Annotated in this window: 52 protein-coding genes (1 of these 52 only partly in view); 43 read left to right on the forward strand and 9 right to left on the reverse strand. The window is 70.7% G+C overall.

The genetic code is table 11. The features are described from left to right. Positions 1-552: 552 nt before the first annotated feature. The 6 genes from ACFYNO_RS39085 to ACFYNO_RS39110 form a co-directional block, all read right to left on the reverse strand. Positions 553-1,824: an IS256 family transposase gene (locus tag ACFYNO_RS39085; RefSeq protein WP_388022963.1), complete on the reverse strand. Its 1,272-nt coding sequence runs from the start codon at positions 1,822-1,824 to the stop codon at positions 553-555. Between the two features lie 574 nt (positions 1,825-2,398). Then, positions 2,399-3,172, reverse strand: a complete 774-nt coding sequence (locus tag ACFYNO_RS39090; protein ID WP_388022966.1) for a VWA domain-containing protein — start codon at positions 3,170-3,172, stop codon at positions 2,399-2,401. A 520-nt stretch (positions 3,173-3,692) separates the two neighbouring features. Then, positions 3,693-5,135 carry a hypothetical protein gene (locus ACFYNO_RS39095; RefSeq protein ID WP_388022968.1) on the reverse strand — a complete coding sequence of 481 codons (1,443 nt, stop codon included), beginning with the start codon at positions 5,133-5,135 and terminating at the stop codon, positions 3,693-3,695. After that, a complete protein-coding gene (locus ACFYNO_RS39100; protein ID WP_388022970.1) occupies positions 5,132-5,485 on the reverse strand; it encodes a hypothetical protein in 354 nt (117 codons plus the stop codon). Before ACFYNO_RS39100 ends, ACFYNO_RS39095 begins: the two co-directional genes overlap by 4 nt. A 103-nt stretch (positions 5,486-5,588) precedes the next feature. Beyond that, positions 5,589-6,230 (reverse strand): WhiB family transcriptional regulator, encoded by a 642-nt coding sequence (locus tag ACFYNO_RS39105; protein WP_388022971.1) that lies wholly within the window; start codon positions 6,228-6,230, stop codon positions 5,589-5,591. A 161-nt stretch (positions 6,231-6,391) separates the two neighbouring features. Further along, on the reverse strand, positions 6,392-6,679 hold the full coding sequence (locus ACFYNO_RS39110; protein ID WP_388022974.1) for a hypothetical protein: 288 nt from the start codon (positions 6,677-6,679) through the stop codon (positions 6,392-6,394). 111 nt (positions 6,680-6,790) lie between these two features. On the opposite strand from ACFYNO_RS39110, the gene ACFYNO_RS39115 reads away from it, so the two are divergent. The 17 genes from ACFYNO_RS39115 to ACFYNO_RS39195 all read left to right on the forward strand — a co-directional run bounded on the left by ACFYNO_RS39115 (position 6,791) and on the right by ACFYNO_RS39195 (position 29,106). Continuing rightward, positions 6,791-7,573, forward strand: a complete 783-nt coding sequence (locus ACFYNO_RS39115) for a GntR family transcriptional regulator (protein WP_388022977.1) — start codon at positions 6,791-6,793, stop codon at positions 7,571-7,573. 1,246 nt (positions 7,574-8,819) lie between these two features. Continuing rightward, positions 8,820-10,511: a hypothetical protein gene (locus ACFYNO_RS39120; RefSeq protein WP_388022979.1), complete on the forward strand. Its 1,692-nt coding sequence runs from the start codon at positions 8,820-8,822 to the stop codon at positions 10,509-10,511. A gap of 1,117 nt (positions 10,512-11,628) precedes the next feature. After that, a complete protein-coding gene (locus ACFYNO_RS39125) occupies positions 11,629-12,558 on the forward strand; it encodes a hypothetical protein (RefSeq protein ID WP_388022981.1) in 930 nt (309 codons plus the stop codon). Between the two features lie 110 nt (positions 12,559-12,668). Further along, entirely contained in the window at positions 12,669-12,950 is a 282-nt protein-coding gene (locus ACFYNO_RS39130) for a hypothetical protein (protein WP_388022982.1), read from the forward strand. Continuing rightward, positions 12,947-14,071, forward strand: coding sequence for a conjugal transfer protein (locus ACFYNO_RS39135; RefSeq protein ID WP_388022985.1), 1,125 nt, complete (start codon positions 12,947-12,949; stop codon positions 14,069-14,071). Before ACFYNO_RS39130 ends, ACFYNO_RS39135 begins: the two co-directional genes overlap by 4 nt. Positions 14,072-14,095: 24 nt before the next feature. Continuing rightward, entirely contained in the window at positions 14,096-14,428 is a 333-nt protein-coding gene (locus tag ACFYNO_RS39140; RefSeq protein WP_388022986.1) for a hypothetical protein, read from the forward strand. After that, positions 14,425-15,015 carry a hypothetical protein gene (locus ACFYNO_RS39145; RefSeq protein ID WP_388022988.1) on the forward strand — a complete coding sequence of 197 codons (591 nt, stop codon included), beginning with the start codon at positions 14,425-14,427 and terminating at the stop codon, positions 15,013-15,015. The genes ACFYNO_RS39140 and ACFYNO_RS39145 overlap by 4 nt, the downstream gene beginning before the upstream one ends. A gap of 26 nt (positions 15,016-15,041) precedes the next feature. Then, positions 15,042-15,320, forward strand: coding sequence for a hypothetical protein (locus ACFYNO_RS39150; protein ID WP_388022990.1), 279 nt, complete (start codon positions 15,042-15,044; stop codon positions 15,318-15,320). An 83-nt stretch (positions 15,321-15,403) separates the two neighbouring features. Further along, entirely contained in the window at positions 15,404-18,007 is a 2,604-nt protein-coding gene (locus ACFYNO_RS39155) for an ATP-binding protein (RefSeq protein WP_388022991.1), read from the forward strand. Positions 18,008-18,369: 362 nt separating this feature from the next. After that, positions 18,370-20,595, forward strand: coding sequence for a hypothetical protein (locus ACFYNO_RS39160; RefSeq protein ID WP_388022993.1), 2,226 nt, complete (start codon positions 18,370-18,372; stop codon positions 20,593-20,595). A 375-nt stretch (positions 20,596-20,970) separates the two neighbouring features. Then, the gene (locus ACFYNO_RS39165) at positions 20,971-21,375 is read left to right on the forward strand and encodes a hypothetical protein (protein WP_388022994.1); all 405 of its coding nucleotides are present in this window, start codon (positions 20,971-20,973) and stop codon (positions 21,373-21,375) included. A 13-nt stretch (positions 21,376-21,388) separates the two neighbouring features. Continuing rightward, positions 21,389-22,447, forward strand: a complete 1,059-nt coding sequence (locus ACFYNO_RS39170) for an NlpC/P60 family protein (RefSeq protein WP_388022997.1) — start codon at positions 21,389-21,391, stop codon at positions 22,445-22,447. Positions 22,448-22,640: 193 nt separating this feature from the next. After that, the gene (locus ACFYNO_RS39175; RefSeq protein ID WP_388023000.1) at positions 22,641-23,156 is read left to right on the forward strand and encodes a hypothetical protein; all 516 of its coding nucleotides are present in this window, start codon (positions 22,641-22,643) and stop codon (positions 23,154-23,156) included. Between the two features lie 23 nt (positions 23,157-23,179). Next, on the forward strand, positions 23,180-25,618 hold the full coding sequence (locus ACFYNO_RS39180; protein ID WP_388023002.1) for an ATP/GTP-binding protein: 2,439 nt from the start codon (positions 23,180-23,182) through the stop codon (positions 25,616-25,618). Continuing rightward, positions 25,615-26,628, forward strand: a complete 1,014-nt coding sequence (locus tag ACFYNO_RS39185; RefSeq protein WP_388023005.1) for a replication-relaxation family protein — start codon at positions 25,615-25,617, stop codon at positions 26,626-26,628. Before ACFYNO_RS39180 ends, ACFYNO_RS39185 begins: the two co-directional genes overlap by 4 nt. 52 nt (positions 26,629-26,680) lie before the next feature. Further along, entirely contained in the window at positions 26,681-27,997 is a 1,317-nt protein-coding gene (locus ACFYNO_RS39190) for a ParB N-terminal domain-containing protein (RefSeq protein ID WP_388023007.1), read from the forward strand. 254 nt (positions 27,998-28,251) lie between these two features. Further along, positions 28,252-29,106 (forward strand): hypothetical protein, encoded by an 855-nt coding sequence (locus ACFYNO_RS39195; protein WP_388023010.1) that lies wholly within the window; start codon positions 28,252-28,254, stop codon positions 29,104-29,106. A gap of 7 nt (positions 29,107-29,113) precedes the next feature. On the opposite strand, the gene ACFYNO_RS39200 is transcribed toward ACFYNO_RS39195, so the two are convergent. Continuing rightward, positions 29,114-29,236, reverse strand: coding sequence for a hypothetical protein (locus ACFYNO_RS39200; protein WP_388023012.1), 123 nt, complete (start codon positions 29,234-29,236; stop codon positions 29,114-29,116). A 29-nt stretch (positions 29,237-29,265) separates the two neighbouring features. Here ACFYNO_RS39200 and ACFYNO_RS39205 point away from each other — a divergent pair, with 29 nt between their 5' ends. The 13 genes from ACFYNO_RS39205 (at position 29,266) to ACFYNO_RS39265 (ending at position 41,755) form a co-directional block, all read left to right on the forward strand. Continuing rightward, positions 29,266-29,949: an NUDIX hydrolase gene (locus tag ACFYNO_RS39205; RefSeq protein ID WP_388023015.1), complete on the forward strand. Its 684-nt coding sequence runs from the start codon at positions 29,266-29,268 to the stop codon at positions 29,947-29,949. A 189-nt stretch (positions 29,950-30,138) separates the two neighbouring features. After that, complete coding sequence (locus ACFYNO_RS39210) at positions 30,139-30,507, forward strand: hypothetical protein (RefSeq protein WP_388023017.1); 369 nt, start codon at positions 30,139-30,141, stop codon at positions 30,505-30,507. Beyond that, positions 30,507-33,218 (forward strand): hypothetical protein, encoded by a 2,712-nt coding sequence (locus ACFYNO_RS39215; RefSeq protein ID WP_388023020.1) that lies wholly within the window; start codon positions 30,507-30,509, stop codon positions 33,216-33,218. Before ACFYNO_RS39210 ends, ACFYNO_RS39215 begins: the two co-directional genes overlap by 1 nt. Further along, the gene (locus ACFYNO_RS39220) at positions 33,218-35,470 is read left to right on the forward strand and encodes a hypothetical protein (protein ID WP_388023023.1); all 2,253 of its coding nucleotides are present in this window, start codon (positions 33,218-33,220) and stop codon (positions 35,468-35,470) included. Before ACFYNO_RS39215 ends, ACFYNO_RS39220 begins: the two co-directional genes overlap by 1 nt. Positions 35,471-35,507: 37 nt before the next feature. Next, complete coding sequence (locus ACFYNO_RS39225; protein ID WP_388023025.1) at positions 35,508-35,972, forward strand: hypothetical protein; 465 nt, start codon at positions 35,508-35,510, stop codon at positions 35,970-35,972. Positions 35,973-36,094: 122 nt separating this feature from the next. Further along, positions 36,095-36,661 (forward strand): helix-turn-helix domain-containing protein, encoded by a 567-nt coding sequence (locus tag ACFYNO_RS39230; RefSeq protein ID WP_388023027.1) that lies wholly within the window; start codon positions 36,095-36,097, stop codon positions 36,659-36,661. Further along, complete coding sequence (locus tag ACFYNO_RS39235; protein ID WP_388023030.1) at positions 36,658-37,080, forward strand: hypothetical protein; 423 nt, start codon at positions 36,658-36,660, stop codon at positions 37,078-37,080. The genes ACFYNO_RS39230 and ACFYNO_RS39235 overlap by 4 nt, the downstream gene beginning before the upstream one ends. Positions 37,081-37,407: 327 nt before the next feature. Then, complete coding sequence (locus tag ACFYNO_RS39240) at positions 37,408-37,908, forward strand: hypothetical protein (protein WP_388023032.1); 501 nt, start codon at positions 37,408-37,410, stop codon at positions 37,906-37,908. Between the two features lie 211 nt (positions 37,909-38,119). Next, positions 38,120-38,392, forward strand: a complete 273-nt coding sequence (locus ACFYNO_RS39245; protein ID WP_388023035.1) for a hypothetical protein — start codon at positions 38,120-38,122, stop codon at positions 38,390-38,392. Beyond that, positions 38,382-38,777, forward strand: a complete 396-nt coding sequence (locus tag ACFYNO_RS39250; RefSeq protein WP_388023037.1) for a hypothetical protein — start codon at positions 38,382-38,384, stop codon at positions 38,775-38,777. Before ACFYNO_RS39245 ends, ACFYNO_RS39250 begins: the two co-directional genes overlap by 11 nt. Further along, on the forward strand, positions 38,774-39,553 hold the full coding sequence (locus ACFYNO_RS39255) for a hypothetical protein (protein WP_388023040.1): 780 nt from the start codon (positions 38,774-38,776) through the stop codon (positions 39,551-39,553). The genes ACFYNO_RS39250 and ACFYNO_RS39255 overlap by 4 nt, the downstream gene beginning before the upstream one ends. A 269-nt stretch (positions 39,554-39,822) precedes the next feature. Further along, positions 39,823-40,932 (forward strand): hypothetical protein, encoded by a 1,110-nt coding sequence (locus ACFYNO_RS39260; RefSeq protein WP_388023042.1) that lies wholly within the window; start codon positions 39,823-39,825, stop codon positions 40,930-40,932. Positions 40,933-40,990: 58 nt separating this feature from the next. Further along, positions 40,991-41,755, forward strand: a complete 765-nt coding sequence (locus ACFYNO_RS39265; protein WP_388023045.1) for a hypothetical protein — start codon at positions 40,991-40,993, stop codon at positions 41,753-41,755. Positions 41,756-41,849: 94 nt separating this feature from the next. Here ACFYNO_RS39265 and ACFYNO_RS39270 read toward each other — a convergent pair whose 3' ends face one another. After that, positions 41,850-43,484 (reverse strand): ADP-ribosylglycohydrolase family protein, encoded by a 1,635-nt coding sequence (locus ACFYNO_RS39270; RefSeq protein WP_388023047.1) that lies wholly within the window; start codon positions 43,482-43,484, stop codon positions 41,850-41,852. Positions 43,485-43,851: 367 nt separating this feature from the next. On the opposite strand from ACFYNO_RS39270, the gene ACFYNO_RS39275 reads away from it, so the two are divergent. From ACFYNO_RS39275 to ACFYNO_RS39285, 3 genes are all read left to right on the forward strand, one after another. Then, positions 43,852-44,145 (forward strand): hypothetical protein, encoded by a 294-nt coding sequence (locus ACFYNO_RS39275; protein WP_388023050.1) that lies wholly within the window; start codon positions 43,852-43,854, stop codon positions 44,143-44,145. Next, complete coding sequence (locus ACFYNO_RS39280; RefSeq protein WP_388023052.1) at positions 44,142-44,750, forward strand: hypothetical protein; 609 nt, start codon at positions 44,142-44,144, stop codon at positions 44,748-44,750. The genes ACFYNO_RS39275 and ACFYNO_RS39280 overlap by 4 nt, the downstream gene beginning before the upstream one ends. A gap of 198 nt (positions 44,751-44,948) precedes the next feature. Beyond that, positions 44,949-45,677, forward strand: a complete 729-nt coding sequence (locus ACFYNO_RS39285) for a hypothetical protein (protein ID WP_388023054.1) — start codon at positions 44,949-44,951, stop codon at positions 45,675-45,677. Between the two features lie 17 nt (positions 45,678-45,694). On the opposite strand, the gene ACFYNO_RS39290 is transcribed toward ACFYNO_RS39285, so the two are convergent. Beyond that, a complete protein-coding gene (locus ACFYNO_RS39290; protein ID WP_388023057.1) occupies positions 45,695-46,915 on the reverse strand; it encodes an IS110 family transposase in 1,221 nt (406 codons plus the stop codon). Between the two features lie 239 nt (positions 46,916-47,154). On the opposite strand from ACFYNO_RS39290, the gene ACFYNO_RS39295 reads away from it, so the two are divergent. From ACFYNO_RS39295 to ACFYNO_RS39340, 10 genes are all read left to right on the forward strand, one after another. After that, the gene (locus ACFYNO_RS39295; RefSeq protein ID WP_388023059.1) at positions 47,155-47,727 is read left to right on the forward strand and encodes a hypothetical protein; all 573 of its coding nucleotides are present in this window, start codon (positions 47,155-47,157) and stop codon (positions 47,725-47,727) included. A gap of 18 nt (positions 47,728-47,745) precedes the next feature. Continuing rightward, entirely contained in the window at positions 47,746-48,591 is an 846-nt protein-coding gene (locus tag ACFYNO_RS39300) for a hypothetical protein (protein WP_388023061.1), read from the forward strand. Positions 48,592-49,181: 590 nt separating this feature from the next. After that, positions 49,182-49,880, forward strand: a complete 699-nt coding sequence (locus ACFYNO_RS39305; protein WP_388023063.1) for a cell envelope biogenesis protein OmpA — start codon at positions 49,182-49,184, stop codon at positions 49,878-49,880. Positions 49,881-49,926: 46 nt separating this feature from the next. Beyond that, positions 49,927-50,406, forward strand: a complete 480-nt coding sequence (locus ACFYNO_RS39310; protein ID WP_388023066.1) for a hypothetical protein — start codon at positions 49,927-49,929, stop codon at positions 50,404-50,406. A gap of 84 nt (positions 50,407-50,490) precedes the next feature. After that, a complete protein-coding gene (locus ACFYNO_RS39315; RefSeq protein WP_388023067.1) occupies positions 50,491-50,778 on the forward strand; it encodes a hypothetical protein in 288 nt (95 codons plus the stop codon). Continuing rightward, entirely contained in the window at positions 50,775-51,779 is a 1,005-nt protein-coding gene (locus ACFYNO_RS39320) for a hypothetical protein (protein WP_388023070.1), read from the forward strand. The genes ACFYNO_RS39315 and ACFYNO_RS39320 overlap by 4 nt, the downstream gene beginning before the upstream one ends. A 118-nt stretch (positions 51,780-51,897) precedes the next feature. Next, positions 51,898-52,986: an Eco57I restriction-modification methylase domain-containing protein gene (locus ACFYNO_RS39325; protein ID WP_388023073.1), complete on the forward strand. Its 1,089-nt coding sequence runs from the start codon at positions 51,898-51,900 to the stop codon at positions 52,984-52,986. A gap of 172 nt (positions 52,987-53,158) precedes the next feature. Next, positions 53,159-54,529 (forward strand): tyrosine-type recombinase/integrase, encoded by a 1,371-nt coding sequence (locus ACFYNO_RS39330; RefSeq protein ID WP_388023076.1) that lies wholly within the window; start codon positions 53,159-53,161, stop codon positions 54,527-54,529. Beyond that, positions 54,523-56,271: a hypothetical protein gene (locus ACFYNO_RS39335; RefSeq protein WP_388023078.1), complete on the forward strand. Its 1,749-nt coding sequence runs from the start codon at positions 54,523-54,525 to the stop codon at positions 56,269-56,271. The genes ACFYNO_RS39330 and ACFYNO_RS39335 overlap by 7 nt, the downstream gene beginning before the upstream one ends. Further along, on the forward strand, positions 56,268-57,058 hold the beginning of the coding sequence (locus ACFYNO_RS39340) for an integrase (protein ID WP_388023081.1). The gene runs 1,417 nt beyond the window's last position; the window shows 791 of its 2,208 coding nt (coding positions 1-791); it begins with the start codon at positions 56,268-56,270; the stop codon falls past the right edge of the window. Before ACFYNO_RS39335 ends, ACFYNO_RS39340 begins: the two co-directional genes overlap by 4 nt.

A 57,058-nucleotide genomic window follows, 5' to 3' on the forward strand; every position in this document is an offset into this window, starting at 1 on the left:
CCCCGCTCCTCCTCCGTCCGTCGTCCGTACCGCTCCAACCCCGCTCCTCCTCCGTCCGTCGTCCGTACCGCTCCAACCCCGCTCCTCCTCCGTCCGTCGTCCGTACCGCTCCAACCCCGCTCCTCCTCCGTCCGCGCGCCGGCTCTACCTGCTCTCTCCCACTCCGGCTGATGTTTCTTCGCACGTCCATCCAGCTCTGCCATAGGCCCGTAGGGAAGTAGTCGGCGTACCGAAGTCCCCTTGTCCGTGCCTTTGACCTGCCTGTTTGGCTTCCAACGACTCGAATGGAAGGGAACTCCAAACGGAACCTGAAAGAGAACCTGAAAGAGAACTCCAAACAGGACTCCAAAGGGAACCCCAAACGGAACCTCCTGTCCGCTCTCGGCCGTCGTGGCCCCGAGACCTCTGTCTGGGGGAGAAATCTCCTCCAGACGCACGAGCAACGGCGAATGTCGCCGGCCGCTGGGAGGAGATGTCACTCCCCCGCCCGCCCTCGGCGCTTCCTTTCCACCCTGGGGGGCGTGTAAGCGATCTTGTGTAAGTCCTTTGTGGTTATCGGATGCTGAGCCGGTCCTCGAAGAAGAGTGAGAACTGGTTCAGTGCCTCCTTCCAGTGTGCGGCGACGTGGTTGATGTCGTGTGCCCTGGGGGCGATCTGCTCCCGCACCGCGAGGTAGAGCACCTTCAACGCGGCCTGCTCGGAAGGGAAATGGCCACGGTTGCGGGTGGCCTTGCGCAAGCGGGAGTTGATCGACTCGACCATGTTGGTGGAGTAGACGACCTTCCTTATCGCGGGTGGGAACGCGAGGTAGGGCGTGAACTCGCTCCAGGCCGCCCGCCAGGTGCGGACCACGGCCGGGTAGCGTTCGCCCAGCTCGGAGGCGGCCAGCTCGTCCAGGGCCAGCTCGGCGGCCTGCTCGGTCGGCGCGCTGTAGATCGCCCGCAGGGCCGGCACCAGCTTGGAGCGGTCCTTGCCGGAGGACAGCCGCAGCGAGGCCCGGATCAGGTGGATCACGCACGTCTGCACGGTCGCGCGGGGCCAGGTGGCGGTCACCGCCTCCGGCAGGCCTTTCAACCCGTCGCAGCAGACGATGCACACGTCCTCGACGCCCCGGTTTCGCAGTTCGGACAACACCGCCATCCAGGTGGTGGCGCCCTCGCCCTCGGCGCCGACCCACAGGCCCAGGACGTCCTTGCGGCCGTCCATGTCCACCCCGACCGCGAGGTAGACGGGCTTCGAACTCACGGCGCCGGAGCGGATCTTCACCCACAGGGCGTCGATGTAGATGATCGGCCACACCGCGTCCAGCGGCCGGCTCTGCCAGGCGGCCAGCTCGTCCGCGACGGCGTCGGTGACCTTGCTGATCAAGTCGGCGCTGACCTCGACACCGTAGATCTGGGCGAGGTGGGAGCGGATGTCGCGCACCGACATGCCGCGCGCGTACAGCGACAGGATCCGCTCGTTGAACCCCGCCAGGCGCCGCGCGTTCTTCGGGATCAGCCGCGGCTCGAAGTCACCGTTGCGATCCCTGGGCACCGCGACCGTCACCGCCCCGACATCGGTCAGCACGGTCTTCGACGAGGTCCCGTTGCGACTGTTGCCCGAGCCCCGGCCCGCCGGATCGTGCTTCTCGTAGCCCAGGTGCTCGGTCATCTCCGCGTCCAGGGCCCGCTCCAGCACCGCCCGGGTGACCTGGGTCAGCAGCCCGCCCTCGCCCAGCAGGGCCGCCCCTGAGGCGTCCGCGCGATCCATCAACCGCTCGACGACCTCGTCCACCAACCGCTCATCGACCGGCTCGACGACCGGCCCTTCCATCTCGCCCATGTTCTGTCCGTTCCGGCTGGCCAGAGCCCTCAGCCGGGCCCCGGCCAGCCTCCCAGATCACGGACTTACACGAACTTTCTGACACGCTCACCCTGGGCGGAGAGGAGAGATCACCCCTCCCGGCAGGCTGCCCGGCCGACCGGAAGCGGGGAGAGATCTCCCTCCGACCGGATTCTCAGTGTGGAGGGGAGAGATCTCCCCCGACGCGCGGTCCACGGGCCGGATCTTGTTGGTCCCACGGCCAGTTCCTTTCAGAGCTGTTCACGGTGTCTTCGCAGGTGGCGAGCGGACCTGCATTCGTCTGCTGTTCGTCCGTCGAGGCAGGGCACGTCCAGGGGACGAACCACAGACAGCCTTCGGGCAAGCAGTTGGATAGCAGGGCGCGGCCGTGGGCCAGGTCATTGCTGGCGAAGGGACCGTGAGCGCTGGTGACACTGGCTCCGGCTGGCCGGTGCAACGTGAGCCGGCCAGCACGGGCAGATGCCGATGTGGCGGGGGGGGGCGGGGGGGGGGGGGGGGGCCCCCCCGCCCCCCCCGCGCCCCCCCGCCACATCGGCATCTCAAGGGGCAGGGGTCAGCGGAGGATGCCCTGCGCTCGGGCCGCGTTGAGCCACTTCGGGAACTCGCCCATGAGCTGGGAGTACAGGTAGTTGTCCGTCAAGGCGCTGGGGTTGTCTCCGGCGGCGAAGAACCCCGCGTTGTCGACGATTCGGGCCGCGGGGACCGGCATGTCGTCGAGGCTGCGGAGGTAGGTGAACGGGTCGTTGCCGAAGCCGATGAACTGCCAGAAGATGGGCAGCTTCGCCGCGTCCTTGAGCAGCTTGGTGGTGGCGGGCTTGTCGTCCGGGGCTCCGTCGGTCTGGAAGATGACGAAGGCCGGAGCAGTGGTCTTGCTCTGCTGGTAGTGCTCGATGACCGCTTCCATGCCGCTCGCGTAGTAGGTGCGGCCCATGTGGCCGAGGCCGTTGTGGATCGCGGCGACGCGACCCCGGTAGTTGTCCAGGGAGAGGTCGATGGTCTTCTCGGTGCGGTGGAGCAGGCCGCGGCGGACCTTGTGGGTGTGGACTTCGGTGGAGAAGAACGTGAGGGGCACGATCCCGTCGTCGTCGAAGTGGGCGGCCAGGCCGAGCGCCTGCTCGGACAGGCGCTGGACACTGCCGTCGTTGTAGAACCGGCGCATGGAGCCCGAGCGGTCCAGGACGAGGTAGACGGCGGCTCGCTGGCCCAGGAGGTCGATCTCCCTGAGGGTGGCCTCGGCCGACTGGTAGCTGTCGATAAGGCCGGGTGCGGTGCCGGTGATCTTCTCCAGGCTGATGGCGGAGGTCTTGGTCAGGTTGGGGGTGGACATGGTGCTCCTTGTTCGTGCCGAAGGCCCCGCTTCTGCGGGTTCGGGCAATAGAGGTGTGTAAGTGGGCGGCGGTGTGACGCCGTTGATGAGCGGTGCTCGGCATTCCAGCGCCGCCCGCAGATCAGATATTACAGTGACTCATAGCCTTAAGCAATATCTGCTGTTACTCCAGGGCCCCTCGCAGGTCGGCAGGGCTGGGCCCGGGGTGCGACGGCGGGTTCTGCTCGACGACGCCCGGTCGAGATCATCTTCATCGGTGGGCCTCGCGGTCCTTGATGGGGCCGCCGGGCACGGGCGGGACGAGCGTGAGGCGCCGGCTTCCGGCGTGTCGCGGACGGGCCGGGACGTGCGAGGAGGGGGTGGCTCGCCGGTCGGCGACAAGAGCGAGCGCTGTTGCGACGTGCTCGTCGAAGGACAGGGCCTGCGTGCTGGCAGTGCTGGGCATGGCTGGGTCCTCACGGGAATTCGGGAGCTCTCGGACGGCCGGGGCGCATCCGCAGAGCGAGGTAGATGGAGCGGGTCAGCGCCGGCCGGCGCCCGCAGGGACGAGGAGCTTGGAGCCGGGAAGCTCGTCGTAGCCGTCGGCCAGGGCGCGAAGGAACTCGTCGTCGAAGGTCTGGGCTGTCGGCTGGCCCTCGGTGTCGGTTGCTTCGGGACCCTCGTTGGCCAGGTCCAGGGCCTGGCCGACGTGCCGTTCCAGCGGGACTGCCGTGCCGGCGCCATACCGGCTCACCGCGGCCGGGAGCCAGGTGTCCTGGGACTTGTGGAACTTGCGGGCGCGGGGTGTGCCGATGCCAACGGCGCTGGCGCACTTGTTGATGCCCCACGCGAGCTTGCCGTCGCGGCGCCGGGGCACGAGGCGGACGAACTGCTCCTCCACCTCCGCGTCAGTCAGGACGTCGGCCATACCGTCAGCGGCCTTCATACTGCTCTCCACCTGCGGGTCTTCGGTGGAGGCCGGGTCGTCCGGGGCCCCGGTATGGGTAGTGCCGGTATGAGGCGGAACGATTCCGGCGGCTCCGATCAGGGTGCCGCGCATAGCTTCGAAGGCCGCAGCGGAGCGCAGGTTCATACCGGCCCATTCCGCTTGCCGGACGCGGAGCTGCAGTCGGCCAACGACCTGTTCCAGCACGGCCGGGTCGGCGCACCGGGCTCGCTCGCTGGCGTTCTGTGCGCGGCTGTCGGCCCGTGCCTCCATAAGCCGGTATGCCCAGCGGGTCGGCCGGCCGGCTTTTCGGACCGCTTCCTGGGCTCGGCGTAGCCGGTACCAGCGGAACGCGGCCCGGGAGACACGGACCTCGGCGGTGGCCTCCTCGTGGGACAGGTCCTGGCGAGCGGCCAGGAGCAGGGCGACGCGGACGGCCTCGACGGGGTGGAAGAGGCGGACCAGAGCCATCCGGCGGTCCGGGCGGGCGCGGCTGCTGCGGGCGGCACGGCGTTCCTCCAGGGAGCCGAGTTCCCACAGGACCGCGGCCAGGACCGGCCAGACCGCGCGGACGGCCGCGCCGAGTAGGGAGGCGGCTTCGGCCGCGGAGAACAGCGAGCTGGTGCCGGCAAGCACCCAGAAGAGGACGCCGGACAGCCCCGGTCCTTCGCCGGCGCGGGCGCGGCGGCGAGCGCGGCGCCCGCAGACCATGGCGGCGATGTCGAGGGCAATGAAGGGCAGGAGGTCGAACGGGTCGCTCAGGCCCATCTGGTGACGGCCCACGCGGCGGAGCCCGGTCGCCGACAGGGCAGCTGCCGCGGCGGCGATCACCATCGTCAGGCGGTCTTCGACGCGACGTCCGTAGAGGTCGGCGGCCGCGGAGCGCTGCTTGTCGTCGAGGGCGGCGTGGAGGGCCCGCCGTCGGCGCAGGGCGAGCGCCGGGCCGAGGGTGAGGACGATGGCGCCGGCGACGAACTGCCAGGAGGTGAGCAGCTCGGTGACGGGGAGCATCGCTCCCGGGAGCGGATCGAAGGTCACGGACTGTCCCTCCGGGCGGCCTCGGCGGCTCGCGCCTGCAGTTCTGCCGCGGCGACGAGGGAGGGCTCCTCTGTGACCCAGGTACGGAACGCCTCACGCTCGAGGTCGGCCTGGTGCCACAGCGCGAGCAGCAGGATGGTCAGCGGGCTGACCTGATCGGGGCCGGCCACGGCGGGGAGCGGCACGACCACGACCTGGGCGGGTTCGCGCCGAGCGAGGTGGCTGATCAGCCGGCGGTGACGGTTGCGCAGTTCGGCCAGCTCGCGGCGGGCGATACGGGCCTCGTGGCGCGCGATCGCCGCCGACCGGAGCAGGCCGGCGAGGGTGTCCTTGCGGATGAGGCGGATCATCGGTCACCTCCATCGCACGGCCGGCCGGCCAACTGCTGGGTGGTGAAGTCGGCGCAGTCGGGGGTCAAGGCCAGCGCAGCAGGGGGCAGGGCCAGGTGGTGGATCACGCCGCCTCCGTCCAGCCGGCCGCGACCCGGTGGGTGCGACGGAGGGCGTCCCGGTGCTGGACCGCGGCGAGGATCGCGGCCGTGTTCTCGGCTCGCCTGGTGGCCGGGATGGAGTTGCCGGTGTACTGCTGGGCGATGCGCTGGACGTCGGCGCCGGCCTGGATCCGGTCGGTCTGGGCGCGCGCGGATCGGGTGTCGTCGGCGCGGGCGCTCGCCAGCCGCTCGTGCTCGGTCTTGAGACGCACGGTGAGCTTCTGCTGGGACAGGCCGCCGCGGACGCCGTGCGGGTCGTCGTCCCGGAGTGCGAGCTCGGCGCAGACGGCGCGGACGGGGCAGACGGCGCAGTGGTCGCGGATGGTGGCGGCCCTGCGGCGGCGCCAGGTGGCGTCGGGCTCCTCGTCGCCCTGGTAGAAGTGGTCGGGGTCAGGGGCCACCGTGTGGCAGACGGAGTGCTCCAGGGCTTGGCGCAGCTGGGGCCTGCGCAGTTGCCGGGCGATGAGGTTGCCGTCGCGGCCGGCGAGGTATCCGCCGGCGGCGAGGACGTCGATCGGGTCGGCCTGGGCGAGGTAAAGGGCGATGTCCGCCTCGTCGCTGCTGTCAGCGGGGGCCGGCTGGCCTGCCATCATGATGCTGTTCATGGATTGTCGTCTCCTGTGAAGCGGGGGCGACGCGCTCCGCACGGCCTCCGGGGGTCCAGCCCCGGAGGCCGCTTGCGTGGAGCGCGTGGAGCGGGTGGGCCTGTCGGCGATGTCGGTGGCCGCCTCGGCCCGCGGTCGCCGTGCTTGGGCACGGTCTGAGGTCAGCGGGTGGCGCAGCGCGGGTCGTTCGGGGCGACGGCGATGGAGCCGTACTTGTCGTTGCCGTGGAAGATCACGTAGACGCGGTTCGGCCCGTCGCACTTCGTGCCGACGTTGGAGAAGCCGTCGCTCATCAGGACGATGTCCATCGGCTGCTTGTTGATCGCGCCCTTCGGCGCGTCCATGAAGGGCTGCTGGGCCTTGGTGCCGCTCTGGCCGCAGCCGGTGGCGCCGAGGGCCAGCACGGCAGTGAGGGCGGTGGCAACGGTGATTCGGGTTCGGGTGCTCATGGCGGGGCTCCATCACTCATAGAAACATCTGGCTCATCTGGCTCACTCCAGATGAGCCAGATGTGTGATGATGGTGCACCTGAAGATCGCTCACGTCAAGGGGGATGCCCGATGAAGCGGACCATGGCCCGGGGCCGCCCGCGCCGGTACGGCAAGATGTGCCTCATGTCGCAGCCGAGCCCGCAGGACCAGGTCACTGCCGAACTGCGCCGCGCGATCGCGGCCGAGGAGTTCGCCCGAGGCAGCTTCCTGCCGTCCAGCCGCGCGCTCGCCCCACGATTCGGCGTGGTCCGGAACACCCTCATGGCCGGCCTCGCGACACTGGTCGAGGAAGGGCTGGTGGAGGCGCTCCCCAAGCGCGGCTACCGGGTGATCGGGTTCCCGTCGGCCTTCGAAGTCGTCTGGACGCAGGGCGGACAGCTTCTGCCCGCCGGCGAGGAACAGCTCGGCCACGGCGAGGAACTGCGCACGGAGGTTCGCCAAGCACCGGCCGCAGTCGCCCGCCTCCTCGACGGGCCAGAGGGGATGACGGTGGCGGTGCGCAGCACCCTGCACTGCCACGCGGGGGCGCCCTGGGCGTTTCGGGAGTTCTTCGCCCCGCGGTCGGTGGCCGACGTGGCCCGCCGTCTCATGGAGCCGGAGGCCGTCGACGAGGAGCGCCTGCTCGCGGAGCGCGGGCTGGGGCAGGACGGCGTCCGCAGCTGCTGGTCGACCAGAGCGGCAACCTTCGACGAGGCCCGCGTGCTGAAATCCGGGCCCGCCCCCGTGCACTTCATCCAGCGGACCGGGTTCCATGAGGGCGAAGCCGTCTTCTGCGAGCTGACGGCGGTTCGCGCTGATCGCGTGCATCTGTCGCGATCAGCCGGGAATCTGCCTGAAATGCCCGGGGCATGACAGGTCTTTTGGTGTGTGCGCGCCATGTGCGGCGACCATCAATCGGCTGTCCACATACGACAGGTATGGGGATAAGGTGACATGCAGTCGATCTAGCATCGGCCTCAAAATGCACGATGCCCCCGCGACCTTGAGCAAGTCACGGGGGCTTATCGAACCGAGAACCGATAAGGCGGTGTCTCGTGGTGAAGCGTACCCGCACCCACGCGCAAGCACTCAGTCAGCCTGCTGAACGAGCGGCGTCTTCGACGTCGCCGCGGCGGGCTGTTCTGCTGTGCGGCTCGCGTGGTGGGTGCACCGCCCTGGTTGAGGGGGGCGGGATGTCGTAGTTCGCCGGGCGGGCGCCTTTTGCCAGGCCGCTCCTCGCCCTTCTCCGCCGGCCTCGGAGTTTGCCGCTCCTCGGCCCGGCCTTCACCGCTCATCAGGAGTTTGCCGCTCCCCTGAGCGAGGTTCAGACCTCGCGGTCTGATGATCACTGCCTCACCAGCAGCAGCCCCAAGCGGGGCTTTGTCGTACCCCGGGCCAGGCCCGGAGAGGACGGAGTACATCTTGCAGTACCGCCATGCCCTTTGTCAGCTCAGACCCCGCCGACGGGGTCTGATCTCAGCCACTGCCTCGGCCCGCGTGACCTCACCCGCGCGCGGAGGCTCCTCGCTCGCGCCCGTCACCGGGACGCGCGCGCCCGCGCCGGTGCAGCTTCTCGCCGCGCCCCGCACCCCTTGTCCGGCTACCGGCCGTACCCCTTGTCCGACCATCGGCCGCCTTCCTCAGCACCGTCTCCGGCCCACGGGTCGTCCCGCCCTCCGCTGACTCGCCGGCCCATACGGCGGACAAGGGGAGAGCAGCGCTGCACCCCCTTGTCCTGCAGGTCAGCTCCTGGTTCCGGCCAGGTCCGAGGGGTTTCGAGGAGGCGGTGGGACCGGGTGTGGACAAGGGGGGCCGAATTCTTCGGCCTTGCCCGTCACACCGAACCCGGCCCGCACACCTCTATGGCCGACACCCACCTCTGACCGGCCGAGGACCGCGCCCACATCGACAACGCAACAGCCCCCTCTGCAATCAACGGGGGCTGCGAAACCCAGCGCAGCGAGCCATGGGCCGCTGTGCCAGGAGAAGTGTGCCCACCACCGCTCTTTCCTCTGATTCACCGCTCGCCTCACGCGAGCACTCCGCTCCGGCGGCGGCTGCGGGACCTGCCGCGGCGCTCTGCGGCGCGCCCGTCCGACGGCAGCGGGTGAAGGTGCCGATGCGCCTGGTCACCTCGCCCTTCTACGCGGACATCGCGCTGGCGGTGTACGTGAAGGTCAAGGCGCTCGGCATGCGCGAGGAGGGCTGCCAGGCGAAGTCGGCGACGATCGCCTCGTACCTGTACCTCTCGAAGGCCTCCGTGGAGAGGGGGCTCGCGCAGTTGTCGCGACCCGCTCCGGACCAGGTGGTGGAACTGCTCTCCCAGCGGCGCACCCTGCGCGGCGGGCAAGGGACCTCGGCGCTCCGGCGGACCAGGCCCATGTCGCGGACGGAGTCCTTCGTGTGGGTTCCGGTGGCGGCCGCGGAGGACCTCACGCCTCGCCAGCTGCGCGCGTACGCGATCATCGCGTACGCGCAGGCGGTGGGCCTCCAGCTGACTGAGGCGGAGCTCGCCGGCTCCCTGTTTCACCACTCCGGCAAGAAGGCCGGCCAGCAGCTGACCGTGACGGCTGCCGGCCAGGTGGTCGACGAGCTCGAGGCGGCACGCTGGCTGACGGTTCGGCGCCGTGCCGGCGCCCGCGGACGGCACCTGTTCACCGCGCACGACATCGCCCCTGTCGCTGCTCCGGGGGAAGAAGAGGTCTCCGGTCCGGCCGACCCGGCTTCCAGCGGCGACGCGGAGCAGGCCCGGCAGGGGCGGGCAGGTGCCCTCGCGGCCGAGGCGGGCAGTTCCCCGGTTGGTGAGGGCTCGGGTCCGCTGGGTGATGAGGGATCCCTCGCGAATGAGGAACTACTTAGGACTGACCGACCGGAGGACGCGGGTGCGCTTGACTCACCCGCCGTAGGCGAGATTCAGGTAGTAGAGGGCGCTGAGCCTGTGGAAAACCCGCCGGTCCCCATGCCGCGAAGTCGGCCTTCGGCGGTTCTCGCGCTCCGCGCGGGTGCACACAACCAGCCCGCCATCCCCAAGCCGAGGACCAGCCGGTCAACGGAGTCCGGGCGCAAGTACAGCGGCCCGCAGCTGACGTTGAGCCCGGAGATCTACGCGGTGTTGGAGCCGGTGCACTGGCTGCTGGAGCGGGTCGACAGCGCCTTCGTCGCGCGGAAGATCGCCCGGGAAGTGGGCCAGCAGCTACGCGCCGGGATGGCCCCAGAGCGGATCACCCACCGTCTCACCCTCCGCGCGGCCCGGACGATGGCCGCGGAGATCCGCGATCCGGGCCGCTGGCTGCTCGGCGTGGCTCTGCCGCGCTGGGGCTGCGGACACCAGGACTGCGAGAGCGGCGTTATGTGGTCGACCGGGCGGCGCTGCGATGTGTGCGCGGAGGTCGTCGCCGACCGCGCCACAGCACGTCAGCGCAGCCAGCGCCTGGCGGAGGGCTTGTGTCCTGAGCACGGCACCCGGCCTGGGCCTGCCGGATCCTGCACGGATTGCGTCCTCGACGACGCCATCCGCCGACCCGTTCCCGCCGCTCGGCCCGTTCCCGCCGGACCGCCGCGCGGAACGTGCACCGGGTGCGGTGCCCGGATCTTCCTGATCAGCCAGGCCCTGGTCGACAGCTCCTGCCGGCTCTGCCAGTCCGAGGTGTCCGGGCTGCCGCAGGTGCTGGCCCGTCCCTCCTGCTCGGCCGCAGAACCCGTGATGTGCGTCGGCGGTGCGCACGGTGCGGCGTGCGATCGCCCCGCGCTCCCGGCCCGCGACGTCTGTGTCCGCCATCGGATCGTGGAGATCGCTACCGCAGCTGTCTGACCACCACGCCCCTCCGGGCCTGAACCGGCCGACCCCGACCTTGGCCGGGACGACACGTCGGGTGCGGTGTTGCCGGTGGTGCGGTCACTCCGCCACCGTCGTCGGACGCGAGCTCCGCACCACCGCACCAAGGGGTGCGGAGGTACGGACCGGGGGTGCGGTGCGCCGGGTGCGGAGTGCCCGCGGTCGCTGGCTCGACCGCACCGCACCACCGCACGGGGAGGCGGTGCGGTGCGCGGTGCGCGGTGCGGTCGAGGATGGTGCGGATGGTGCGGGCCCGCTCCGGGGGACCGACCGCACCCGCACCGCACCGGCCGGACCGCGCCTGGTGCGGTGCGGCGGCCGGCCTGCCGACAGCCGGTGTGTGCGAGGCCGAACGCCCCGCCCGGCTCCGTCTCGGCGACTGCGGAACGTAGCGCCCAGCCCCCCTTGTCCGGGAGGGGCGCCCGCCTGGCCACCCCCTTGTCCGGCTCCGCGCAGCCCCCTTGTCCAGGCTCGACCGCCGTCAGGAGCACCCCCTTGTCCAGGGCCCGGTGCGCGCCCTGACCCCTTGTCCGGTGTCTGGCCGCCCCCCTTGCCCAGGTCAGCCCCGGCCGCGTTTCTCCTGGACCAGGTCAGCCCCGGCCGCCCCGCCGCACGCCCGGACCTGTCCAGTGCCTGCGGCGGCAACGGTGCGGGCTCGTGCCGGAAGCCGCTCACCCGGGAAGTGATTTCTCCCCTCCGGTCACCCTCCGCGTCCACGACGGCTTCCCAGCTTGGGCGGGCAGGGGCCGGTGCGGCGTCCGCACCGCACCTCCCGCACCACCGCACCGCACCAGGACGACGGCCTGGTGCGGTGCGGTGGTGCGGGACAGCGAGCTCACCGCCGCACCTCACCTCCGCGCCTCCGCACCTCCGCACCGCACCCCGGTGGTGCGGTGCGGTCGAGGCCGGCGGTGCGGTGCGGCCCCCTTGTCCACGCACCGCACCCCCTTGTCCACGCCCCCTTGTCCAGCCGGACCTCATTGGCATTCCCCCTGGACCGCACCGGCCGCAGAAGTCGATCAGGCCGCGGACAAGGGGGGTGCGAAGAGCGTGAGCGACATCAGCCAGATGACGCGAAAGGACGGGCACGGACGTGGCCACCAAGAACCGCACCGCCTCTGCCACCGCTCTCCCCGGGTCCGGGTACGGCGCCCTGCAGCGCATGAACCGCGACTGGGAGGTCCTCAGCCGTGACCCCCGCGCTGCCGACCTGATCCTTCGCTGGTCGGAGGAGGACGACCAGCTCGCCGGCGTCCGTACCCCCCAGGACGTCGTCGAGCGGCTGGTCCAGCTCTTCCGCCGCGGTGACTGGGCCGGCCACGACCAGGCCCTGGCCGCGCTGCTGCGGCGGGCGACCGCCAACGACTTCGACGCCGAGGTGGCCTGGCGGGTTGCCGTCCGGATCTTCCTGCCCAAGGCCATCTTGATGGCCAAGACCCAGCTGCGGCCCGGGGTCGATTGGGAGGTCATCTTCAGCACGGTCCTGAGCGCACTGTTCGAGGTGGTGCGCACCTACCCGCTGGACCGCCGTCCCCGGGCGATCTTCGCGAACCTGTCGATGGACACGCTGATGCTGGCCCAGAGCACGCTGGCCGACGACTTCGACGACCGCCGCGAGCTCCGCAAGATCACCCGGTCGCTGGCGCCGCTGGCCGGCGACCCGCAGGTGCCGCTGATCGGCACCGAGTCGCCCGACCCCCTCCTGCAGTTCGAGCTCGCCGACCTCCTGGCGCACGCCGCCGAGCTCGAGCTCGTCAGCCAGGACGAGCCGGAGCTGATCGACGGCGATGCCCGTACCGAGCTCCTGGCCTTGGTCATGTGGGCGGTCGACATCCAGGCACTGAAGGTCTCCGACGCCCAGCGGATCACGGAGTACTACCTCAGCACCGCACTCGACCCCGACCAGGCGTTCCGTACCACCCGCGCCATGGGGGCCGAGGGCGCCCGGCTCCGCCAGCGCGCCAGCCGGGCGGTACGCCCGCTGCGCGACGCCGATCTGAACGGCTACCTCGCCACCGTCTGAACTTCCCGGCCACCGACCGTCACACCGCGGCCCCGATCGGCACCTCTAGTGGCGATCCGCATCCACGACCTTTTCCCGCCCAGCCCACCAACCGAGACCGGGAGTACCACGTGTCCACTTCCCTCGCCGGCCCGCACGGACCCTCCGACTCTCTCCTCGACGAGGACGAGACCCGCGTCGCCCGAGCCCGCCGCCAGCTGACCGAGCTGGGCACCGCGCTCGTCCTCGCTCCGCTCGACCGCGGCGTGCACCAGGCCCTGCGCCGCTTCATGGAACGCGACTCCGAGGCCGCCCTGCAGGCCTGGGAGTCGATGCTCCAGCGCACCCCCGACGAGCTGCGCGAGCGGATCCGCGCCGTCATCACCGCCCAGGCCGAGCGGAGGGCGTCGTGAAGTTCCGTCGTCGCCGGCCGGCGGCCGAGGACGAGTCGTGGGACGACCTTCCCGCGGCGCAGCCGGAGCCGGAGGTCGTGGACAGCGAGGACGAGACCGGCTGGCAGACCAGCACCGCCGGCCTGTCCGGCGCCGTTCGGCTCGCCCGCATCGGGGCCTGGGTCGTGATCGCCGCCGGCCCGCTGCTGGGGGTCGCGGCGCTGCTCGGCACCTCGGCTCCGGCTCAGAGCGCGCCCGCGGCGGCACCGGCCGCGCAGTCGGTCGCCGACACCGGGCCCAGCGGATTCGCGCAGCTGTACGTGGCGGCCTACATCGAGGCAGGGCAGGGCACCGAGAACTCGCTCAGCCCCTACTTCGCGGGGTCGATCACGCTGACCAACCGGCCGGGGGCCCGCAGCACCACGCGCACCGTCGCGGTGGCCAGCCGCGAGGTGCAGCCGGGCTACTGGACGGTGACCGTCGCCGCCCGTGTGGCGCAGAAGGACGCCAAGGGCGCTTGGACCGACGCAGGTCTGCAGTACTACCAGGTCCCCGTCCAGGTGCTGGGTCCCCTGTCCGCGGGCGGGAGCAAGAAGTCCGAGGACGGCGCGGCGGGCTACGCGGCGACGGCCCTGCCGGCCCAGGTCGCAGCACCGGGCGCGCTGAAGCCCAGCGGGCTCGGCTACAGCACGGACCGCGGCAGCAACCCCGCCGACCCCGCGACGCAGACGATCGCCGGGTTCCTCAGCGCGTACCTCGCCGGCAAGGGCGAGCTCGACCGGTACACCTCCCCCGGCGTCACCCTGCAGGCCATCGCTCCGGCGCCCTACGCCGGCGTCGATGTCACCGACGTCGCCGACGACTCGGGCAACTCCAGCAGCACGGCGGTCCCCACCGACGGCGCCGTCCGCCAGGCGCTGGCCACGGTCAACGCCAAGGACGCCTCCGGCGCGACGTACCCGCTCACCTACGCGCTGACGCTGCGCTCGCGCGGTGGCCGCTGGGAGGTCGCCTCCATCGGGTCCGCCCCGGTGCTCCAGCGCGGAGCCGCCCCGGAGCTGGCCTCCCCCTCCCCCAACTCCGGCGGCACGGACGACACGGGGGCCAACACCTCGCCGTCGCCGTCGCCGTCGAGCTCCTAACCCTGTGATCCAGAGAGAAGAACGATGCACACCACCACCGACCCGAACACCGTCCTGCTGGCCGGCGACATCCTCACCTGGGCGACGACCAAGACCAACCAGGTCGGCACCCTGGTCAAGCTGGTCGCTGGCGTCTTGGTCGTCGTCGCCATCATCGGCGCCTACTGGCGCACCAAGTCCTGGGTGGCCACCGCCGTCGCGTTCCTGCTCGGCGCCCTCGTCCTGTGGGGCATCGCCAACATGCCCAGCCTCCAGGGCAAGGTCGGCTCCGAGATCAACGACACCGGCTCCAAGGCCATCCACCTCGTGGTCCCGCCGGTGATCAAGCCGTCTGCCGGTGACGGAACCGTGCTGTGAGCGCCGACGAGGAGCAGTTGATCGGGCACTCCTACACCCGGGCGCGCAAGCACCCGTTGGTGATCGGCAAGCTCCCGGGCGCCGGGCGGCTCCCCGGCGGCCCGTACACGATCACGCAGATCGTGACGATGGTCGCCACCTTCCTGCTCCTGGTCATCACCAGGGGGTTGTGGGCTCACTTCGGCGTCATGAACGTCCTGGCGATGGTCGTCCTGCCCTGGGGTGCGGCCTGGGTCCTGCGCTACGCCCGCCTGGACGGACGCGATCCTGCCCGGGCGCTGCGCAGCCTTCTGGTCTACGCGTCGACCCCGGCCGACGGTCGGCTGGCGGGCTCGCCCCAGCACCGGAGCCGGCCGCGGCTGGCCAGCGCCACCTGCACCGTCCACGTGCGCACTGCCCCTCGGGCCGCTCAGGCCGCGCCGGTCACGGTGGCCGTCCCCGCGGCCCGGAAGTCGGCGGCCCGGACGGCCCCGCGCCCGGCCCCCGCCGCACAGACCCCACCGGTCGCAGCCGCGTCGGCGTCCCGGCCCCGGCCGCCGGCCCGATCCGGCCTGCAGGCCCTGCTCGCCTCGCTCGACGAGCAATGACCCCTACCACCGAAGGACTTACCCGCATGAACACCACTGCCCCAGCCGTCGCCTGCGACCACGCGCGCAGGATCGCCCACATCGAGACGCCGCTGATCACCGATCTGGTCGCCGCGATGGCGCACCTCGAAGCGGCCGCCGCGCGCGCCGGCAGCCCCGCGCAGGAGGCCCGGGCCTGCCGCGGCCAAGTGAGCGAGGAGCTCTTCGCCTCCTGGATCACGGCCAACGCCGCACGCGTCCGCGTCGCCCTGAACCGGATCACCGCTCCCTACGAGCCGCCGGCCGTCACCGTCCCGGCTCCCTGACCTCCTCTCCACTCGCCGCGCCGGCCCGGCCTCCGGAGCCGACCGGCGCGGCACCCGTACTTCGCACCGAAAGCAGGAATCTCATGCGCCTCCCCGTCCGGCACATCAGCGGCCACCTCCTTTGGACCAAGAACGCCGCCGTGTGGGGCGTGTGGAAGGTGGACTCCGAGAACTACACCCACGCGTCGAGGGCCACGAAGAGGGAGCGGCTGGACGCACTCGAAGCGCTCTTCAAGTCCCTGCGCGGCGAGGCCCTGCTGCTGTCGCTGTGCCCGCAGGTGGACGCGGCGTCGGTGGTCACCCGCATGACCTCCGGGGTGGATCTCGACAAGTCGCCCGAGTACATCGACCTGTCCCTGAAGGTCCTCGACCAGCTGGAAGACTGGGAGCTGACGGGCCGGGTGGACTTCATCGCCGTACCGCTGCCGACCTCCGACTTCAAGGAGTCGGCGAAGGCCGTGCTCGCCTCCGCCCAGGGGGAGCTGCTCTCCACGCTCGGCATGCCGGTACCGCCAGTGAGCATCGCCGAGGAGAAGAAACGATTCGCCGATGCCCGGCGGATGGCCGCCTCCTGGCCCACCGGCATCAAGATGAGGCCGGCCACCGAGGCCGAGATCCTCTGGATATACGGACACAGCGCCCGCCGCGGCGTCAGCGAGCCGCTCCTGCCCGAGGAGGGCGCCGCCCGCTCCCTGCGCGGCCGCGGCCACACGGTCACGGCGCACACCCAGGTGATCCTGGACGAGGGGGCGCGCAGCGACAGCGGGTCCAAGGCGCCGGTCAACCCCTTCCGCCGCCGCTACCTGAAGTCGTCGACCGAGCACGGCGACTCCTACCAGGCGTTCTGCGTCCTGTCCGAGATGCCCGAGAGCTTCGTCTTCCCCGGCAGCGAATACCTCAGCGCCCTCGACGACTTCGGGTTCCCCGTGGACTGGGCGGTCCGCCTGCACATCGAAGCCGGCTCCAAGGCCGAGCCACGCTCGCGCCGGCAGCAGCGCGAACTCGCCCACCAGCGCGGCGAGTACGAGGGCGAGACCGCGGGCGTCCCGGCCTCCCTGGACAAGGCGTCGTTCCAGCTGGACGAGTACCGCGACCGCCTGACCTCCTCCTCGACCGAGGTCGAGATCCGGGCGACCGTCATGACGTGCGTGTGGGGCGCCGACGCGGACGAGGCCAACGAGAAGGCGAGCAGCCTGGCCGCCCACTTCGGCGGCAACGACTACACCCTGGTGAGGCCGGTCGGCGACCAGGCCGCGCTCTTCCACGCGATGCTCCCCGGCGTCCCCACGCCCAAGCCCGTCATGGACTACACCCAGTACCTCCTCGCCAGAGACTTCGCGATGGCGCTCCCCTTCTGCGGGGCCGCGCTCGGCGATGACACCGGCAGCCTGTATGGCCTTCAGCTCAACGGCGGCGGCGTCAGGCCGGTCCTGGTCGACTTCAGCCACGGCCCGAAGGTCAACGCCTCGGCGTCCGCAGCGTTCGTCGGCGAGCTCGGCTCCGGCAAGAGCGTCGCCATGAAGACGGCGATGCACTCGATCCTGGCCACCGGCCACCGCGAGGGGACCGCGGGCAGCCGGGGCCGGGCACTGGTCATCGACCGCACCCCGCAGCAGGAGTGGAGCCGGTTCGCCGCCGCGTGCCCGGGCACCACGCAAATCATCCGGGTCGACGAGATGGCCGGCATATCCCTGGACCCCTTGCGGGTCTTCCGCGGGCCGCGGGCCGCGCGGTACTGCGAGTCCTTCCTGACCCCTCTTCTGGGCATCGGTTCCATGAGCGTCGAGGGCGTCACGTTGGCCGAGGCCATCGAGGCGACCCGCCTTGCGCCGAACCCGAGCATGAGTGCCCTGGTCGACACGCTCGCCCTCCGCGCCAAGACCCCGGACCCGGACGAGCCGAACGACGCTGCGGTGCGCGCCTCCGCTTCGGAGCTGGTGCGCACCCTGCGCGCGCTGGCCAAGAAGGACCTGGGGAAGGTGATCTTCGACCCGACGCTGCCGGTCGTCCAGATCACCAACGCCGACAGCATCGTGTTCGCGGTCGACCGCATCGGCCTGCCGACGAAGGAGGAGCTGGCCGAGCACCGCCTCGGCAGCCTGGAGATCGAAAAGCTCTTCGGCTGGCGCCTGATGTACCTGATCACGGCCCTGTGCAGGGAGATCGCGTTCTCCAACCCGGCTGAGTTCTGCGGGGTGTTCCTGGACGAGTGCTGGTGGCTGACCTCGAGCGCGGAGGGCTCCAACCTCCTGCTGGAGATCATCGCGGACGGTCGCAAGCACTTCGCGGGCGTCTTCGCCGGCAGCCACGACCCGTACGACATCGGACCGCGGAACGAGATCGGCGACAAGATCAGGTCGCTGCTGTCCCACATCTTCGTCTTCCGCCACCGCGGCAAGACCCTGGCGAGCCGGTGCCTGGAGTTCCTGGACCTTGACCCGGCCGACCCGCAGATGCTCAAGGTCATCACGGAGAACCTGAGCCCGATCAACGTCTCCGACACCGAGCGGCTGCTGCGGGCCGGCGAGTGCCTGTACCGCGACCTGCGCAAGCGGATCGGTGGCATGAAGGTGTTGATCCCGGCGGATGAACGCGCGGCCGACGCGATCCACACCACCCCTGGTGGCAAGGACGCCGACGTCGACGAGCTGGACGCGGTGCCGGTGCTTGAGAAGAGCCTGGCATGAGGGGGCGCCGCGCAACCGTGCGCCGTCCGCAGGCCGGCCGCCGCCGGGTCTGGCTCCTGGCGATCCCGATCGCGGTCTTCCTCGCGCTGTTCGCCGCCCTGGCCTGGGCTGACCCTGTCCCGACGCCGTCGCCGGGCCCCGCCCCCTCCGCGCCGGGCTCCACCCCGTCGCCCAAGCCGACGCCGGCGCCCAACCCGACGCCGACGAACCCGATCACCGAGCCGCGGCCGGGCCTGTCCCCGGCACCGCCGGACGGCAAGCCCGTCGACGACCTGAGCAAGTCGCCGACGGACGCCTCGGACGGCCTCCTGCAGCCCTTCAACGTCAAGGACCAGTACGGCGTACCGATCTCCGCCTACACAGTGAGCGCGGACACCGGCGACTGGACCGACGTCGACTTGAAAATTTGGAACATTTTGGCGCAGCTGTTCTTCGGCGTCGCCAAGTGGTTCATCGGGTTCGCGTGTTGGCTGATCAAGTGGGCGCTCGACTTCGGCCTGGCCAAGATCCTCGTCGGCCCGGTCGACCACATCGCTACGACGATCCGCGACCAGGTCATCAACCGGTTGGGTCTGCCCGGGTTGTTCCTGACGTTCGCGGGCGTCTATGCGGGCTGGCACATCATGTTCAAGCAGAAGTCGCGGGGCTTCGCCGAGGCAGGCGCCTCCTTGGTCGTGGCCGCGATCGCCACCACGGTGCTGCTCTCGCCGGCCCAGGTGCTGCTCGGGACCCAGGACCAGCCCAGCCCCGGCGGGTCGACGATGTTGCTGTCCCAGCAGGGGCTGCTGGGACAGGCGAAGGACCTGTCCCTGCAGATCTCCAGCCTGGTCCTCTCCGACGACCCCAGCGGCACCCAGGCCCAGACCGCCACCGTCAGCAAGCCCATTACGGACGCGCTCGTCGACGCGTTCATCGTCAAGCCGACCCAGCTGATGCTCTACGGGCAGGTTTTCGACGGGAAGTGCGCCGAGGCGTTCGCCCAGGCCAAGCTCGTTGAGTACAACTGGTCGCAGAAGGGGCTCAACTTCTGGGAGGCCACCCGGGCGAATCCAGGCGGCGCGTCATACAGCGACCAACTCCTCAACGCCGGTGACCAGTTCACCAAGGCGTGCCAGGGCCAGAACACCAAGATCCAGGCGAAGAAGGCGTCCGCCGACCTCACGTTCTCGGCCGCGTTCGTGGCGCTGGCCGCGATCATCGTCTCGGTCCTGGTGGTCCTGGTCACCGGCGGCTTCCTCACCGCGCAGGGTTGGATTGCCTTCGAGGGCATCCGCGGCCACTGGGCGCTGTGCGCCGGGATCCTGCCTGGCGGCGGCCGTGCCGTTCTGTGGCGCTGGGTGTCGGCGATCACCAAGGCCGTGCTGGCCGTGGTCCTGTCGATCCTCTTCTTGGCGATCTTCATCCTGATCATCATCGCGCTCGTCCGTGCCGACACCGGCTCCATCCTGGCGGTCAAGTTCATCGCCATCGACATCACCGCGATCGCCGGGCTCGCCGGGCACAAGAAGATCAAGGAGACCGCCCGGCAGATCTCCGTCAACCTCAACCGCCGCCTGGCCAACGCGCGCGTCGGCGGCTCGCGGCAGAGCGTCTTCAACACCCCCGGCCGGTACGCGGAGACCGCCCCCGGCCTGAAGCAGGTCTGGGGTGAGGCTCGCGGCGAAGCGCGGAAGGTCACCACGCCGCTCAGCAAGGTCGGCCGCACCGCCAAGCAGCTCTGGACCGGTCCGCCGCAGGCCGGGAAGAAGGGCGGGCGGGTTCGCGCGGCCGCGCGGCTGGCCACCAACGTCGCGACTGCGGTCGGCACGGGCGGCACCGCGACGGCGGCGAAGATCGCAGCCCAGAACGTGGCGAAGCAGACCTTGAAGAAGCGCCTGGCCACGGCCGCCGCGAACAAACTGTCCCAGACCAGGGGCGGCCGAGCCACCATGGCCACCGGCAAGGTGGCGGCCGCGGCCGGCAAGTACGGGTGGAAGGCCACCAAGTTCACCGCCCTGGCCACCGTCGGCGCACCGGTCGGCATTCCGCGGGGAGTCGCTGCGACCAAGCGGGGCACAGCGACCGCCAAGGCCCGCGCCGACCAGGTCAAGGGCCAGCTCACCGCCGCCAAGGACCGGACGGCCGCCCGGGTGGACAAGAAGTTCGGCGAGGCCAAGGCGTTCAAGGACGAGTACGTGCGCAACGTCGCCACGGCCGGCCGGTTCGTGGGACGCCACGGCGCGAACGTCCAGCTCGGGATGGCGCAGCCGACGGCACCGCCTAAGCCGTCGGCGCCGGTGGGGACCAGGGTCGCGGCCACCGCTCCCCGTGTGCCCGGACCGGCTCCGCGCCCGGGCGGATCGTCTCCGAAGGCCGCGCCCAAGGCGGCTTCGAAGAGCACGCCGGCGGCTCCGCCGAAGGGCACGTCCGCAGGCGGGCCGGCTTCGGTTCCGGCTCTGCCCCACCCGCCGAAGGCGTCGGCGCCAGCGCCCAAGGCGGCTGGCCCGAGCACCGGCAGCACGCCGGCGGCCCCGAGCTCCAGCGCAGGGACGCCGCGCCGCATCCGCCGCGCCACCCGGCCGGCCGGACCGCCACGCCCGAAGTCCTGATCCCGCTGGTGGGGCCCGCGCCGCAGGCCCCACCAGCCCCGCTCCCCTTCTCGCGCCGTCGTCGCGCAACCACTTCGAACCACCGAACGGGGTACCGCCATGCCGCACACCGATCGCCAGCGACGCCCCCGCACTGCGGGCACTGTGGCCCTGCTCGCGGCGTCAGCCCTTCTCGCCTGCGTCGGCATCGCGCTGCTGACCCACGAGCCGTCATCCACTCCAAGGTCGGACTCGGCTCCGTCGGCGGCCACGACCCGGGCCGGGAGCAGCACCGAGCCTTCGGGCAGCACCCCAAGCCGCCCGGCGGCGACGCCTTCCTCCAGCACCAGCCCCTCGCCGACTCCGGCCAGCGACGATGCCCCGAGCGCCGCTCCGGTGCCGGAGGACGTCGCCGTCGCCGCCCGTCGGTTCGTCGTCGCCTGGACCGGGCACGACGCCAGGCCGGGGAAGGACGGCTCCTACGACGACGCCGCTCGCCGCGCCAGCGCCTACGTCAGCAAGGACTTGGCCGAGCAGTTGACGACCACCTCTGCGGGCAGCGCACGCCAGTGGCAGCAGTGGACCCAGGCCGAGGCGCTTGTAGCAGCGGAGATCTCCCGGATCTCCGTTCCCGACGGCGCCCCCGCTCCGACGGCCGACACGGCCTGGGTGCGGGTGCAGTACAGGCTGACCGTCACCCCTGCGGCCGACAAGCCCAGCGGCACGGACGAGCAGGTCGCCCTCAAGCTCCAGCGCAACCAGGCCGGCGCCTGGCTGGTCACCGCGCTGCCCGACGCGTGAGCAGGGGGCACAGATGAAAAAGGTCATGTTCGCCCTGACCAGCCTGGGCGGCCTCTTGATCACCATCGTCATCGCCGCGGTGATCGCGGTCGCGATGGCGGTGGGCAACGACAACACCAGCGGCGGTCTGGAGAACGTCGGCTTCGGCGGCGGCATCGCGGACAACGCGCCCGTGCCCGCCGAGTACAGGACGATCATCCTCAACAACATCGGCAAGTACGGCTGCGCCCAGGTGACCCCCTCCCTGATCGCCGCCCAACTCGACAGCGAGAGCAGCTTCGACCCCAGCGCCCAGTCCAAGGACCGGAATGGCAACCCCATCGCCGACGGGATCGCCCAGTTCACCCCCGACACCTGGGCCACCCAGGGCGTCGACGGCAACGGTGACGGAGTCAAGGACGTCTGGAACGCCCAGGACGCTATCCCTGCGGCGATCGCCTACGACTGCTACCTCGCCGACCAGGTGAAGGGCGTCGCCGGCGACAGCACCGACAACATGCTCGCCGCCTACAACGCCGGCCCGTACGCCGTCCAGAAGGCCGGCGGCATCCCGCCCATCACCGAGACCCGCGACTACGTCAAGAAGATCCGCGACCTGGCGGCGCAGTGGGCCGCTATCGACAACAGCGGGAACGTTCCCCTGCCCTCCGGCTCCGGCGGCGCCGCGCAGGCGATCGCCACCGCCAAGACGGCGCTCGGCACGATGTACCAGTTCGGTGGGGACTGCAAGCCGCCCTTCGACCAGGCCCGCAACAACGGCTGTGACTGCTCCAGCCTCATGCAGTACGCGTGGGCGTCAGCAGGCGTCAACCTCCCCCGCGTCACCTTCGACCAGGTCAAGTCCGGTACGCACGTCAGCGACGTGTCCCAGCTGGCGCCGGGCGACCTGGTGTTCACGCCCGGATCGGATGGCACCGCCTCCGCGCCCGGCCACGTCGGGATGTACATCGGCAACAGCCAGGTCATCGAGGCGCCGCACACCGGTGCTGCTGTACGGCTCACGCCCCTGTCCCAGTGGACCGGATCCGCCGGCGCCATGAACACGATCGTCGAGATGCGCCACATCGGATAGCCCCGGTGCCGGGCCACCCCCAGTGCGGCCCGCCATCGAGGAGCGGCCTGGAAGAACTCGGCCTGGCCTGTCACACCCCTGGGCACTTTGGCACCTCTATGTGCATCCGCCGAACTCCGACCGATGCCACCTGGAGCCATCACATGCCCGAGCGCCCGAACGCCGCCCCGCTCAACAGCAAGGCCGTCCGCCGATGACGACCAACGATGTGATCGACGAGCTCATCTCCGGCGTCAGCAACCTGCCCGAACTCGCCCAGCGGGCCCAGGACTGGGCAGTGGGCAACCTGTGGTGGGTCGCCTCCTGCGCCCTCCTCTTCGCCATCGCCGTCAGTACGACGCAGCGGCTGATGAGCCGGTCGACGCTGAGGGACCGCACCGCGTTCGAGGTGCTCCCCACCAACGGCTTCGACCCGGTGCTGGAAGACGTTCTCCGCTTCGCGAAGCAGATCGCGCGGGCCCAGCGCAGCACGTCCCGCTGGGCGTTGCCGGCCCGCGGCACCGCGATGCGCGTGCGGCTGATGTCCGCTGGCGGCCCACTGACCCTTCGCGTCGAAGGACCCGCCCGCGCCACGACGGTGCTTCGCCACCAGGGCTACGCCCAGTGCGAGCTGCGCGCGGTCACCGGCCAGGAGAGCAAGCCCGAGCGCCCGAAGATCCGGCTCGGAGTCCACAACGACGGCAGCGGCGCCTCGGCCACCGCGGCCTGACCGCCCGCACGAAGGAAACAACCATGAGTAAGTCGTCCGATGCGCCCGTGAGCCTGTCGAAGAACACCCCGCCAGCCGCCGAGCGCCGACTCCACGTCGCGCGCGCCGAACTGGCCCTGGCGCTGCCGGACCACCTCGCCCTGCGGGACGTCCCCTTGAAGCCCGATCCGCTCGAGGCCCTGGCCGCCGCGGTCGCCGATGTCCGAGCCTCCCTCCAGGAGCGAGCCGACCTCGTCCTGGACCTGGTCCCCGTCGCCGCGGGCAAAGTCGCCCGCCGACGCAGCCGGCTCCTGGCCGCCGCGCGGCGCTCGCCGAACGACATGCCGTCCATCCCCGGCATGCCGCGCCAGGGCGGGGGCGGCTCCGGCTTCAGCCTCGACCGGCTGTCTTCGATCGGCTCGGAGATCGCCGCCGAGATGCGCGGCGCCCAAGCCCAGCGTCCTTCCGCGGGCAGCCGCCCCCGGGCGCAGCGCATGCTCAACGCGACCGACATGAAGGCCGCGATGGGCAAGTTCCACCCGGGCGTCGACCCGGTCTTCGACCTTCAGCTGCTCCTGCGCGCCTGCTCCACCGACCCACACCGGCCGCGCCTGCTGCTGGACCAGCTCCTCGCGGCTCTGGAGGGCTGGGCGGGCGACAACTACCTGCGGCCCGTCGGTCTGAACCTCGGCCTTACCCGGCTGCGCGCCGACTCGGTGTTCTACCGTCAGCACTTCGACCGGCGCTTCGAGACGGGGCTCTTCGCCCCGCGCCGACACGGTTGGGTGACCGGTGAGGAGATCGCCGGACTGCTGAAGCCGCCGACCAAGCACAACTCGGCGGCGAACGTGATGCGCTCCGGCGGTGTGGTCCCGCCGCCCCACCCGGGATTGCCCACGTGGACCGGCCAGCCCGACCTGCTGCCGCTCGGCTGGGTCTCCCGGCCCGGCGGCGGAGAGCGCCTGGCCGGCATCCCGCTGCGCTACCTGCTCTTCGCGCTGTTCCTCGGCAAAGCCGGTTACGGCAAGACGGAGATGAGCCTCGTCCAGGCCATCGCGTTGGCCCACAACGGGCACGGCATTTTGTTCCTGGATCCGCATGGGGACGGCTGGCAGCGGGCTCGACCGTACCTCGCGCACCGCGAACTCGCGCCGCGGATCTGGGAGATCGACCTGACCTCGCCCGACATGAACGCCATGGTCGCGTCCTGGAACCCGCTGTCGATGCAGAACCGAAAAGAGGAGGACATCCCCGACATCGTCCAGTACGTGGTCACCGGCTTCTCCAGCGCGCTGAACTGGAGCGACTCGGCAGGCCGTGCCAAGACGATCCTCACGCGGTCTGTCGAGTCGCTCGTGGAGCTGTCCCTGCTGCTCGCGAAGGCCGGCAAGCCCGAACTCGCACCCACGATCTTCCAGATCCGCACGATCCTCACGGACGAGGAGTGGCGGGATACGGTCGTCCCCTACCTGTCGAAGAACCTGAGGGACTTCTGGGAGAAGACCTACAAGAAGTACCCGGGCGAGGCGACGCCGGTCGTTACCAACATCATCGAGCGCCTCGACAGCAGCAACGCCGTGAAGGCGTTCCTCGGTTCGTCGCTGTCCACGTACGACATCCGTACCGCCATGGACGAGGGCAAGGTGGTCTTCATCTGCCCGTCCGGTACGGGCGACACGGACAGGATCGTGTCGTGCTTGTTGATCTACGACCTGTTCCGGGCCGGCCTTTCCCGCCGGGACATACCCGTGGCTGATCGGAAGGACTTCTACTGCTTCATCGACGAATTGACCGCCGTCGACGGCGCCTCGAAGGGCACGTTGGCAGCGATCGCGGAGCAGTTGAGGAAGTTCCGGGTCAAGTTGCTGGCGATGACGCAGATGGCGCAGCGTCTGACCCCGACGACCAGGCAAGGGTTGCTCCAGAACCTGTCGGTGCTCTCCACGACCGCCAGTGATATCGACGAGGCGCTGCTGGTGACCCGCCGCTGGGGCAAGAAGGTCGACCCGGACACCATCACCTCGCTGCGGCCGTACAACTACGTGATGTCGGTGACCCTCGCCGACGGCCGCACCGACCCGTTCCGGGTGCGGGGCGCCAGCGTCGAGGAGCTGTACGAGGACTACCACCGTCCCGACGATCTGCCGAAGCTGTCGGCGTCCGTCGACCAGAACCTGCACCGGCGCCCGGTCCGGGACATCCTCGACGACCTCCGCAGGCTCGACAACCGCATCAAGCGTGCGCTCGCCTCGATCGAGGTGCAGCCGGACGATGACGACGAGATGCCCCGCGACCAGGAGGGCGTCGCCGACAACGGGACCCCTGCCCAGGCCGAGGAGACGCCGGAGGGTGGACGGGTTCGGATCAGCAAGGACCCGGGCACCGTGATCAGCGGCTCCCATGACGAGGAACCGCCGTACGACGAGGAGGAGCCGCCGTACGACGAGGACGACGGACCGGCCGGCGGCTCGGTGGTCGTATGACCATGATCACCGATGCTCCTGCTCCGGGCGCGGAGCAGCGCGCGAGCTTCCACTCCGTCGGCACCCGGGTGCTCCATGTGCTGTACCAGCACCGGGTGATGTCCACCGATCAGCTGCAGCGGCTGCTGCTGCCGGCGGCGAGCGCCACCTACCTGCGCCGTCAGCTGCGCGGCCTCCTGGCGGCCGGCCTGGTCCAGCGCATCTGGGCCAGTCACCAGCCCCAGGCGGCCGGGCAGGGGGAGCGCAAGACGCGGCGTCCGACCAAGCCGCCGTACTTGTGGTTTCTGACCGAGGAGGGCGCGCAGTCCGTGGAGGACGGCGGGGAGCTCCACCCGCGGCCCTACCGGATCACGCCGGAGGCGGTCGCCGGTGCCCGGCAGTTGCACACCCTGGCGGTCAACGAGACGGGCATCGCCTTTGCGCGGCACGCGGCCCGGCTGGGGCATGAGTGCGGCCCGCTGGACTGGACACCGGAGGTCGCCCACCGGATCCGGGACGGGCAGCGCCGCTTCGAGGACGACCACGTCATCAGCGACGCCGTGTTGAGCTACGTACATGTGCGCCGGGGGCAGCGGGCGATGATGACGCTGTTCCTGGAGCTGGACCGGGCCACGATGACGGCCGCCCGGCTGGCGGCCAAGATCGCGGCGTATGGCCGGATGCACGAGTACGTGCCGCAGCACCCCGACCGGGCCCGCCGGTCGGCGGCTTCGACCAGGCCGGCGTGGCAGTACACCTACCCCGTCTTTCCCCGGCTCCTGGTGGTCCTGGACGGTAGACCCTCACCCACGCTCGCCTCCCGGCTCGCCGCGCGGACCGAAGACCTCTACACCCTGACCCGGGCGGATCCGCGGCTCTCGCGTCTGGCCGGCCGGCTGTCGATCGGCGTGACCACGCTGCAGCTCTTGCAGGAGCACGGCCCATTCGAGCCGATCTTCACGCCGCTCCTGCGCGGCACCCCCGAGCAGCGGCCTCCGCTGACCGACCTGTACCTCAAGACCGCTCAGTGAGCCGTCGCGGCCCGCACGGCCGCGCCGGCCACCGCACGAAGGAAACCAGCTCATGACCATCGCCACGGTGGAAGACGCTCCGCCCGAGGGCGGCAGCATGATCCAGCTGACCGAGATCCTGCACCGCAGCGCCAAGCTGAGGCAGCGCCGCTTCGAGATGCTGCCGATGCGCGGACCGGGCAGCCCGTTCACCGAACCCCAGGGGCGCAAGCCCGGCGACGTGACCGCCCCGGAGGAGCTGTCCGACCTCATCTCGTCGATGTCGGTCGTGGGCATGCTCGAACCGGTCCTCGCGGAGGAGATCACCGTCGTCGGCCGCGCCCCGACCATCCGCTTGGTCACCGGCGAGCGCCGCCTGCGGGCCATGCGCTGGGGTGCCCAGAACCTGCCGGACAACCCGCACTTCGCGGCGCTGGCCGCCGTCGTGTGCCCGGGCCCGCTCAGCGATGAAGAGCGGCATATGTGGAGGTTTGTGGAAAATTTCGCCCGCGAGCCGCTGCGCCCGGGCGAGCAGGCCGCTGCCCTGATGTACCAGCGGTGCGCCGTGCTGGTCGGGAAGCTGCTGCGGGCCGGCAAGCCTGTCCCGGGCAACGTCTACGCCATCACCGACAGCGTCGAGCGCTTCAAGGCCCTGGAGAAGATCCGTGGCACGGACCAGAGCTGCGCGGCACCCTGGACCGAGGTCCTCAGCCGCCTCGGCCTCCAGCTCACCGAGCGCAAGGCCACCGAACTCGTGCGCGCTTTCCGAGAGTTGCCCCGGGAACTGACTGAGGAGATGGACGAGGAGGCCGTCCGTCTCAACACCAGGATCAAGTTCGCGGCGCTGCGCCGCGGGCGCGAGGCCGCGGCGGCGGACATCTGGGCGGCGCTGAAGGGCAGCAGCCGACTGCACTTGCTGCCCAGTGCCGTCGACATCGGCCTGACGGCACCGGAGCTCGAGCCCGAGGAAGTGATCGAGGCCGCGGAGGAACGCCTGGAGCGGGCCAACGCCGGCCGCCGCCGCGCGCTCACCCGGGTCCCGGAGCCGCTCAGCCCCGCTGACGCGGAGACTGACACAGCGGACGAGGGCCAGCCGGAAAGCCAGGAGGCCACGGAGCCCGGCCAGGTCGAGCGTCCACCCGTCGCCGCCGTTCCCGCTCCCCCCGCGCAGGACACGCCACCGGTTCCCCCGCCAGCTCCTGCCGCGGACTCCCAGGTGGTCCGCAGCGCCCTCGACGGACTCCGCGGCCTGCTTGCCGAGGTCCGTGCGGGACGTGAAGTCCCCCGGTACGACCGCGGATCACTACGCCTGGCCCTCCGTGAGCTCGAGCAGCACCTGGCCAACGCGGCTAACCCCACCCCGATCCAAGAGAGCGAGACCGCCGCATGACCACCGTTTCCCTTCAGATGCCCCGGGTCGGCCAGCCGCTGCCCCTGCCCGGCCGCGGCTGCGACTGCCGTTCCTGCGCGTTCTGGGCCGGCCCGGACGGCCGGGGCGGCCCGGCAACCGTCGAGCCGCTCTGCTCGGGCAGCAACTCGGACTGCTCGTACTGTGGCTGCTCCCAAACCGAGGCCGGCTCGCCCGCCGGTGCGTGCGGTGGCTGCCCGATCCGCTGCGGATCACGCACGGACATCGCGCAGTGGATGGGCGATGTGGGCGGAACGCTCACCTTCGACGACATCACCATCGACGGCACCCTGCCCGAGCTTCCGGCCTTCATCCCGATGACCGACGGCTCGGCCGTCACCCAGCTGGACGCCAGCCTGCGCTGGCCCGCGTACGGAGTTGGCCTGCGCCGGGTCTTCTCCCCGGACACGCACTCGATCTACCCCCGCTTCGCCGGCAAGCAGGCCCGCGAGGTCCTCGCCCTGCGCGAGGACCAGAAGGCTGTCCTCGTCGGCTACGGAGAGGACCCGCTGGTCGAAGCGCTCTGGACATACCGCAAGCGGGACGGCCTGGTCGAAGAGATCGCCGCCCAGGGCTGGGACCTGGTGCTCGCCCCGAACTACTCGATCTACGGCAACTGGCCGCGGACCGAACACCTGCTCAACATGCGCCGGTGCCTTCTGATCGCCCAGGAGCTCACCGAGGCCGGTGTGCCCACCGTCCCGAACATCTACTGGTTCCGCTTGGAGGACCTGGAGCGTTACATCTCCTGGATCGAGGACGCGCCGCCGCCGGCGATCGCCGTCAACCTGCAGACCGTCAGGGAGAACTCGAATTGGGACACATGGGCGCTGCCTGGTCTCTACTGGCTGGCAGAGAACCTGCCGCCCGACATGCCGATCATCCTCACCGGCCTGTCGCGGATCGACAGGATCGCCCAGGTGGTCGCGCTCTTCGGCAACCGCCTGACCCTGGTCAGCCAGAATCCCCACCAGTACGCGCTGCACGGCGCGATCATGACCGCGAACGGCCGCGAGGACGTCCACGCCCGGCCCGGCGACGCCTTCGCCTCCACGGTCCAGTTCATGGCCTCGCTCCTGCCGCCCCGATGAGCGGCTGTCACACGAAGGCCCCGCCCGGCACCTCTATCTGCCGACCCCGCACCAGGGCCTCCAGCACCCGCCCTCGTTCGGACACCCGCCACCACTCGCCGGCCGCGAGCGGACCTGTACGCCCGGCCACCAGCGCCTCCACCCGAAGGGACACCGACGATGAACAAGTACGACGCTCTCAGGGCCGCCCGGCCCGAATGGTTCGAGAACACGCCCGGCGGAATCGACATCGAGACCTCCCCCGACGCGGTTGCCCGCGCCGGAGGCGTCATCTACCAGGACACCAGGCGGATCGTGCTCTGCGACGCCGTGACCTTCCCCGACGGCAAGCCCGGCACCTACCTGCGCACGATGAGCGCCTCCCCTCAGCCCGGCGCCGCCGTCCTCCCGATACTCCCCGACGGGAAGCTCGTACTCGTCGAGCACTTCCGCCACGCCACCCGGTCCTGGCATCTGGAAGCTCCCCGCGGGTTCGGCGCAGCGGGCCTGGCCTCGGCCGACACCGCAGCCAAGGAACTGGGAGAAGAGATCGGAGCGCACGCCCCCGAGTTGCTGGCCCTCGGCCGGATACACCCCGACACCGGCGCTCTGGGCGACGAGGTCCGCCTCTTCGCCGCGCTGATCGCTTCGGTCGGTGCACTCGCCACCTCCGAAGGCATCCGCACGGCACTCACCGTGACGTTCGAGGAGGCGGAAGGGATGGTCCGCGACGGCCAGATCACCGACGGCATGACCATCGCCCTGTTGTACCGGGCCCGGCTGCATGGCCTGGCCTCCCCCGCTGCTCGGCCGAACGCCGCCTCGAAGGCCACCGGTCGGCACAGGGCGGTGGCCGGCGTGTGATCGACCGCGCCCCGCCCGCTCCCGGAACCGCCCGCTGACCGACCTGATTGGCGGGCGGTCGCGCTTCCTGCGACGGGCGGAGATTTCTCCCCGGGTCTCGGTCACACGGAGGCCGGGTTCGACACCTCTATCCGTCGAACCCGAAAAAGGAGGGCTTCCGCCATGCCGACACCCCCCGCGCCACAGCCGATGAGCACTGCACCCGACGCCGAGACCACCTGGAAGCTGTGGATCCTGATGGTCTGGCACCCCGCCCTGGGGATGCCCGTCGACCCCGTCGCCGTCCTCGCGCTGGACACCGCCGAAGACGCCGAGCCGGCGCAGCACGTCGTCTGGGTGCCCCTGGTCTACGACGAGGCCAACCCCTGGCGCGAGCGCCTGGCCGAGGGAGTCTCGCCCGAGCGGATCGCCCGGTGGGAGACCGAGGCGGGCGCGTGCCAGATCGCGCCGGCCGACCTGCCCGAGGGTGCCCTGGACCTGCGGCACGCCGCTGATCTCCTCCTAGACGAGCTCCTCGGCGAGGTCATCCCCGCACTGCCTCCGCGGACCGGTGCGTGATGGGCACCAACTCCAAGAGCTCCCACTCCTCCTACGCCATCGCGCCGGCCGGCGCTCCGGAGACGGCAGAGGGAGTCGAGGGCGTCGACCTGGCCGCCGCACCGACGGAGCCCGAGCTCAGCGACGGTCTCGTCAAGGCGACGACCGACCTGATGGTGGCCATGGACAACCTGGACGCCCTCGCCGTCGGCAACGGCGTGGCGACCGGCAACTACCCGGAGCTGCCCGACGACCCGGTCGAGCGGTACGAAATCTTCGCCGACCAGATCAAGGCCGCTCGGGAGGCCATCGAGCAGCTGAAGGAGGAGGGCGCCTCCGAGGAGGAAGTCAAGGCGCAGCTCGACGCCCTGCGCGCGCAGTCCCTGGCCTACCTCACCGGGCTCGACCCGGAAGAGCTGCAGCAGATCGCCGCCGCCAAGGGCTTCGAGCACCCTGCCCTGGTCGGCCTGTCCGGGAAGAGCCAGCACCCCCTCGTCCACTGGCTCGACCCCTACTACAACGACGACATCCCCTCCAAGCAGAAGATCCAGGCCGCCGCGCAGAAGCGGTACGAGCAGCTCGCGGCCGGACAGACGGTCGGCGGGATGACCCTGGCCGACCTCCAGCAGATCGAGGGCACCAGCGGCGCCCCCGACGCGCCGGCCGGAACGTGGGCCGCGACGCCGGACCAGTTCAACGCCGCGGTGGACACGTGGACCCAGGCGAGCCACGAGGCGGCCCACGCCAAGGGCGTGCTGGACAGCGACAAGCTGAAGAACCTCCTCGACGCGGAGAAGCAGGTCCTGACCGCTCACTCGCCCGACACCCCCGACCTGGAGACGCAGAAGAACCAGATCCAGGTGTGGACCGGCGACCCCCTTGCGGTTGCCAAGATCAACCAGTCGACCGTGATGCCGCTGGTTCAGGAGGCTGTGGCTTCGGGGGAGATGTCCCTGACCGAAGCTCAGCACCTCAAGCCGGTCGAGCTCGTCGGGCTGCTGCGCACCGGGACGCCCGAGGCTGAGAAGGAGGCGCTCAAGGCGACCGCTCAGGCGCGGAAGGACCAGCTCAAGGCGCTCGACAACGCCCTGGATGTCCATCAGGGCGGCAAGCAGGACATCCACACCGAGCTGACCCTGCCTGACCTGGCCGGGAGTCCCGAGGCCGCAGCCCAGGTCGCCTCCTGGGCGAAGAGCACCGGCGAGCTGCACACGCTGCAGCAGGAGGCGCAGGGGTGGATCCATGAGACCCTGCAGTCTCCCGTCGACATCGGCTTCGCCAACCCCGCACTCCTCAACACCCACCAGGTCGACCCGAAGGCGCTGACCACCGAGTTCAACGCCTGGGCGAAGAACCAGAAGGTCGGTGATCTGCGCGCGGTCGCCGGCGAACTGGGGATGCCGGACCCGGGCAAGGCCAACCGTGCCCAGCTCCAGGGCTACATCGCCGCCAGCTTCAACCCCGCGCTGGACAAGGACGCGATCAACGCGAAGGTCCAGGCGGTGGAGGCCAAGAAGCAGGCGGCCGCGGCCGCCAAGGCCGCGGCCCCGCTCGCCTCCGACGAGGCGGTCAACGCCCTCAAGAGCAAGCTCGCGAGCACCACGGGCACCACGTCCGCCCCGCCTGCGGGACCCGTGGGCACTGGTGGTCTGACCCAGGAGAGCAAGGTCGAGGCCGCGATCAAAATGGGCGCCAGCCCCGTGCAGGCGCAGAAGCTGGCCCAGGCCGCCACGGCGGGACCGACGAAGCCGATCCCGAAGGCCCCGAAGAAGCCGGCCGCTCCGGGATCGTTCAACGGCAAGGTCCAGGCGCTGATCGCCGGCCTCCAGCAGGTCAAGGCCACCGCTCAGGACGTGCCGGCCCGGATCGACTCGGATGTCGTCGGCTCGTGGAGTTTCGGCGCCGGGACGCCCGCCAACCTCGGCGGCACCTACAGCAAGACCCTCCACTCCGCGCCGGACGGCAGCCCCTGGCTGTTCAAGGCCGACCACAACGGCGGAGTGATCGCCCACTCGGAGGCGGCCGCCTCCCACGCCCTCTCGGCGGGAGGCGTTCCCGCCGTCCCGGTGTACGTCAAGGAAGTCGACGGCAAGCTCGGCAGTGTCCAGCCGATGCTCAAGGGCGCCACCCACTTCGCCTCCGACCCGCACAAGTGGTCGCAGTCGGACGTCGACTCGATCGTGCGCTCCCACGTTGGCTCATGGATCATCGGCGACCACGACGGCCACCAGGCCAACGTGCTGCGGACCGCCTCAGGCGGCCTGGTGCAGATCGACCGAGGGCAGGCGTTCAAGCACTGGGGCAGCGACAAGCTCTCCCTCGGCTACGCCCCCTCCGGCGGCGGGTCGTACGACCCGGTCCACCAGAAGCTCTACTCCGCAGCGCTCAGCGGCGGCCTGGCCGACGGCGTCAAGGTGAACCACGCCGTCGTGCAGCCGGTGATCAAAAATTTCGAGGCGATCCCGGACAGCCAGTGGCGCTCCATGCTGCACTCCACCGCGTACGAGGGCGCGAAGGCCGGCAGCGGCGTGCACTGGGTGCCCGCGATGCGCAAGCAGGCCGCCAAGAAGCACGGCATCTCGGCCGCGAAGGTCAGTACCGAGCAGATCGCCGAGGCGTTCCTCGACCACGCCGTCGAGCGCAAGCAGAACCTCCGCAAGGCGTTCGCGGAGTTCTTCGTCAAGGACCTGAAGATGCCGCAGGCGGCGTCGCTGAAGCACGGAGCTGAGTGATGGGCACCAATTCGAAGAGCAGCCACGAGTCCTACGCCGTCTCCCCGACTGTTTCGACCGAGGCGCCCCCGGCGCCGCCGAATCTGGCGGCAGCCGGTCCTGAGCCGGTGAGCGAGATCGACCCGGCGCTGCTGGCGTCGATGCTGATGCCCGACTTCACCGGCGAGGTGCCGCTCACCGAGCAGGGCGGTGTGTGGACCACCGACGGTGAGCCCGTGCTCGGCGGGCAGGCGGGCGGTGAGATGGGGCCGGCAGCGGAGCCCGAGGAGCAGCCGGAGGCCGCGGGCGGCCCCGCGGACGAGGCCGGTGAGCACGAGGCGCTTCCCGAGCCGGCCGAGGAAGAGGGCACTGCCCTCGCTCCCGCCGCCGAAGAGGACGCCGAAGGCGCGGCCGGAGCAGGCCTCGCGTTCGAGGAGGAGGCCGAGGACGAGCCGGAGGAGGAGCCGGAGGACGTCGATCCGCCGCTGACGCCCGTTCCGGACGCTCCGGTGGCCGGCGCGGCCCTTGGCACGCCGATCCTGGTCGGAGGCGAAGATTTCCTCAACTCGCAGGCTGTGCTGGCCTCTTACCTCTCCCCCGACGGCCCCCGCGAGGTGCTGCTCGCGCACGTCAGTGAGGAGGCCGAGGGCAAGCTGCTCGATGCGCTGAGCGTGTCGGGGACCAAGATGGTCGACGTCCAGGTAGAGGAGGAGACCAAGGAGCGGCTGGCGCTGGACAAGAAGGCGAAGCTCGCCGAGCTGGTGACCGCGGCGACGACCTCGGTGCAGCACAAGCTCAAGGGCGGCGGACCGATGTCCGAGGCGTCGATCCAGAAGCATCAGAAGGCATTGGACGCGGTGAACGCGGTCCTTGCCTCGCCGGACCTGACGGACGACGAGAAGGCCATGGCCCAGCACTACCTGGACCAGGTCAACACCGTCGGCGAGAAGATCCAGAACGGCGGTGCGCCGATGGCGCACTTCGATCCGCACGAGCTGCCGGTCACCAAGATGGTGACCAAGCAGATACCGGCGCCGGCGGACGACCCGGAGCCGGGAACGCTCACCGCGCAGCTGCGCGACGCCAGCCGCATCAAGGCCTCGCTCGACGAGCAGAGCGGTGAGTCGTCCTGGGACGGGAAGAGCCGCAGCAAGGCGAACGGGAAGGAGTACGCGATCGACCTGGGCGACGGCTGGAGCGCGGTGTACCGGCCGTACGCGGCCAACGACCCGACGAGCACCGAGTTCTCGATGCGCGGCCAGCTCGAGGTCCACGCCCCGGTCGGCGCCGGCCACGGCAAGCAGCTCGTCGACCGGCTGGAGCAGCTGCACCTGGTCAACGCCCCGATGACGGCCGCCGAAGGCGAATGGACCTACCTGTCCAACAATGTGACCGCGCAGAGCCTGGGGAACGCTCCCGGGATGAAGGCGGCCTTCGAGGAGGCCAAGGGGCTGGAGGACCTGCAGGTCCAGGAGATCGTGCACCAGCGCGCCGAGTCGCTGATCGGTCTGGGCGAGGACGAGCTCCACTACCAGGTCAAACGCATCCAGCTGGAAGCCGCGCAGAAGGTCCTGCCGAAGAAGGTGAAGGTGCTCCGCGAGGCCGTCGCCAAGGCGACCGGCTTCGACAGCGGGGACGCGCTGGCGGCCAGCGCCGGGTACGACCCTGTGCCGGCGACGTCCGGCGGCTGGCTGACGTGGTCCCGGTTCGACGTCACGGGCAAGACCGCGCAGATCAAGGAGGCGTACAAGGGCCGGTCACTGACGCACAGCATCGGCAAGGGCGACATGGTCGCCCTGTTCGGCACCGGGGTGCTGGCCTCCACGGAGAAACGCGCGGTCATGGGCATCGGCGGCAACCTCGGCATGTCCGAGCAGCAGGACAAGTACACCGGCGGAGCGAACTCCGTCTTCCTCCGCGTCTCGAACACCCCGGCGTCGGGTTACGGCGGCCAGTTGATCTGGGACGACCCCTCCGTCCTGATGCGCCGGTCCGACTACTACGCCTACAACGGCGACAAGTACGGGGTCAGCCCGGACAAGAAGAAGGCTTCGGGCCTGACCCGGGACCCTCTGAAGATCGCCACGCACGACGCGTCCAACAACGAGATCATGTTCCGCGACGGCATCGACCTGCTCGGTGCGGAAGCGCCCAGCCGGATCGTCTGCCACTACGCGCACCAGCGCACGGCGCTGCTGGAGTCGTTCAAGGCCCGCGGCATCACCCACCTCGGCGGCAAGCCCGTCGAGGACGTCGTCAAGAGCAACCACTGAGGCCACCGGCCCAGCCGTCCACAAGGAGAATGTCCGCATGAGCACTACCTGGCAGACCCGGCTCGCTGACCTCATCGCCGGCCGTCACAGCAGCAGCGGGGATCCCGTCGATGCCGGCGCCCAGCTGAGGGTGTTCGACGACGAGGGCACCGAGGTGTTCCTGCAGGCCCTCGCCCGTCACCACCGCGTCGACGAGGACGACCCGCAGTTGATATGGATACGGCCGCTGGTCGGCGGAGCGGAGTCCGCGGAACTCGGCTACCTGTTCAACCTCAGTGCGACCCGGCGCCGGGGGCTGAGCTGGACGCAGGCCCGGCTGGAGGAGAACGGTGACGTCGTCCTGCTCCTGCGGTCCGGTGAGACCGCGATCGTGCAGCCGGCCGAAGGCGACCTCCTGGCCGAGCTGCAGCGCTGGGACCGCTTCACCGACCGGCTCACCCGCGAGGAGGAAGCACAGCTCGACGCCCTGGACTCCGACTCGTGGCACGGGCAGTTCTCGTGACCGCGGCCACGGCATCCGGTCGGCCCGGAGCGTCTTGGCATGATGGTGTCGCCGCCGGCAGCTCGCCGGCGGCGCTCCGCCGGCGCCCGGGCCGGCGCCGAAGGAACGGAGGAGGTACCGGCATGCGGACCACACGACGCGGCGTCAGCAGTTTCGACGGCCAGCGCCTGGCGCAGGCCCGAGGCCGGCGGGCATGGACCCCGAGCGAGCTGGCCTCCAAGGCCGCCGTCACCGTGACAGTCCTGAACCAGTACGAGGCCGAGGAGCGCCTGCCGGATCCGGGCACGCTCTCACGCCTGGCCGCAGCCCTCGAGTGCCAGGTCACCGACCTGTGCCGGCCGACCGTCGTGACACTGCGGGAGCTGCGCGAGCGCTCGGGCGCCAGCCAGCCGGAGGCGGCCGCGGCCGCGGGGCACAAGCGCAGCACGTACGCGATGCTCGAGCAGGGACGCACCAAGACTCTGGCGCCGCAGGCGGCCGAGGGTCTCGCCGCGCTCTTCGGGGTGGAACGCGACGTCGTGGAGGCCGCCCACGCCGCCTCGGTGGCCGGGCAAGCGTCTCGGCCGGCGCCTCTCGTCCTGGAGGGCGCTCTCCTGGAGGGCCTGGCGGGCCACTTCGGGATGGCCCCCGAGGACCTGCTCCACCTGGCGCAGCGCCTGGCGGCCGGCGAGGGTGGTGAGGCCCGATGACCTACCACCGTGGGCACCCGCTGACCGTCGCCCGGCACGAGGCCCTGCTCAGCCGGCTCCCTGCTGGCGAGGCCCACCTGCCGGCGGACACGCGTTGGCTCCGGGGGCGCGCCGAGCTGTTCCGCCAGGCGGCGGAGCGGCCGTTCGCCCTCACCTTCGACACCGCCTGGTACGCCGAGGTCACCGGCCTGACCTTCCACCCCCACTACGTCGCCCAGGTCTACCGGGGAGAGCCCAGCGCACGCCTGGAGACGCCGCTGATGGTGATGAACCTGAACATGGTGCCGACGAGGGGGGACGCCGACCGGGCGCTCGCCCACGAGTGCATGCATTTGCGGGTTCCCTCCTACGGGCACAAGCAAGAAGCGTTCGCCTGTGCGCAGGAGATCTTGGACCGGGTCGGCTCGCTCGCCGCGTAGCCGGCGCGGCAACCCAGCGCTCGGTGACCTCCGGCCCTCGGAGGCCACCGAGCGCGTCCCGACTACTGGCGTGCGGACCCGACACCAGGGAGGCCACCGGAAAACGCAGCCAGATATTGCTTAAGTCAATGAGTGTGTGTAGAGTCATTGTTGTGAGGACGGGAGAACGCCTCACAGCGAAGACCATTCCGTAGGAGCCGCCTTGTGCGGCTCGCCCCTCCGCCACTCCCCCCGGGCGGCGGGGCCACGAGGCCCGGACCAGGCCACCCCCTCCCGGCCGGTCCGGGCCTCGCCACCCCCTTCCGTGATCCCCGTCGAGGAGACGACATGCCCGGAACCATCAGCCCCGATCTGGACGCGATAGAAGACGCCGCCCTCCTGGCCGCCACCGCCCGCGCGACCGGCTCGGAAAGCGGCATCCCGTCCGGCTCGGAGCCCACGATCCTGGACTCGGACTCCGAGCTGGACGGCGTAGCCGCACTGCTCCGCCACCGGCTCGGGCTGAGCGACAGCATCCGGCTGAGCGTGTACGAGGACGCCAACCACCCGCTGTTCCCCGGCGCGCAGCACTACCGCGCGGCCCGCGTCCAGCTCTCGCACGGCCGACGGCGCTACTTCTTCATCGCCGCCTACGAAGCCGGGACCGCCCGGCTGGCCTTCAGCGTGATCGCGCCGTGCTACGCCTGCCTCTCCCCGGTCCCCTCCGTCACGATCGACTCCCTGGCGGACTTCGGCGACTTCCTCATGGACTCCCGGGACCAGCGTGAGGCCCCGCAGTTCCGCTCCTCGCCCGTCCACCGCGCCCACTGCCCGGTGCGCGGCGACTGACCGACTCGCCCCAGCGCCGCCCCGGCGCCCCAGTACGTCCCAGGTGCCCCCGGCTCTTCGAGTCGGGGGCACCCTGCATGAACGGCGCGTCGCGCCCCCTACGCCGGCGAATCCCATCTGGTGCGGAACCCGACCGGACCGCGAACGCCGCCCCTGCCACGTCGCGGCCACGGGCCGACGACACCCGCCTCCACAAGAAGCGAGAGCAGCAGTGACCCCCTCTACCCCTGCCATCGTCGTCGTGCACGCGAAGGCGGCCCGGACCGCCCTCTACGACCTCACCCTTACCCTCGCCCTCCCCGAGGGTTCGAGCACCGACCCCGCGGCGATCCGCCGCTACATCGAAGACCTCCAGCCGGGCGTCCTCTCCGCCGCGTGCACCGACACCACGCTGGACCGGGTCACCGATGTCGTGCTGGTCGACGTGCTCGGCATCGAGCCGTCGAACCACGGCGGCGACGTGGGAGTCCGCGATGACCGCTGACTCCCACGGCCCCTTCGGCCTCGTGCTTCTCGACCCCAAGGCCCGCACCGTCGCACCGTCGGACGACGGGTTCCGCGAACGGCTAGCCGACTGGCTGCTGTTCATGGTCCCGATGTTCATCTCCGAGCAGCGGAACGCAACCGCCGAGGAGATCGACCGAGCCCGCTCCGACGCCCTGGAGCAGATCGCCTCCCACGGCGACGACCTCCAGTTCGGAGGCCGGCACCAGGGTTCGTCCCGGACCGCCCTGGCCAAGGCCTTCGCCGTCCTGGCCCGCGCCGAGGGAGGCGTCACCGCGCTCGGCGTGCACGCCTGTACCGCCCCGCACCCCTTCTGCCCCGGCGAGCGAGCCACAACCCCCGACCTTTGCGAGACGATGAAATGACCATCGCGCTGGAAACTGCCACTCCGAAAAAGACGAAGCCCGCCGAGAAAAGGCTCCTCACGCAGAATTCCCAGCTACGCAAGGAGGGTATTTTCAACTGGACGCTACCGGCTTTCGTGATCAAACTCCCCGACGGCAAGAATTTCAACGTGTGCAGCCAGGCCGGCGCGTGTGCATCTCTTTGCTATGCGCGAGTCGGGGCCTACAGGTTCAAGAATGTTCGCGCCGCGCACATTCGCAATCTTCTCTTGTGCCGTGACTCTCCCCAGGAGTGGGAGGACCGCATGTCGAAGGAGCTGACACATGCCCGCTACCAGGGAAAATGGGTTCGCTTGCACGATTCTGGAGATTTCTTCTCAGACGAATACGTGCTGGCTTGGATGCGCATTATGAGGGGAGCTCCGGGCGTTCGATTCTATTGCTACACCAAGGAGATTTCCCGATTCCGGCGACTGGTCGAGAACGACGCCCCGGACAATTTCCTCTGGTGCTACAGTCTCGGTGGGCGCGAGGATCACCTCATCGACCTCAAGAACGAGAGGCACGCCGACGTCTTTCCCGACGTGGAGGCGCTCATCGCCGCCGGATACTCCGACCAGACCGAGTCGGACCTCCTGTCGGTACTCAGCGACTCGCCCCTCGTCGGAATTCCAGCCAATCGGATTCCGCATCTGCTCAAACTCCAGGGCTCGGACACGTTCTCCAGCCGCCAGCGGGCCCTGGACGCGAAGAAGAACCGCCGCGCGACCGAGAAGGCGTACCGCCTGGCGTCGTGACCGGATGCCCGGCACCGATAGGGGCGGGCCCAGCACTCAGCTGGGCCCGCCCTCACGGCGTTCCGCACGGGGACACGCCATCCCATCACATTGCGGAAGTCTATGAGTTTGGGTAATCTCCCTAGCGAGGTCGCTCCCTGCGGCACTCGGCCAGCACACAAGAGCGGCCGGCAGTCGGACTCGCCGGCCGTGACCACAGACAGAGCCCGGTCGCCCCCCTTGGGCGGCCCGGCACTACCGCCGGCCCAGCTGGCCCCGATGGAGCGATCATGATTCCCGCAGGTTACGAGCGTAAGCACACCAACTTCGACCGGATGGCGGAGCGTTACAACGTAGATCGGACGTCCGCCTTCAAGTGGGCCAAGGAGGACGGCTTCCCCAAGTTCCTCTTCACGGCCGGCCAGGGAGAACAGCAGATCTACGACGAGGACGAGGTCGACGCCTGGCTGCGCGAGCACCACTTCGGCACGTGGGTGCAGTCGCAGCAGGGTAAGAAGAACCCGTTCGACCTGCCCAAGGGCGGCCCTCGTGACCTCCTGACGCTGCGCCGCATCGGCGAGCTCGAGGGCCGAGTCCTGAACCGGGACGCCACTCCGGTCACCACCCTGCGCACCTACCTGTCCAAGAAGATCCTGCCGCCGGCCGACCGCATCCCCGACGACGGCGGCCAGCCGACGGTCACCGAGCCGATGTGGTTCCGCGAGACCGCCTACGCCTACATCACCCGGCCGCGGCGCACGCGCCGGACAACGGCGCGCACGGAGGAAGCCGGCCAGCAGCCGGCCGCGCCGAAGCCGCGCGCCGAAGCCGGTGACCTGCTCGACCTGGACCTGCCGGCCGGCGCGGACACCGACCTGTTCACCCTGCAGGAGATCGGAGAACTCGACGGCGAGGCCCGCGGGCGAGGCAGGGCGACCACCGTCGGCACCATGAAGAACTACCTGTCGCAGAAGCTGCTGGCGCCGGCCGACCGGACGCCGGACGACGGGCAGGAGCCGGCCGTCGACGAGCGCAAGTGGTACCGCTCGACCGCCTACACCTTCATCCGCCGCCCCGGTCGGCTGGGAGCAGCCGCGAGTGGACCCCGCATGGATGCCGAGGCTCCGGGGCCACTGCGGGACGATCTGAAGCTGCCGGCCGGCGCGGACACCGACCTGTTCACCCTGCAGGAAATCGGCAAGCTCGACGGGAAGGTCCGCGGGCGGGGCAAGGCCACCACCGTGACGTCGATGCGGACGTACCTGTACAGCGGGCTGCTGGCGCCGGCCGACCGGACGCCGGACGACGGGCAGGAGCCGGCCGTCGACGAGCCCAAGTGGTACCGCTCGACCGCCTACACCTTCATCCGCCGCCCCGGCAAGCTCGGCGGAGCCCGCTGATGACAAGCACCACGCCGGCCTCCACCGTCGGCACCCGGCACGACAGGACGGTGAAGTGATGAGCACCAGCAAGCCCCCTGCGGCGCGGCTGACCCGCGCGAGGATCGCGGAGACCTACGGCGAGGGCGAGCGGACGGTCGACGCCTGGGTGCGGCTGCTGAACTTCCCCGCCCCCCTCGCCGATGGGAAGTGGGACGCAGAGCAGGTCGACGCCTGGGTCAAGACCAGCCGGCCGCAGTCCTGGCCCGGCCGGACCGTTGCGTCCGCGGCGGACACCCCTGCGGCCGCGCCGGCGGAGCCCGCCGCCGCGTCCGCGGCAGAGGATGCCTCCGACGAGAACGAGCTGCTGGGGAAGTCCGGCCTGGCGCTGCGGTACAAGGTCACCGAGACGACCGTGGACACCTGGACCAAGGTCGAGGGCTTTCCCGCCGAGGCGGACCCCGGCCGGTGGCGCTCCCACGAGGTCGACACCTGGGTGGAAGAGCACCGGTCGCACGTCTGGGCGGAGTTCAAGGGCAAGGGGCCCAAGGTCGTCATCCCACCTCCGGAGGGCAACCCGAAGGACCTCTACGACATCAGCGGCTACGCGATGATCCTCGGCAACGCCACCCGGGGCAAGCCGCTGCCCCGGAAGACGGCACAGAACTACAAGCGGCAAGGCCACCTGGAGCCACCGGACCGGACCCCGGGAGACCGGAAGCGGCCCGAGGTGTTCGAGGACATGTGGTACCTGGAGACGATCACCGGGCACGTGTTCTCGCGCAGGGGGCAGGGACGGGTGCGTGCCGGCCGGACGCGGCGCACGAACCGGAAGAAGAGCTGACCGGCTGGACTGCGGGTCATGGAAACGGGGTGTGGCCCCCAGGGATTTTTCCCTGGGGGCCACACCCCGTTTCGCAGCTCAGCTGCACCGCGTTTCAGCGACGGTGGATCAGCCCGCGCCACCGCGACCGCCGAGCCGGGCGGAAGGCAGCCCGCTGGGGCTCCTCACCGGCCAGCTGGAAGACCGCGTCGAGCATCTCGGGATGGTTCGGCAGCGTCCAGTAGTTGCCGAGTGCCCGGTTGACCTCTCGCAGCGCGTCCAGCGGCGGCACGCCGTCGGCGAGGTGGCTGTACAGGGCCGCGATGGCGGGGGTGCGGCTGCGTCCGGCCACGCAGTGGAGCAGTACGCGCTTGCCCTCCTGCCGGAGCCGCAGGACCTCGCGGGCGGCCTGGTCGAGGGTGAAGTGGAGGTGCGAGTTCGCGCCGGACTTGTCGACGAGCCACACCCGGGAGTGCTCGACGTCGGCGCCGGTCAGGATCGGGTCGGATCCGACGCGGCACAGGGAGACGACCGCGTCGACCGGCGCGGGACCGGTGTACTCGGTCAGCGCCAGGTTGCCCAGGAAGAGGCCGGGGTCGCGGGGGTGCTGGACGGAGAACGCCTTGCCCGAGGAGAGCGGGGTGGTGACCCGGGGTGCGGAGGGCCAGCCGTCGCGGTCGTTCTGCCCGGTGCGGGCCGTCAGCACAGCGAGACGGACAAGGTCGGCGCTGGTGTTGGACGGCCAGCCGTGGACCTTTCGCTGCCAGGCCAGCGGGATGGCCGAGCTGCCCCAGCGCGCGCCGAGCAGAGCACCCGCGATGGCGGCGACGGTGTCCGTATCGCGGCCACTGCGCACGGCGGCCTCCAGCGCGAGCTGGAAGTGCCGTGCGGCGAAGCTGCCCTGCTCCGGCCGGTCCTCGGGCACCGGCGTGCGCACGATGGCGGACCACGCGGCCTGGAGGGCTTCCACCACCCAGCCGTTGCGCTGGAAGTGGCGCGGCGGGTGGGCCTCGGCCTCGTCCAGACGCGCCGCCCACACGCTGCGGCGCGGCTCGGGCAAGAGCTCAAGACCCTCCCGGACGCCCTCGAAGGTGCCGGTCAGGACAGCGGTCCTGATGCCGGAGCACCACAGGATGCACGCCTCGGCACAGTCAGGATCGGCGTGGGTCAACTCGCTGACCAGCTTCGCGGCCTCGGCCATGGCGTCTGCGTCATCCAGGTAGGCGAGCGCGACGACACCGGTCCTCATCAGCGAGCCGTTCCCGGCGCTGCTGTTCGGGTGGGTGGCCGCATACCGGCGGGACACCGCCAGCATCACCTCGGAGGGCGAGCGGCCCTTGCCCCGCGCCGTGGCGCTCAGGACGCTGCGCGTCTGGTTGCCGACGTCGGCCGGGCCGCCGCCGTACCAGCGGAGAAAGTTTGTGGCGATCGCGTCCAGCGCTTCCGGGGTGCGCAGATCCGCGCCGGTCGCGGCGACTTCGGCGATGCTCACGTGCATCTGAGTGTCGTCGCTGTACTCGCCGGGGGCGAAGTTGAAGGGGCCGCCGCCCTTCATCTCCGGGAACTGGCTGTCGCTCATGCTGGGCTGGAACTCGTAGGGAACGCCGAGCGCATCGCCCGCCGCCGCGCCCAGGATGACGCCGGCGGCGCGGTCCGTGGCCTTCTCGTCCAGGAGCGGCGTCGGAGCGGTGGCAGCGGGCCACGGGCCGAGGTCGGCGTAGGTGCGGGGGGAGGCGGAGGAGGAAGCCATGGGGGGTCTCTTTCTGCGGGGCCGCTGAGGCCGGGACGACGACCGCACACGGGCGGAGTCGGGAAGGAAGGGGGCGCGGCACGGGTATCGGCCGGGCGGGCCACGGGGTTGTCCGCCGCGACGCATTGACAACTTGTCATAGCGTCACGGCGCACGTCAAGGGGATTGGGGAAGTTGCGTAAAGCTATGAGTCTGCGTATGGTCGGAATCGTCCGGCGGGCGAAGAGCTCCCGGATGCCCCTGGAACTCAGCGCAGCAGGCTGCGGCTTGCAGATCCGCGAGCGGCAGGCCGACTCCTCCCAGATACGCCCTCGCCCGTCGGCGCTGGCCGGAGCTGCGCCGCACCGAGATCAGACCGGAGTACGACATGCCCGTCCCCGACCTTGCCCGGCTCGTCCGCGAGGCGAACCGCGACCGGCTCGCGGCCGCTGTCCTGGCGGCCGTTGACGCCGTCGCCTGGTACACGCAGCCCCCGAAGCCCGACTACGGCGACACCGACCACAGCATCGCCCGCACCGAGGCGAAGGCCGAACTGGCCGAAGAGGTGGTGGACTCCGTGGTCCTCGCCCTGAGCGCGAGCGTCATCACCGACCCCGCGGGCGGGGGGAGCAGCAGCACGCGCCCGGAGGCGCCCGCCCCTTCGACGGAGGAACGACCTTGACCGCCCACTGGCGATCCCTCCCCATGCCGCCGAACGTCGCACGGCTCCCGCGCAACACCGCCGGGCGGCCAGTCCCCAGCAACACGCCCTGGCACGACTCCGCTGCCGGTGACGGGCAGTTGACCGTCAGATCCAGCGTCGAACTCGGCGAGCACGTGGTATGCCCGTGCGAGCCCGGCCGTGGAACGGCCGCGTTCGGCGACCAGTGCCCGCCCCGCCAGAGGGCGTTGATGTCGCAGCGCCTCTGCGGGATCTGCGGAAGGGCGATCAAGGTGACGAGCCGCCTGGTGTTCATCGGGGGCCCGAACGCCGCGTTCTACATCGAGCCCCCGGTCCACCCTCGGTGCGCGGCTTACGCGCTGATGGTCTGTCCGACACTCGCGGCGGCCGAGGACGTCGAGCTGACGATCGCTCGCACTTACAGCCTCCGCGAGCGCCGCATGACCGGCGTCTCCGCCGAGTACACCCTCATCTACGACCTGTTCCCATACAGGGATCCGGCCGCCCGCCGCAGGGGGCCGCTGGACTTCTACCTGGCTTTCCCCGAGAACGCCCACCGGATCACCGCCAAGGAATGGCTGGCCGATCACGCCCCCACGCTGTAGGCCGGCCGCCACCGTACGGGCGCGCAGGCGCCCCCTGACGACGAGAGAGCCATGACGTGCAAATGCGGGGCCCGCACGTACGAGGACCACCTGGCGAAGGCGCGGGCCGGCTACCCCGGCCACGCCTACCGCGGAACTGTCTGGCGGCCCGGTCCCTGAAGGGCCGCACCCTCCCCGATCGAGAGGAACCACCGAACGATGCGAACCACCGCCGACTCCCGCGCGGACGCCCAACGCCTGATCGACGCCCTGCCCGTCCCCCTGCCCCAGGACGACGCACGCCGCGCCGACGCCGTACAGTCCGCCCTCCTGGACAGCGGGCTGCTGAGCCGAGACGACCTCGGCAACTCTCCCGCCGTCGCGGCCGCCACCCGGGACGGCCTCACCAGCCTGGCCCACCTCCTGGACGCCCGCGTCCAGGGGCAGGGAGGCGGCCGACTGTTGCTGCTCCTCCTTGCCCAGCGCGAACGGTTCACTCCGCACCCCACGCCTGACAAGGCTGAGCTCCGCGTACGGGGAGCAGCCGACGCTCTGTTGCACCTCGGCATGTGGCACGTGGACGACACGCTCCGGCTTCTCGGCGGCGCTCTGCAGGTTCACGCCGAGGAAGCGCGTAATGCCGCAGGCAGCGGTATGCCGTCCCCCACCCCGGCCCCCAGCTCCGGCCTCGTGCCGGTCGCACCGGGGCTGAGCGCGGACGGCGGGGAGCTGCACCTGGCCGTCGGGGCGTTCGGCGCTGACGGCGCCCTCTCCGTCTGCGGACGATGGCTGTCCGCGCACGTAGCGGATGTCGCCAGCGGCTCCGTCCCGCCCGAGTGCGACACCTGCTTCGGCCTGTCCGTGCAGGGCCCTGCACTGATCTTCACCGGTGAGGAACACGACGCGTGGGCCGCCTTCGTCGAGGCCCACCGCAGGGAGGAGGCGTGAGTTTCCTGAGTCAACCCCTATGCCGCCCGAGCCGTCTCGGAAGCCGCTTTGATCTTGCTGTTGCTCTGGTGGGTGACGGGGTCGTAGCAGACTCCGTCGCGCCAGCAGGCCCAGATCACCCGCAGCCAGGCACGGGCGAGGATGCGGACGGCGTGCGGGTGCCGCTTCTTGCGGGCCCGGGCGTCGGTGTAGATCTTCGCGGCCCAGTCGCTGCCGTGTCGGCTGTTGTCCGCGAAGGTCGTGATGGCGATGCGGGCGCGCCGGTTGGTGGCGACGCGGAACGTCACCGCGCGGGACTTGCCGGAGGCCCTGGTGACCGGGACGACGCCGGCCTCGGAGATGAACTGCTCGCAGGACTCGGCCCGTTCGAGGATCGGGCCGATCTCGCCGATGATCTGGCCCAGGTTGACCTTCCCGATGCGCGGCATGGTGGCCAGCAGCGGTGCGTAGGGGTGCGCTTCGACCGCGTCACCGATGGCCTTGTCGAGTTCGCGGATCGTGGCCCGTATGCCCCGCACGAGCTGCACCTGGACGCGGATCAGCGTGGCCACGGCGGCTTCGCCGAGCCTGCTGGCGGCCGTCGGGGCGGAGCGCATCCGTTCGACGAGGACCTTGCCCGATCGCTTGCCGGAGTAGCCGCGCCGCTTGCACCACGTCTCCAGCTTGGCCGGGGTGAGCTTGGCGGCGGCCTGCGGGGTCGGGTAGCGATCCAGGAACTCCAGCGCGATGTCGCTGTCGCGGTCGGCGAAGACCGCCTTGCCGCCTGGCCACAGCTGGTCGAGCTGGGCGTCGAGTTGGTTGACGGCGGCGACGCGCATCTCGATGTGGTCGGCGCGCTGCCGGGTCAGGGCCTGCAGTTCCAGGGTCCTGGGGTCGGTCGGGACCAGGCGTCGCAGCTGGTGGCCGTCGGTGCGCAGGTAGTCGGCGAGCTTGTGGCTGTCCCCGGCGTCGGTCTTGGCCTTGGAGGCGCCCCAGCGCGGGCGCATCGCGTGGAAGGCGTTCGGGTGCACCGGCACGACCGGGTGGCCGGCGGCCAGCAGCCGGTCCACGACCAGGCCGCGGGTGGTCTCGATCGCCACCGGCAGGTCGGCCGGGCTCCCGAGCCGGCGAAGGCGCTTGAGAGTGGCCTCGATGCCTTGCTCGGTGTGTGCCAGTTCCCAGCGGTCTACGCGGGCACCGGAGTTGTCCATGACGGTGACGTCGTGGGTCTCGGTCGCCCAGTCCCATCCGATGAACACGAAGGTCGTACTCCTGTGACTTCGACGGAGCACCTGCCCGGTGGTGAGGTCGTCTGCCGGGAGCTCATTAATCGGCCCTCTGCGGGGCGTGTCCCTGATGCCGATCAGACGGCCTCGGCCCGGCGGGGCTGGCATAACTCACGCTGGCCGTCGAACGGCTCGCGCCAATGGCCATGCACCCACCGGGACCGAGAGGTCACAACCCTACCGAAGAGGGCTGCAGAAGGGATGGTCCTCTAATGAGCGCCGACACCGGCTCGGCGATCGAGCGCCGACTCGCGGCTCAACTGCCGGCTCCGATCGCCGCCCGGCCGAAGGACGCGCGCGGCTATCCGATCAGCTTCGTGACCGCCCTGGGGCTCGACGGGACGCCGGACTTCACCGAGCTCGACGGACCCCGACGGGCCCAGGCGATCACCGAGCACCTGTGCGGCCTGTGCGGTCAACCGCTGCCGCTGGTCCGGGCGGTGATCGGAGGGCCGCAGGTGGTCGAGCACCACCTCGCGATGGACCCGCCGATGTGCGTGCCATGCGCGGTCTTCGCAGCCACGCACTCCGCGGCCGGCTGCCCGTTCCTTATGAACCCGAACGCGCACTACCGCAAGGACCGCACCACCCGGCCATCGTCACCCCTGGTGGCTCAGGAGCGGCCGCAACGCATGTACCTGGCTCGCACCTTCGCCCACCAGGCGATCCGGCTGGCGCTGCCGGACGGGTCCGAGGAGGTCATGGCGCTGTGCGCCCGCTGGACGGGCCTGGAGGAGATCCGCGCCGGGCAGCTGGTCGACGCGCGGCACCTCCTGAGTGGATAGTTGCTTAACGTTATGAGTGTGGCTATGGTTCTGGTGTCGGTGATGGCGCGCGCCCCGCCGATCACCTCCGCGCTCCGCCGCCACCCCCGGGAGTACGCCATGCCGAGCCCCGTCATGTCCGAAGCCGACTCGAACAGCCTGCTCAGCCTTCTGCGCAGCGCCCCCTTCACCGCCCCGTACCTCGGCGAGACCATCGACTGGATCCGCCGGTCAGTACAGCAGGAGGCCGACCGGGCCCGGGGCCCGCTCGACGTCGACACCGAAGTGCTGCGCCGCCTGGACGCGTACGCGGCGGGCCGGGGCCTGGGTGCCGCCGAGCTCGGGCGCCGACTCGCCGACGCCCGCCACGCACTGGAGGCCGTCCGCCACGACCACTACCTCCGACTGACGATCGGCCAGAGCGCCACCGGCAGCACGGCGCAGGCCTCCCGCCGCGCCGAGCTCCTCAAGCTCGCCACTGCCGTCGGCAGTTCCCGCGTCGCCGCCGGGCCCACGGGGGTGATCGTGATCACCTCCGCGGGCTCCGGCAGCACGGTCTTCCGGCCCGTCAGCCCGGAGGTCGCCCACCGCCTGAAGGGCGTGGCCCGCGAGCGCAAGGAAGCGACGGTGCGGCGCAGCGCAGCCATCCGCGATCTGCTCGCCCAGCATGTCCGGATGGCCGACTGGAGCGATCCGCAGACCGTCGGAGTTGTGGTCGACGGCAGCGACGCGACGGTGACCGTGTCGTGGTGGGAATCGCACGTGACGGGCGGCCCGAGCCTCTGGGCCGAAGGAGGAGTGCGGTCCCTGTGCGCGGCGCTTCTCGCCGATCGCGGCTACACGGCGGCCCTGGCCTGCGACGGCACCCTCCACATCGCTTCCTGACGGGCGTCGACAGAGCTCACACCCCGAGGCGGCCTCTTCGGCCGCTCGGCGACCAGCCCGGCAGCAGTCGACCCGCCTCCCGGACCTCGCCGCAGCACCGGACCTTCCTGGACGGCCGAATGCAGAGTCCCCCGGCGCCCCCATGCTGGACGACCGACCACGGCGCGCGGATCACGAGCGGCGGCGTACCGCCGATCAACTGACGGGCGGCCAGCGTTCCGCAGGCAGCCGACTCCGGAATCCGCGCAGGTGGAGACGGGCCTTGGGCGTCACGGGCACGGGGCATTCAGCAGCCGGCCCAAGGCGGACCGCTGCGCCGAACCGGTTGGGGCCTGACCCTGGCGCCTTCCGAAGGTCGGCCGAGGGGGCTTCGCCCTGACGGAGCGCCGTCGACATCCCGACGATCGCCGTGCGCCGACACTGCCGGACGACCTTGAGTTGCTTAAGTCTATGACTATGGATAGTGTCTTGTTGTGCCACCGATACAGCAACGGACGGTCGTCGGCGATCACCGGACCAGATATGCGCCCGTCTCGGCAGTGCCACCGCTGCTCGACAGCCCCGCCCCGCGCCAGCGTGAAGGAGTCCTCATGCCCAGCACCACCAGCACCGTTCCCGAAGCCTCCACGCAACACGTCGCCTCACCGCTGTGCCCGGCCTTGGGCGGGCGAGCAGTCCAGGCCGCGGGACCACCGGTGCCCATCCGCTGCCGGGAGCGGCAGCTCGTGGGCGGCCTCGTCGTCCCCTGGATCTCCTACGAGCACGGCGGACACTCCGCCTTCGGCACCGTCGACGCCGTCAGGGCGCAGCAGGCGCTGGCCGAGCGGCTGTGCCAGGTCTGCGGAGAACAATTGGAGGAGCGCTTCTGCCTGGCGGTCCGGCCGATGGACGTCCGGGTCGGCTTCGCGCCCGAACCCGCGCTCCACCCGGAGTGCCTGGCCTACAGCAAGCAGCGGTGCCCCATGCTCAACGGAACCGCCACGACCTATCGCGCGAGTTCCATGCTGGCCAGGCACCCGGCAGGACGCCCGTGCGACGACCTCAACTGCCCCTGCCTGGAGGCCGTCCCGGACGAAGGCCACTCCGCGCGCTCGGGCCGTCCCGCCGACGACTTCGACGCCTGGATGATCGACACCTCCCACTACCGGATCAAGACAGCCCCGGACCGGCCGCACGTGCTGCTCGGGGTGGACCTGGCGGTCCCCGTCCTCCGGATCCGGCCCATCCGGAGAAACCCTCAGCCCGAACTGGACCGCCTTCTTGCCCTGTTCAGCGCCCTGGGTCTGTAACGGCCTACACAGCCCCGCCCGACCCGAAACCACGGAGACCACTCCCATGACCACCCCCACCCCCGCGCCCCCCACGCAGAGGGCCGTCAAGCACCTCAAGGCCGCCTCTGCCACCTCGAACGGCCGGCTGCCCGAGAAGATCAGCAAGAAGGTCCTCCACGCGCTGCTGACCGACGGATACGCCTACCGCCCGGACGGCGACGGCTACCGCCTCTCGGTCAAGGACGCGCTCGCCAAGACCGTGGGGCCGGTGCTGATCACGGTGGAGGGCCGCAGGGCAGCCCTGAGCGCACCGCAGCTGTACGCCCTGACCCGGCACGTCGGTCCGAACGGCCGTCTGGCACCGAACGTCACTTGGCAGACGGCAAGCTCCCTCGTTGACCTCGGACTCGCCGAGTACCGCGACGCGAACGGGAACCCCAAGCCGACCGACGGCGACACCGGCGTCTCCGGCGCGGTCCACTACCCGTTCCGCACCGCCCTCGGGCAGCAGGTCGCCGAGCTTCCGGCGCTGCCCGCTCACTGACTTGCCCTCATACGGCGCCCGGCCACGGCAGGGCCGGGCGCCGACCCCCGCCCCACCCACCAGCCCTTCCCGGAGGTACTGATCATGTTCGGCCCTTGCCCGGAGTGCGGTGAAACCGCTCCCTCGATCGCCGCGACGGCATGGATCAACATCGTCGACGCCGACGACCCCAGCGCAACGCACATGGAGATCACCGACCTCCAGACCGACGAGGTCGAACTTCACTGCGCGAACTGCAACCGCGCCCTCCCGCTGCGCGAGCAGCCCGCCGCGGACCTGGTCGTCTCCCTGTTCATCAGCCTGTTCGAGACCCACGGTCTCGACCCCGCCCGCATCGGCAAGCTGATCCTCTCCGAGCAGGTGAGCCCGTGAGCATCGAGCACAGCGCCGAGACCGCAGAGCAGATGCGCGCCGACCTCGCCGACTTCTTCGGCAAGCCCGTCCGCGGCCTGCCCGTGGCCCTGGACTTCATCCAGGCCATGCACCTGAGCCGGACCGGCGAGGACCTCGGGGACGACCGGCAGGCCGTCGAGCTCCACTTGAACCACGTCATCCAGATGTCCAAGAACCTCGACCAGGCCCAGGTCTGGGTCGCCTCGCCGTCCCTCACCTCGGCCATGGCCGACCACGAGCTGGTCACGAGCCCCGACGGCTACCTCCTGGAGAGCACCGACGAGGCCCCGGCCCCGGTCGGCGTCGTGCTGTTCCCCGTCCCGATCACTGCCGCCTCCGAGCTCCCCATCCACGGGCTGGCCTGGGAGTCGGAAGGAAGCGGGGCCCAGCTCCAACTGTCCGTGACCGCGCTCACCAGTACAGCCGACCTGTACGAGGCCCTTCCCCCGCCCCTCCTTCCCTCCCATTGGACCCGCAGCTCCTACGCCCCCAACGCCATGGTCCTGGCCGTCCCTCAGGTCAGCACGAAGATCCAGAGCTACGGACACCACCCCCACTGGGGCGCGGCCCCGGCGTCCATCCTGATCGGCCTTCTCCTCGCGTTCTGGTCGCTGCGGCCCGCGTTCGAGCACGACGAACAGACCGTGACGCGGAAGAGCGGCAAGGGCCGCAAGCTTCGCGTCAAGTTCCGGGAGGTCCGCGTGATCCGTGAGGCCGCGACCCGCTACACCGGCGAGCACGTTGCGGCCGAGCATGACCGCAGGTGGGCTGACGAGACGCTGCGCTGGAGCGTCGACGCCCGGTGGAGCTGGCGCTGCCCCAACCCCCGCGATCACAAGGCCATCGTCGAGGCAGGAGGGACCTGTCCCAAGATCAAGGTCCAGGTCAAGGCGCACGTCAACGGCCCCGTGGGCCGACGTCTCGACACCCGTCGTACCGCCCGGATCAGCACGATCAGCACCAGAGCAACCGCATCGTGAGAAGCCCTCTCCCCAGAGCCCGCCGCGCGAACGGCTGACTCGAAACGACGACTTGAACACCTCGGAGGCGGTCTCCGTGCCACCTGGGCGCAGTCCGCCTCCGCGCGAAAGGAACTCCGTGTCTTCTGCCGCAACGCTCTCCCCTCGGGCCTGCGAACGCCTGGTCGCCGATCTCACCAGCGAGATCGGTGTCAGAGCCGCCGTCTCCTGGGCCCACGCGGTCGCCCTGGTCAAGCACGCCACCGCGCACGGCCTCGTAGCCTCGCTGCGCCGGGGTGGCGCCGGCCCCGATCACACCAGGCATGTCCTAGGCGCCCTGGCCGCCTCGCACCCGGCGCTTGAACCGCTCGCCGACCCGCAGGCCGTCCCCCTCTGGGGGAGTCCGATCAGTCAGGCCGGCTGGGAGCTGATCGCCCGGCTGTGGAGCACCGCGCCGATCGTCGACGACGGTCACCGCGTCGACGGGTACCGCCTGGGAGACGCCTACCAGGCGCTGTCGGCCGATGCCCGGAAGTCGAGAGCGCTGTGCCAGACCCCGCCCTGGGTCGCGGAACTGCTGCTCGACCTCTCCCTCGAGCCGGCGCTCGACGACGTCGGCGCGGACCGCGTCCGGATGATCGACCCGGCCTGCGGGACCGGACACATCCTGGTGGCCGCCTTCCACCGTGTCCGGGCCCACCGGCCGCGGGGGCGGGCACCGTACGCCGGGGCCACGGCCGAACGCTCCCTGGAACGTGCCCTGCAGGCCGTACACGGCGTCGACCTCGACCCCTATGCGGCCGCCCTGACGCGCTACCGGCTCCTCGCGACGACTGCCGGCATCCTGGGCAGCCCCATCGCGGCCCTGCCCACGAGCTGGCCCGTGCGGGTCGCCGCAGCCGATGCCCTGCTCAACACCGACGAGCCGCTGCTCCACCGGGGCCGCTACGACGCGGTGGTGGGCAACCCGCCCTACATCACGGTCCCCGACCCCCAGACGCGCGAGCAGATCCGGCGCGCCTACCCGCAGGTGTGCAGCGGCAAGTACAGCCTCGCGCTGCCGTTCACCGCGTTGATGACCGAGCTGGCCCGGCCAGGCGGAACGGTCGCGCAACTCACGGCCAACTCCTTCATGAAGCGCGAGTTCGGCAAGAAGTACATCGAGCAGTACCTCTCCCGCCTGGACTTGGTCTGGGTGATCGACACATCGGGGGGTATCCCTGCTTAGTTACCGAGTCTCTTTCGAGAACTCCTCTCCGGGATGACCCTGACGGCGCTTCATATATCCATTGCACTTCTACGTGTCTCTATCTAGGGTCTCAATCATGTTCTTGATCTTCTTCAGCTCGGCGGACTGGGACCGCTGGGGCCTTGGAGGTCGGCCGCTCATTCCTGAGGGAATGCCTGTGCTGATCGACGACGACCTCCAGTTCGAGGACGTCGGCAGGCCTCGCGCCACGGTCGCGGCGAACCTCTGGCTCCGGGAGTTGCCGATCAGCGGCGCCCCCTCCCCCAATACGTGGAAGACGTACGCGCAGGCCCTGAAGAGCTGGCTGGAGTTCCTGGCCAAGGTCGGAGTTCACCCGTTCGGGAGCCGGGAGGAGCTCCGGGCCGCGCTCAGCAGCTTCTCGGAGTACCGCTTCTCCGGGCCGCTGGACGCGCGGTGGGACGGCACGACATGGAACCAGAGCATCAACACCGTGGCGCGGTTCTACCAGTGGGCGGCGGAAGAACAGCACTGCGACGTGGTGCCGTTCAGCTACGCGATGGCTCGGCGGTACACCGAGTCCGGGGTGCAGATGACCCGGCGCAACACGGCGACGGTGCGGCGGGCGAAGCCCCACGTGACGCTGAAGTACCTGGAGCCGGACTTCCTGGACATGTTCCTCAAGGCCCTGGCCGGGCTTCAGCCGGACGGCGAGCCGGACACCTTCCGAGGCCACCACCTGGGCAGGAATGCGGCGATGGGCAAGCTCGTGGTCTCCTCCGGCACGCGCGCCCAGGAGTTCACCCACCTCCTGCGCTACGAGCTTCCCCCAACTCCGCTGCGGGACATCGGTGTTCCGGTCCCGTTTCCACTGTCGGAGCAGATCACCAAGGGCAAGAAGCCGCGGACGACGTGGGTGGACTACGAGGCCCTGGCGGAGATGTGGCAGTACATCGACCTGGACCGGGCCGCGATCGCCGACGGCCGGATCTATGTGCCTGAACTGCGGCTCGGCGAACGGCTGGTGGTCAGCGAGCCGGACTGGGAGGGCGGCAGGGTCAACGGCCGGCGCCAGTCCTGGCGCAAGCTCAACCTGGCCGAGCGCCTGCGGCTGGTGGCCGAGGACGGATCACCCGGCGTGATCGCGCTCCAGTCCGACGGAACTCCTTTCACCGACTGGGCGACGACATTCCGCCGCACTTCAGAGCGCATCCGACGGGACTTCGAGCCGCGCTTCCCGACCGTGACACCGCACACTCTGCGTCACACCTTCGCCATGGCGACGCTGGAGCGCCTGGTCCGGGGCTACTACCAGCGGGCCGCGGCCCTGGTGGCGGACACCGACGAGAACGCCGCCCTGGCGCTCTACCTGACCAAGCAGGACCCGCTGATGGTGCTGCGCGACCTGTTGGGGCACAGCAGCGTGACCACCACGGAGATCTACGTCATGCGGCTGGACGTTCAGCGGATCTACCGGGACCTGTACGCCGAGGTCGGCAACAAGAGCGGTTTGGAGGCTGCGGAGGCCGCGGCCGAGTTCGATGCGGAGGACGGCGAATGGTGACCCGGGTGGAGCACGACCCGCTGCGGGTGGAGTTCGACTTCCCCGACGGCACGCAGTGGACGGCCCGGCTCGAAGGGACCGCCAACCCGGTGCTCGCAGCGGAACTGGCGTCCGGGCTGGTGCAGTTGACGCATCCGCTGGGCGACATCTCCCGGAAGGGAACGGCGATCCAGTACGCCTCGACGATCCGCAAGATGGCAGCTGCCCTGGCCGACGCCGGGTTCCGGGGCGGCGTCGCCGAACTGCGCAGGGGCCACATGCTGGAGTACTGGCTGGCGGCGACGCCGGCGCGGGGCATGTACAGCCGGATGCTGCTGAAGGGGTGCGGCGAGCGGGTGGACGCCGAACTGCGGGCCCACCTGGTGGGCCGCGCGATCCGCAAGGCCCCGGCCTCGAAGCCGTGGCAGCCCTACAGCGAGGCCGAGTGGAAGGCGATCGAGGCCGCCCTGCGCGAGCGGGTGGGGGCCTTCATATCGGCTCACCGGCAGGCGCTGACGCTGGCCGGTCACGGCCCGGACGGAGCAGGCCGCGGCGTCAACCGGCAGAACCTGGCCTGGGTGATGCGCGAGCACGGCCCGCTGAGCCGTGTCGCGCTGGCCGGCGTGATGGAGGTGTCCCTGGACGCCCTGGTGCCGGCCAGTGCGGTGGTCAACGAACTGCGCGACGCCCTGTTCCCGCCGGTGGACGCGGTGGTCGCCGCCCGGTACCTGTTCGGCGTCTACAGCGGGGTGGTGCCGGACGGTATCCGCGACCTGGGGCTGGAGGACATGACCTGGGCCGGGGACCGCACCGTGCTGCTGAACTACATCAAGCACCGCCGGGGCCCGGAGTCGGTGAACCTGTCTTCGCGCGGGGTCCGGCTGCTGGAGCGGTGGTTGGAGTGCTCCGAACTGCTGCGCACGTTCGCCCCCGCCGAGACCGCAGCACACCTGTGGATCTACCGGGACGTGAAGAACCGGCCCGGCGGACCGGACGGGCAGATGGCGGTGCTGTCGTCGGTGGAGGCGCCGACCGCCGGGGTGCGCGCACGCAAGCGGCTGTTCGATGCGATGGGCCTGCTCACGGACGACGGTGAGCCGTTGACGCTGCACGCCTCGCGCATCCGCACCACCTACCACAACCAGCTATCCCGCCGGGGCTGGACGGGTCGTACGACGATCGACCCCAACCACACCGCGCGGGTGGAGGGCGGCCACTACGTGTCGAGTGCGACGCCGGCCCAGAAGGACGCGCTGGAGTCGATCATCGAGGATGCCCAGGCGGATCTTCTGCGCCGTACTCGTCCGCCGGTGCTGCTGAACGACGAGGAGGCGGCCGACTTCGTGGCTGCCCAGCCGCAGGAGGCCGAGCGGCTCGGCCTGGACGAGGCTGCCCTGGCCGAGCTGCTGGGCGGGGAGATGGACGTGTTCACCGCCTCGTGCGCGAACCAGCTCGCCGGACTGCACGGGCCGAAGGGCAAGCCCTGCCCGGCCCGGCCGTGGGTGTGCCTGATGTGCCCGCTGGCGGTGTTCCTTCCCCGCCACGCGCCGAACCTGCTGCGGTTGAAGGCGTACTTCGCGCGCCAGTCGCGGCGGATGACCACCCAGCAGTTCCTGGCCGTCTTCGGCCCCTACGCCGACCGGCTCGACCACGACATCCTGCCCCGCTTCGACGAACGCACCCTGACCCAGGCCGCCGGTGCGGTCGAGGACACCGACGCCGAACTGCCGCTCCGCCCCGAGGAAGGAACCACCGCACAGTGACCGCCGTCTTCTTCCTGGAGCCTGTGACCGTCACCACCACCAGCGGGCCGATCCCGGCCGACTGGGCCCATAGGTCCGTGTTCGCGGGCGAGGACATCTGCCGGGCCGCCGGCTGGGAGGTGACCGACGGCGCCCACCGGCCCAACTTCGACGAGGACCTGTGGGACCTGTCCGGTCTGGCCCACCTGCCGCGCTCGATCCGCGCCAGCGCCAAGCGCCTGGACTTCACCCGGATCACTGACCCCGTCTTCCGGCTCACCGCCAAGGAGTACCTCTTCGCCCTGATCGCGCCCCAGCACCAGCGGGTCATCGAACTCCCCGACGCCTTCCGCGACTCGCGCAAGCCCACCACCTGCTACAACGCGCTCGGGCACCTGGCGAACTGGCTGAACTGGCTGACCGGGCAGGGCCTGGGCTCGCTCACCGAGGTACTCCAGGAGCACTGCGACGCCTACCGGACGAGCCGTCGCCGCCGCAGTGGCGACGGCCCGCTCGCCCCCGGAGCCATGGTCGGCGTGCTGCAGCCGGTGCAGTACCTCGCCTTCTACCGCGACCTGTTCACCGCGGACTCCTACCTGCCCGGCTTCGTGCCGTGGAAGGGCCACACCGTCAGCGAGGTCGCCGGCTGGCAGCCCGGCCGGGTCAACACCGCCCCGGCGGTGCCCGACGCGGTCTTCCAGCCCACCGTCGCCGCCGCGCTGTACCTGGTGGAGACCATCGGGCCGCACCTGGCCGCCGAGTTCGAGACGATGCTGCGCGTGCACGAGGAGGGGCAGTCGGGCTCGCT

The organism is Kitasatospora sp. NPDC006697, assembly GCF_042869935.1.
Taxonomy (GTDB): domain Bacteria; phylum Actinomycetota; class Actinomycetes; order Streptomycetales; family Streptomycetaceae; genus Kitasatospora.

What these genes read in the sequence shown, in the direction of transcription:
- ACFYNO_RS39085 (WP_388022963.1), bottom strand. Translation starts at nt 1,824, where the DNA reads ATGGGCGAGATGGAAGGGCCGGTCGTCGAGCCGGTCGATGAGCGGTTG.
- ACFYNO_RS39090 (WP_388022966.1), bottom strand. Translation starts at nt 3,172, where the DNA reads ATGTCCACCCCCAACCTGACCAAGACCTCCGCCATCAGCCTGGAGAAG.
- ACFYNO_RS39100 (WP_388022970.1), bottom strand. Translation starts at nt 5,485, where the DNA reads ATGATCCGCCTCATCCGCAAGGACACCCTCGCCGGCCTGCTCCGGTCG.
- ACFYNO_RS39105 (WP_388022971.1), bottom strand. Translation starts at nt 6,230, where the DNA reads ATGAACAGCATCATGATGGCAGGCCAGCCGGCCCCCGCTGACAGCAGC.
- ACFYNO_RS39110 (WP_388022974.1), bottom strand. Translation starts at nt 6,679, where the DNA reads ATGAGCACCCGAACCCGAATCACCGTTGCCACCGCCCTCACTGCCGTG.
- ACFYNO_RS39115 (WP_388022977.1), top strand. Translation starts at nt 6,791, where the DNA reads ATGAAGCGGACCATGGCCCGGGGCCGCCCGCGCCGGTACGGCAAGATG.
- ACFYNO_RS39120 (WP_388022979.1), top strand. Translation starts at nt 8,820, where the DNA reads ATGCGCCTGGTCACCTCGCCCTTCTACGCGGACATCGCGCTGGCGGTG.
- ACFYNO_RS39140 (WP_388022986.1), top strand. Translation starts at nt 14,096, where the DNA reads ATGCACACCACCACCGACCCGAACACCGTCCTGCTGGCCGGCGACATC.
- ACFYNO_RS39150 (WP_388022990.1), top strand. Translation starts at nt 15,042, where the DNA reads ATGAACACCACTGCCCCAGCCGTCGCCTGCGACCACGCGCGCAGGATC.
- ACFYNO_RS39155 (WP_388022991.1), top strand. Translation starts at nt 15,404, where the DNA reads ATGCGCCTCCCCGTCCGGCACATCAGCGGCCACCTCCTTTGGACCAAG.
- ACFYNO_RS39170 (WP_388022997.1), top strand. Translation starts at nt 21,389, where the DNA reads ATGAAAAAGGTCATGTTCGCCCTGACCAGCCTGGGCGGCCTCTTGATC.
- ACFYNO_RS39175 (WP_388023000.1), top strand. Translation starts at nt 22,641, where the DNA reads ATGACGACCAACGATGTGATCGACGAGCTCATCTCCGGCGTCAGCAAC.
- ACFYNO_RS39180 (WP_388023002.1), top strand. Translation starts at nt 23,180, where the DNA reads ATGAGTAAGTCGTCCGATGCGCCCGTGAGCCTGTCGAAGAACACCCCG.
- ACFYNO_RS39185 (WP_388023005.1), top strand. Translation starts at nt 25,615, where the DNA reads ATGACCATGATCACCGATGCTCCTGCTCCGGGCGCGGAGCAGCGCGCG.
- ACFYNO_RS39190 (WP_388023007.1), top strand. Translation starts at nt 26,681, where the DNA reads ATGACCATCGCCACGGTGGAAGACGCTCCGCCCGAGGGCGGCAGCATG.
- ACFYNO_RS39195 (WP_388023010.1), top strand. Translation starts at nt 28,252, where the DNA reads ATGGGCGATGTGGGCGGAACGCTCACCTTCGACGACATCACCATCGAC.
- ACFYNO_RS39205 (WP_388023015.1), top strand. Translation starts at nt 29,266, where the DNA reads ATGAACAAGTACGACGCTCTCAGGGCCGCCCGGCCCGAATGGTTCGAG.
- ACFYNO_RS39210 (WP_388023017.1), top strand. Translation starts at nt 30,139, where the DNA reads ATGAGCACTGCACCCGACGCCGAGACCACCTGGAAGCTGTGGATCCTG.
- ACFYNO_RS39215 (WP_388023020.1), top strand. Translation starts at nt 30,507, where the DNA reads ATGGGCACCAACTCCAAGAGCTCCCACTCCTCCTACGCCATCGCGCCG.
- ACFYNO_RS39220 (WP_388023023.1), top strand. Translation starts at nt 33,218, where the DNA reads ATGGGCACCAATTCGAAGAGCAGCCACGAGTCCTACGCCGTCTCCCCG.
- ACFYNO_RS39225 (WP_388023025.1), top strand. Translation starts at nt 35,508, where the DNA reads ATGAGCACTACCTGGCAGACCCGGCTCGCTGACCTCATCGCCGGCCGT.
- ACFYNO_RS39230 (WP_388023027.1), top strand. Translation starts at nt 36,095, where the DNA reads ATGCGGACCACACGACGCGGCGTCAGCAGTTTCGACGGCCAGCGCCTG.
- ACFYNO_RS39235 (WP_388023030.1), top strand. Translation starts at nt 36,658, where the DNA reads ATGACCTACCACCGTGGGCACCCGCTGACCGTCGCCCGGCACGAGGCC.
- ACFYNO_RS39240 (WP_388023032.1), top strand. Translation starts at nt 37,408, where the DNA reads ATGCCCGGAACCATCAGCCCCGATCTGGACGCGATAGAAGACGCCGCC.
- ACFYNO_RS39250 (WP_388023037.1), top strand. Translation starts at nt 38,382, where the DNA reads ATGACCGCTGACTCCCACGGCCCCTTCGGCCTCGTGCTTCTCGACCCC.
- ACFYNO_RS39255 (WP_388023040.1), top strand. Translation starts at nt 38,774, where the DNA reads ATGACCATCGCGCTGGAAACTGCCACTCCGAAAAAGACGAAGCCCGCC.
- ACFYNO_RS39260 (WP_388023042.1), top strand. Translation starts at nt 39,823, where the DNA reads ATGATTCCCGCAGGTTACGAGCGTAAGCACACCAACTTCGACCGGATG.
- ACFYNO_RS39265 (WP_388023045.1), top strand. Translation starts at nt 40,991, where the DNA reads ATGAGCACCAGCAAGCCCCCTGCGGCGCGGCTGACCCGCGCGAGGATC.
- ACFYNO_RS39270 (WP_388023047.1), bottom strand. Translation starts at nt 43,484, where the DNA reads ATGGCTTCCTCCTCCGCCTCCCCCCGCACCTACGCCGACCTCGGCCCG.
- ACFYNO_RS39275 (WP_388023050.1), top strand. Translation starts at nt 43,852, where the DNA reads ATGCCCGTCCCCGACCTTGCCCGGCTCGTCCGCGAGGCGAACCGCGAC.
- ACFYNO_RS39285 (WP_388023054.1), top strand. Translation starts at nt 44,949, where the DNA reads ATGCGAACCACCGCCGACTCCCGCGCGGACGCCCAACGCCTGATCGAC.
- ACFYNO_RS39295 (WP_388023059.1), top strand. Translation starts at nt 47,155, where the DNA reads ATGAGCGCCGACACCGGCTCGGCGATCGAGCGCCGACTCGCGGCTCAA.
- ACFYNO_RS39305 (WP_388023063.1), top strand. Translation starts at nt 49,182, where the DNA reads ATGCCCAGCACCACCAGCACCGTTCCCGAAGCCTCCACGCAACACGTC.
- ACFYNO_RS39310 (WP_388023066.1), top strand. Translation starts at nt 49,927, where the DNA reads ATGACCACCCCCACCCCCGCGCCCCCCACGCAGAGGGCCGTCAAGCAC.
- ACFYNO_RS39315 (WP_388023067.1), top strand. Translation starts at nt 50,491, where the DNA reads ATGTTCGGCCCTTGCCCGGAGTGCGGTGAAACCGCTCCCTCGATCGCC.
- ACFYNO_RS39330 (WP_388023076.1), top strand. Translation starts at nt 53,159, where the DNA reads ATGCCTGTGCTGATCGACGACGACCTCCAGTTCGAGGACGTCGGCAGG.
- ACFYNO_RS39335 (WP_388023078.1), top strand. Translation starts at nt 54,523, where the DNA reads ATGGTGACCCGGGTGGAGCACGACCCGCTGCGGGTGGAGTTCGACTTC.